The following is a 56,649-nucleotide window of genomic DNA, read 5'->3' as shown; positions in this document are numbered from 1 at the left end:
ACGATCTGATGGCCCCTGGTGGTGAGCACCTGCTCGAAGCGCTGCAAGCGCTGCAGCAAGCCGGTCGGGTGCAGCGCATTGGCGCCTCCATCTATACCGGCGAGCAAATCCGTCGGCTGCTCGAACATTTCACGCCCGACATCGTGCAATTGCCGCTCAACGTGCTCGACCAGCGCCTCATTGAAGACGGGTCGCTGTCCTTGCTCAAGTCGCGTGGGGTGGAGGTGCACGCTCGCTCGGCTCTTTTGCAGGGCCTGCTGGTGATGGCCCCTTCCGAAGTGCCAGCTTATTTCGAGCCCATTCGGCACAAGCTGGCTGCCTGGCACGACGCCTGCCAGGAACAGTCCATGTCCCCACTGCAGGCGGCACTGGGCTTCGTGTGCGATACAGAAGGCGTCGACCGCTGCCTCATCGGCGTCCAAAGCTTGAGCCAGCTGAAGGCCTGCCTGCATGCAGTGGAACTGCCGGGCGGCTTTCTGGGCCAAGGCATGGCCAGCAATGACCCGGCCTTCGTCAATCCCGCGCAATGGAGGCTGGTGTGACGGACGAACTGCGTTTAGGCGTGATCGGCCTGTCTCCAGGCAATGGGCATCCCTACTCCTGGTCGGCCATCTTCAACGGCTACGAGCCAGCTGCCATGGAAGCCTGTGGCTTCCCCGTCGTTCCGCGCTACCTCGAACAGCAGCGGTTTCCGGACGACGCGATCGCCGGGGCCCGAGTGACCCATGTGTGGACCCAGGATGTTGCGATCTCACGGCATGTAGCAAAGGCGGCATGCGTGGAGCATGTCGTCGACCGCTGCAACGATTTGATCGGAAAGGTAGATGCGGTGCTGCTGGCGCGAGACGATGCCGATACCCACCTCACGTTCGCGCGTCCCTTTCTCGAGGCGGGTGTGCCAATTTACGTGGACAAGCCGCTCGCGCTGTCGCGCGCCGATGCGGAAACCCTGGTCGGCCTGCAGCGTTTTCCCGGCCAGCTGTTCTCGTGCTCCGCGCTGCGCTACGCGCCGGAACTTCGCCTGACCTTGGCCCAGCGCGAGACGGTCGGGCCGCTGCGCTCTATTGCCGCGACCGTGCCCAAGGACTGGGACAAGTACTCAGTCCATGTGATCGAGCCACTGCTTCAGTTGCTTCCCGATCGCGGTGCGGTCGTGCGCAACCAGCGCTGGTCGGTTGCCGATCGCGTCACTCTGCAGGTCGAGTTCGCCTCCGGAGTCGAGGCACAGATATCCACCCTGGGCTCGGCTGGTGCGCCGCTGGGCCTCAGAGTGTTCGGTGCCGCCGGCTGGTGCGACCTGCAGTTCGCCGACACCTTCCGCGCCTTCCGGGCGGCGCTGCAGGATTTCGTCGATGGCGTACGCGCACGCGACGTCCGAATTGCGCCAGCTGCCATGCTCGAAGTGGTGGACATGATCGAACTCGGGAGACTTGCATGAGTCGTTCCATTCTCATCACCGGTGCTACCGGCAAAATCGGTCGCGTGCTGGCGCGCCACTTCCTGATGGTCGGTGACACGGTGATCGCCGCCGGCCGTTCGGCCGACGCGCTGGCCGAGCTGGCCATCGACCTATCCAGCAACGGCGGCACCCTGCACACCCTGTGCGCCGACCTGATGGCGCCGGACGCCGCAACCACGGTGGTCGATGGCCTGAGGCAGATCGGCTGCATCCCGGATGGTCTGATCAACAATGCGCGCAATGTGTCCTTCCTGCGAACCGGCGTGGACGGCCGCGTCGCGCGCCAGAACTTTCTCGATGAGTTCGCGCTCGACGTGGTGACGCCGTATGAACTGGTCATGGCACTTGCTGATGCGCCGGAATCCAGGCTGCGTGCGGTAGTGAACATCGGTTCGCAATATGGTGCGGTCGCGCCCAACCTGCGTCTGTACACCGACCCGGTGCGGCAGTCACCGCTGCAGTACGGCGTGGCCAAGGCGGCGCTGGCGCATCTCACCAAGGAACTGGCGGTGCGACTGGCCCGCCGCGGCATCCGCGTGAACTGTGTGGCCTTCGGTGGTGTGGAAGGCCGGGTCGACGAAGCATTCAAACAGCGCTATGCCGCGCTGAGCCCGATGGGGCGCATGCTGGGCGAGCACGAACTGGCAGGGCCTGTAGACCTGCTGCTGTCGGACGCCTCCTCGGGCATGACGGGCCATGTGATGATGGTCGACGGCGGATGGAGCGCCTGGTGAGCGGGGGAATCGCAATCGTCCTGGCGCGCGGCGGTTCTGTCCGGCTGCCGCGCAAGAACATTCTCGATATCGGTGGGAGGCCCATGCTGGCCTGGTCGGTACAGGCCGCGCTGGATTCTGGTTGCTTCGAACGCGTGCTTGTCTCCACGGACGACCCCGAGATTGCGGCAGTGGCACGGCAGCACGGCGCCGAGGTGCCCTTCCTTCGCACGTCGGCGGCGGATGATCGATCGACCTCCAGCGAAGCCACCCGCGTCGCCCTGCTGCAGGCCGAAGCACACTGGAATACCCGGTTCGCCGTGGTGGCCCAGTTCATGGCGAACTGCCCGCTGAGGACCGCCGCAGACGTCCGTGCGGCAATGAACGCGTTCGAGTCCCGCAGCGCGCCTGCCCAGATCAGCTGCTTTCGCTTTGGCTGGATGAACCCCTGGTGGGCCGCCACACTCGATGCGAATGGTGGTCCACAGTACCTGTTCCCCGAGACGCGCATGAAACGCTCGCAGGACTTGCCGGCGCTGTATTGTCCCAGCGGTGCCCTCTGGCTGGCGCGACGCAACGCCTTTCTCGAAGTCGGCAGCTTTTACGCACCCGGCCACGTCATGGAACCCATGGACTGGATGTCGGCCATGGACATCGACGACGAAAGTGATCTGCGCATGGCACGGGCCTGCATGCTGATGCGCGGGGATGACTGAGGCCATGGACATCGCGATCCGCACCGATGCATCGAACGAGATCGGCACGGGTCATGTCACACGCTGCCATTGCCTGGCCGACGCGCTGCATGCCCGTGGTGCCCGCATCACCTTCGTCTGCAGATTCCTCACCCCCGGCCTGAGGGCCCGCCTGGAAGACGCAGGCCATCAGGTGCGCATGATCGATGCTGCGGGCGCACCCGATGCACTGCCGCACGCAGCCTGGCTGGGCGGATCGCAAGAACACGATGCCGCGGCCACCGCTTCTGAGCTGCAGGACGTTCGGCCCGACTGGCTGGTCGTGGACCACTACGCGCTGGACCAGCGCTGGGAGCGCGCCATGCGAAGCGGGGCCAGGCGCATCCTCGCCATCGACGACCTAGCCGATCGCCCCCATGACTGCGACCTGCTGCTCGATGCCAACCTTGCCGAGGGCGCCAGTACGCGCTACCAGGCCCTGGTGCCGCCGGGCGCCCGGAAGCTGCTGGGCCCCGGCTATGCCCTGCTTCGCCCGGAATTCGCGCATGCGCGTGCGCACGCTCAAGTCAGAAGTCGCGGCGTACGGCGAATACTCGTCTTCTTCGGCGGCATCGATCAGCAGAATCAGACTGGGCGGGTATTGCGCTTGCTGCCCGGCCTGCTGGCACCGGATGTGGCCATCGACGTCGTCATTGGCCAGGCCCACCCGCGACGGGATGCGGTGGAGGATTTGTGTCGGAGTGGCGGCTTGATCTGCCATGTGCAGACCGACCGGATGGCCGAACTGATGGCAACAGCCGACCTTGCCATCGGCGCTGGTGGCACTGCCACCTGGGAGCGCTGTTGCGTCGGGCTGCCCGCGTTGATCTGGCCGCAGGCCGACAACCAGATGGCCCAGGTGGCGGCCGCAGCCCATCAAGGCATCGTTCTGGCGCCCGAAGCCGTCGCGCACGACGACGAGGCGCTGGTCATGCAGTTGAAGGCCATTGCCGGCAATCCGGGCCTGCTCGCGGCGATGTCGCGGTCTGCCATGGACACGGCGGACGGCAGGGGCGTGGCGCGGATCTGCCGTGCGATGGGGGTGACCGGCATCGCGGTTCGGCCGGCGACCCAGGCCGACAGCGACAGCTTGCTTGCCTGGCGGAACGTGTCGGCCGTGCGTCGCGTCTCACGCACCACGGCCGTCATCGCCAGGGACGACCATGAGCGCTGGCTGGCCGATACACTCTCCCGCAGTGACAGGTGGCTGTTGATCGGCGAACGACAGGGCAAAGCGGTGGGGGTGGTGAGATTCGACCTGAAGGGTGCGGGAGCGGAAACGTCCATCTATCTGACGCCCGGACCCCACCCCTGCGGCACCGGTGGCGACCTTCTGGCAGCTGCCGAGTCCTGGCTGGTGCGCCATGGACCCTCCGGGCTCGCCCGGTTGCATGCCGATGTGCTTGCCGACAATGAGGCGTCGCACCACCTGTTCTTTTCGGCGGGCTTCGACCGCACGCTCTCCAGTTACATCAAGCGGATTGTCACCCATGGATGAAACGTTCCACATCGGCGGACGGGCCATCGGCCCTCATGCCCCGCCTTTCGTGATCGCGGAGATGTCGGGCAACCACAACCAGTCGCTCGAACGGGCGCTGGCCATCGTGGAAGCGGCGGCCCGTACCGGCGCGCACGCGCTGAAGATCCAGACCTACACCCCCGACACCATGACGCTCGATTTGGACGAGCGCGAATTCCACATCGGTGATCCGGACAGCCTGTGGACCGGCACCTCGCTCTACAAGCTCTACGGCGAGGCCTATACGCCGTGGGACTGGCACGCACCGATCTTCGAGCACGCGCGGGCCCTGGGCATGATCCCCTTCAGCACGCCGTTCGACGACAGCGCGGTCGACTTCCTCGAATCGCTGGACGTGCCCTGCTACAAAATCGCCTCCTTCGAGAACACCGATCTGCCATTGATCCGGCGGGTGGCGGCCACTGGCAAACCGCTGATCATCTCGACCGGCATGGCCACGCTGGCCGAACTCGACGAAACCGTGCGTGCGGCCCGGGATGCAGGATGCCGCCACCTGGTGCTGCTCAAGTGCACGAGCACCTATCCCGCCACGCCAGCCAACACCCACATCCGCACCATTCCGCATCTGCGCGAGATGTTCGGCTGCGAAGTCGGGCTGTCCGACCACACGATGGGCGTGGGCGTGTCGGTTGCCAGTGTCGCCCTGGGCGCAACGGTGATCGAAAAGCACTTCACGCTCGATCGCAGCGACGGCGGCGTGGATGCCGCCTTTTCGATGGAGCCCGACGAGATGGCGCGCCTGGTGGTGGAGACCGAGCGGGCCTGGCAGGCACTGGGTGAGGTGCGGTACGGTCCGACCGAAGCGGAGCGCAAGTCGCTGCAGTTCAGGCGTTCTCTCTACATCTGCGCCGACCTGAAGGCGGGCGACGTCCTCCACCGCGACAACGTGCGCGCCATCCGGCCGGGGCTTGGTCTGCCGCCGGGCTTCATCGAAGCCGTGCTGGGAAGAAGCGTTGCACGCGCCGTCCCCCGCGGCACTGCCCTCACCTGGGATCTGCTGAAGTGAACCTCCGGCACCACCCCTCCCGCTCGACATCCGCACCCCATGTTCTCACTTGACCAACAAGCCACAGACCTCCATGCCGCCGAGTTGCGTGAACTGCTCGCCGGCATGCGCGGCGCATTCGCGCGCGGCGAGAACGCAATGGAATATGCGCGCCGAGCGCTGGGGCGCAATGACAACCTGGCGGCCGCTACGCTGATCGCCTACGACCTGCAGTCTGGCGCCTATGTGCAGCACGCCCGCTCCGATCCCGAGGGCAAGCGTCGCTGGTGCAACCAGATCGCTGATCTGGTCGAACCGCATCTGCCCGCAGGCGGTTCCCTGATGGAGGTCGGCTGCGGCGAAGCCACCACGCTGGCCGGGGTGCTGGAGGCACTACCGCATCGCCCGGCAAGTGCATTGGGTTTCGACATCAGCTGGTCGCGGTGTGCGCATGGCCGCGCCTGGCTCGCACATAAGTCGCAACAGGCCGAACTGTTCGTCGCCGATCTGTTTCACATCCCGCTGGCCGACGACAGTGTCGATGTGGTCTATACCTCGCACTCGCTCGAACCCAACGGTGGGCGTGAGCAGGCTGCACTGCGCGAACTGCTGCGGGTGGCGCGGCGCGCGGTGGTGCTGATCGAGCCGATCTACGAACTGGCCAGCCCGCAGGCGCGCGAACGCATGGCCCACCATGGTTACGTTCGCGAACTCAAGGCCTCGGCGCAGGCCCTGGGTGGTGCGGTTACCGACTACCGGCTGCTGGATTTCTACGTCAATCTGCTCAACCCGAGCGGCGTGGTGTGCATCGAGAAGTCCCGCGATGCAGAGCCCGCCACCCCTTCCTGGCGATGCCCGCTGACCCACACTGCGCTGATGCGTTCGCCGCAGGCCCTGGCGTCACCGGATACCGGCCTCGTCTACCCGGTCCTCGACGGCATCGCATTGCTGTGCCGTGACCATGCCGTGCTGGCATCTGCCTTCGGTCGACCGGTCGCACCATGAAGTACTGCGCTACCTGCCTGCAGCCCGACACGCGCCCAAACACGGTGTTCACACCACAGGGGCAGTGCCCGGCATGTGCATACCACGCTGCGGCACAGGGCATCGACTGGCAAGAGCGCTTCGAGATCATCGAGGACATCGTGGCGCAACACCGCCGACCGGATCGCGCCGGATTCGACTGCATCATCGGTGTCAGCGGCGGCAAGGACAGCACGCGCCAGGCACTCTGGGTCCGCGACAGGCTGGGCATGCATCCGCTTCTGGTGTCCTTGAGCCATCCACCACAGCAGGTTTCACGCCTGGGGGTGGACAACGTATCCAACCTGATCGAACTCGGATTCGACGTGGTGCTGTCCTCGCCCGCGCCGGACACCTGGCGCAGGCTGATGCGCGACAGCTTCATGAAATTCACCAACTGGGCCCGCTCGTCCGAGCTGGCCCTGTTCAGCTCGGTGCCCCAACTGGCCAGCAGGTACGGCATCCCGCTCATCTTCTGGGGTGAGAATCCGGCGCTGCAGGTCGGAGACCTCAAGACCATGGGTCGCAACGGCTACGACGGCAACAACCTGCGTCACTCGAACACGCTCAGCTCGGGCCACGAGTGGATGCTGGAGTCGGGTTATGCGCTGCGCGACATCCTGCCGTACATCTATCCCAGTGAGGCCGAGTTCGAAGCCGCCAACATCCAGATCGTCTTTCTGGGCTGGTTCCTGGGCGACTGGAGCCTCGTCAACAACGCCGGCTATGCCTGCTCACATGGTTTGAGCATCCGCGATGAAGGGCCGGACCAGACCGGCGACCTGATGGGCCTGAGCAACCTCGACGAGGACTGGCACAACATGAACCAGATGGTGAAGTACCTGAAGTTCGGCTTCGGCAAGGTCACCGAGTACGTCAACGAGGCCATGCGCGCCGGCACCATGGACCGCTCCACGGCGGTCGATCTGGTGGAGCGCTACGACGGCCAATGCTCGGAACGCTACATCCGCAGTTTCTGCGAGTTCATCGGTATCGACAAGGACGGGTTCTGGGCGCACGTGCATGCGTCGACCAACCGGGAGCTGTTCGACATTGGCAGCAACGGCAGCATACGCCGCCGATTCCGTGTGGGAGTGGGTCTGTGAGCCGGATCACCGTGGGTTTGGTCGACTACGGCGTCGGCAACCACGCCTCGGTCTCGCATGCACTGCACGATGCCGGGTTCCGGGTGCGGGTCGCTGGTGATGCGCCGACGCTGGATGTCTGCGACGTGCTGCTGCTGCCCGGTGTCGGTGCGTTTCCGGCCGCCATGGCGCGACTGCGCGAGACCGGTCTCGACCGCTATCTGCAGCAGGCCGCAGAGGCCGGGCGGCCGCTGCTCGGCATATGCCTCGGCATGCAGTTGCTGGCTCGCGAATCGCTCGAAATGGGCCCCTGCGATGGCCTGGGCATCCTGCCTGGACGCGTGGTGCCGCTGGACCGGGTACCCTGGCACATCGGCTGGAACACGCTGGAGAGCGTCGGCGATGATCCGGCGTTTCTCGCCAGCCACGGCGAGTCTTTCTACTTCAACCACTCTTTCATGCTGGTCGATGCACCCAACTGCATCACAGCGATCGCGCGCGTGCCGCAGCCGGTTGCGGCTGCGGTTCGGCGCGATCGGGTGGCCGGTCTGCAGTTCCACCCAGAGAAGAGCCAGCGAGCCGGCATGCGCCTACTGCACACCCTCATCGCGGAGATCGCACGTGCTTAAAAAGCGGCTGATTGGTGTGGTGACCGTTCGCAACGGCTGGGCGGTGCAGTCTTTCGGCTATCGCCGGTACCTGCCCCTCGGCCGCGTGGAGTGTCTGGTCGAGAACCTTGACCGCTGGGGGGTCGACGAAATTCTGGTGCAGACGATCGATCGCAGCGCTGACGAGCGTGGGCCGAATCTCGACCTGCTGGGGCGCCTGGGTCGCCTCGGGCTCGAAACGCCGCTGATTTATGGTGGCGGCATTGCCACGGCCGATCAGGCTGTACGCGTCATCCAGGCCGGTGCCGACCGAGTGGCGCTCGACCAGGCGCTGCACCGGGTACCGGATGAAGTTCGCCGGATGTCCGCGCGTCTGGGCGCACAAGCACTCATTGCCGCAGTGCCGGCTCGCTTCAGCAACGCAGAATGCGTGCTACGGCACGACTATGTTTCACGACAGTGCCTGCCTTTTGGCAACGGCGTATCGGAGCTGATTGCCGACAGGGTGGTGTCCGAACTGATGCTGATCGACTGGCAGAACGAAGGCGGCGTGACCGGCTTCGAGCCTGGCCAGCTGTCCGCGCTCCCCTGCCCACCGGTGCCGCTGATCGTCTTCGGCGGCTTCTCCGACCCGCTCACCGCCCGCCGTTTTCTCGACCTGCCGGCGGTGGCGGCCGTCGCCGTCGGCAACCTGTTCGCGTACCGCGAACACGCCTATCAAACCTACAAGCGCTCGGTGGCCAGCAGCATGCTGCGGCCACCGATCCATGCCGGCGCTCGACCGATCGAGGAATCCTGACGCATGGAGTTCTGCAAGCGCTGCCTCTACACCACGGCCCATCCACTTGGCCTGGTGCTCGACGACGACGGCATCTGCTCGGGATGCCGGGTGCACGAGGAGAAAGACCGGCTCGACTGGCCGCAACGCTGGGAGCGACTCAACGCCATCGTGGCGCCCTATCGCAACACGGACGGAACCAACTACGACTGCATCGTACCCGTCAGCGGTGCCCACGATGCCTACTACATCGTGCATCTGGTCAAGGAGCGGCTGGGGCTGAATCCGCTGCTCGTGACTTACAACCGCTACTTCAACACGCCGCTGGGGATCCGCAATCTGGCAAACCTGCGCATCCGGTTCAACTGCGACATCCTCTACCAGAACGTCAACCCCGAGTCGGTCAAGCGCATCGTGCGCAGCACCTTGCGCCGATTCGGCAGCATCTACTGGCCGATCCTGGCCGGGCAGACGGTCTTCCCGGTTCAGACGGCTGTTCGCTACCGCATCCCGCTCATCATCTGGGGGGCGCACCAGGGCCTGGAGCAAGTGGGTATGTTCTCCCACCTCCATGAAGTGGAAATGACCCGGCGGTACCGCAAGGACCACGACCTCATGGGCCAGGAGGCCGACGACCTGCTGTCCGGGTTCGACACCCTGACCGAAGGCGACATCTGGCAGTACCGCTATCCCGATGACGCGGCACTGGATGCCGTCGGTGTTCGTGGCATCTACCTGGGCAACTTCGTGCGCTGGGATCCCAAGGCGCAACACGAAGCAATGATCGACCGGCACGCGTATGCATCGGCCTCGTTCGGTCGCACCTTCGACACCTACGATCATGTCGACTGCTTCAACTACATGGAGCTCCACGATCAGCTGAAGCTGTTCAAACATGGCTATTCGCGGGTCACCGATCACGCCTCGCGCGAGATCCGCCACGGCAGGCTCAGCCGGGCGCAAGGGCTTGCGCTGGTGCGCCACCACGAACAGGTTCCCCCACGGTACCTGGATCGATTCTGCGAATGGCTGGGCATGCAACCCGAGGCCCTGCGCTTCATGATGGACCAGCACCGCAACCCCACCTACTGGCACCAGCCCTCGCCCGGCACCTGGGCGTTTCACGGCTGGAGCACACGCCAGGCCGAGATGCCGGCCGATCTGCCACTGCCCGATGCGGGCTTCACCGCCACCGCCACGCGCGAACTCGACGCCGGCAATCGCTACATCACCATCGGCAAGGGGTGGCCGTGCTGAGACCGGCCAGTCAGCCCCTGCTGCCCAGGGACGCGCATACGGGCTTCAGCGACGAGGAGTTGCTGCGCCTGAGCCGCCTGCAGCGGCGCACCGATGCCGGCCTGGCGCCCTGGGCGACATGGGAGGCCGAGAATTCGAGCTTTGGCCGCACGCTGCGCGAATGGACGGGTTACCCGTCGTGGCTGCCCCTGTGTGCCATCTCGGACCATGGCGTGCACTGGGAATCGCGCTGCTGGCCCAACGAGATCGAATCGCCTTACAAGCTCTTCCTTACCTGGAATGCAAAGAAGGCACGGCTGATGCGCGAGCAGCATGGCAAACAGGCCTTGCACATCCCGCATCCCTGGATCGCCTACCGCAAGGCCCACCACCCCGGTCCCGATCCGCAACGCAGCGGCACAGTGGTGTACTTCACGCATTCCAACGTGACCACGACACCGGTATTCGAATCTCTGGATGCCTACATGCAGAGCCTGCACGATCTGCCCGCGCACATGCAGCCGGTTGTGATCTGCCTGTCGTTTCACGATGTCCTCAAGGGCATGCACACCAGGCTGCGCCCCTATGGTTTTCCCATCGTGACGGCGGGCACCACAAATAGTCAGACGTTCGTCGACCGCTTCTACGAAATCGCCCGCCAGTTCCGCCACGCGTGCTCGCCCAACATCGGATCGCACACGCACTATTTGGTGGAGGCAGGCGTTGCATTCTTTCTATATGGACCTGCACCTACTTACGTGATCAAGGGCTCGCGCGCCGTACGCGACGGCGAACAGGATCTGCGCGATTACGGTGACGAAGAGGACATTCAACGATACATCGCACTTCAACGGCTCTTGTCATCGCCAGCCGAGGAGCCCAGCCCGGCGCAGCAAGCTGAGGTCGGTCGCTACTTGGGCCTAGACTCAAACGTTTCCTCCGACGAACTGTCATCACATTTGTACTCCTCGCTGCAGAGCAATTTGCCGAGGGTTGCAAGTCTATATGCACAGAAAGCGATACGTCTTGTTCGGCATATCGGTGCCGACCTGCTTCGGAAGTAATGCGACATCACACAGCAATAACCTGATTTTGGATATGACCATGAACAGCGACAAAGGCGGTAACGCTCAAAAAATCAAGCATTCCTCGGCTCCTGGAGTGATCTGGATCACAGGCTATTCCGGAGCTGGGAAGTCCACCGTGGGTCGCAAGGTCAATTTTCGACTGAATGAGAGCGGCGTTCGTTCGGTGTTTTTAGACGGCGATGACTTGCGGAGCGTACTGGGTGGGCGATGGGGCTACACAAAAGAAGATCGCATAGCACTGGCCCATAGCTACTTTCATCTGGCAAATCTGCTTGTGGCCCAAGGAGTAACAGTCGTCATCTCGGCCGTAGCCATGTACCGCGAAGTATTCGACTGGATTAAGAGAAATGTTGACCGTTCACTTGTCGTCTATCTCGAGGTACCCGAAGAAGAGCGCCGCAAACGCGACCGGTCAACCAAGAACGTGTATGCACAAATAGGGAACATGCAGAACCTGTACGACGCCCCTGACTTTGCCGATCTCGCTGTCACCAATTCAGGCCACACCACACCGGACAAGGCGGCGGATGCGATATTGGAGGCAGTGACAAATCAAAATCAGAATCTCCGACCAGATAAAGGTCGAGAAGCCCATTGGAACAGTTATTACAGCGAGGCAAGTCTGATTGCTGAACCCTCGTCATTTGCTCGCCTCGTGAGCGAGCAAATTGGAGAGGCAAGGAGTCTTCTCGAAGTGGGGTGTGGGAATGGTCGAGATTCACTGTACTTTGGCACCCTGGGGCTGAGGGTTATGGCCATCGACCCTTCACAAGCAGCGATCGATGTATGCCGTCAATCGCCTAGTGCTGAAAAGATTGAGTTTTTGCAAGGCGTCGCGGCCGACCTAATTGGACAAACGGGTGAGCCCTTTGATGTCGTCTACAGCCGCTTCTGCCTGCACGCAATGACGGAATCGGAGGAGGTTGAGACACTGAACGCTGTGCATCGGGTCTGTGCAAATGGCGCACGCTTTTTCATTGAGTGCCGATCCATTAATGATCCACTGGCTCGAAAGGGCGAGGTAATAAGCCCTACAGAACGCATCTTCGGGCACTACCGACGCTTCATTGTGCTTGATGAACTCAAGGCTCGATTGGACCGTGCCGGGTTTGATGTCCTGTGGGCTGAGGAGCTCGACAACGTATCCGCCATCGAAGGTGACAACCCAGTGGTGATTCGCTTGACCGCAAAGCGCCGCTAACGTGATTGCGATCTGGCAGATCTTTCATCAGAACGCCATGCTGTCGAACCCATATGCGAAGCAGGATTCGCTAGATTACAACCCACTGAACCGGTTGCTCTATTCGGCCGCTTATCCGCTGGCGATCGGGTTCGCCCGTCTTCGAGTCACTCCCAATCAAGTCACGGGCCTTTCTTGCTTCATGTCTGCGATCGCAGGCTATGCAATGATTCAGGGCTCTCCTTGGATGTTTGTCTGCGCATGGACTCTGGCGTTGTTGCTCGACTATTGTGATGGGACCGTCGCTCGAATGACCGGCTCCGTATCCCAGACCGCGTTTCGATTCGATCACACCAGCGACCTGATAAAGGTCAGTGGCATCTTGATCTGCGTGGCCTTAGGTTATGAGAGCACTGTGATGTGGATCGTAGCCAGCGGTGCGGCAATTGCCTTCCTGGTCTACAACAGCCTAAATCTCGAGCTAAAAGTCGCACGCGAACGCCACTCGAAAAGCACGGCGTCCGAAGGCAACAAGGTGACGCTTTCCACCCTAGCCGGCTGGTGGCGCATATCGAGAACCACGCTGCTGGCGGTCAATGGCCACACCCTGCTGTTCTTTCTTTTCACCGCCATCGACGTGCACTGGGCGCTACTGGTCTGTACGCACTTCGCTGTCATATGTCTGCTTGGCGCAGCACAGCGCATCGCGCTTCTTCGGCAGCTTCCAAGAGGGTAAAGCGACATGGCCCCCTCTATTGCGCAGCTTGGCTCTCACCCCCTTCTGTCCATCTGCATCCCCGCCTACAACGGTGGCGCCACGCTTCTTGGCCTGATTGACCGGCTGCTCGAATCGGCCAGCCACGAGTTCGAGATCGTGGTCAGCGACGACTGCTCGAGCGACGGGACGCTGGACGACCTGCAGCGTCGCATGGGGGCCGACCCGCGCCTGCGATGCCAGCGCAACCCCGCCAACCTCGGCATGGATCGCAACTTCGCGCACAGCGCATCTCTCGCGCATGGCCGCTACATCTGGTTCAGCGGCCAGGACGACCTGATCGACCCGGCCGGCGTCGAACGCGTGATCGACTACCTGCACCGTCATCCGGAGACCGACTTCATCCTCATGAACCACGCCAAGCGCGTGGTCGGTCCCCATGGCGAGCATCTGGTCGCGCCGGCGACGCAGGCCGGGCACGTGACGGGCACCGGTCTCGCACCCTATGTCGCGCACACCCACCACGCGCTGCCCACCTTCCTGCCGACCTACCTCATCCGTGCTGAGCGTTGGCGTGCAGTGGACGTTGACCGTTACTACGGCACCTGCTATTGCCAGGTAGGTGTGTTCCTGGAGGCCGTGCGCGATATGCGCTGGTGCCACTTCGCGGGCAACCATGTGGAGGGCCTGGAGCCAGCGAATGGCTGGCAGACAAATCCACTCGCCTACGTCCGGATAACGCTTGGATACATGGCCATGCTCTCGCGTGCCCGCGAAAGAGCAGACTGGGTCACCGATGACATGCTCCGCGCCTTTTCCCTGCGACACAGAAGGCAACTCATATACAGCTTCCTGCTTGAGAAGAGCCATAGACTTTCCATTGACCCAAGCCTGAAGGAGGAGTCGCTTCGGGCGATTGCACCATTTGTGGAGGTGCGACGTCTGGTTCAACTCACGAGAAGTCTGCCAGCCTGGGCGTGCTCGTCACTGCTCTGCTTGATTGAAATTCGGCGCAAGCTTAGGGCACGCATTGCGGGCGGTTGGCCTCATGAGCGACGGTGATGTCGCTCATTCACGTACAAGAGCGTTTCACATATTGACTCAATGGATCGCAACTACACTTGCGAAATATGACCGGCACAGAGATTGCGCAGAACCAAAAAGAAGCGAGCACAGTACTTCTTGAGCAACTTGCGCCGATAGCGATATTTGCCTATCGACGTCCCGATCACCTGCGGCGCACGATCGAGAGCCTGCTTCACTGCGGAGGATTCGTGGATTCTCCGGTGTATGTTTTTGTCGATGGGCCGAAGCACGAGTCCGAACGCGCAGACGTTGAGGCAACGCGTGCGGTGGCACAGGACCTCCTCGGCGAACGGGCGATCTACCAATTTCATGAGGGCAACCTGGGTCTTTCCAGATCGGTCATGTCAGGGGTCGAGCAGGTGCTGGCCCACCACGATCGCATCATCGTCATCGAAGACGATTTGCTGCTTGCCCCCCATTTCCTGCGTTTCATGAACGAAGCCCTTGAGCACTTCGCAGACGACGAAGCCGCCTTCCAGGTTTCCGGTTACCTTTTCGGTCAGCCTGTGCTCAACGAGCCCACGACGGCCCTGTTTCTGCCGATGATCAGCTCCTGGGGTTGGGCGACCTGGAAGCGCGCTTGGCAGCACTTCGACCCACAAGCGACCGGATGGAAAGACCTGCGGCATGACCGCCGCCTGCGACGGCGCTTCAACCTTGATGGGACCTACGACTATGCCACCATGTTGCTGCGGCAGATGACAGGCAAAGGCGACTCCTGGGCCATCCGCTGGTACTGGTCGGTGTTCAAGGCGAACGGCCTTGTGCTGTACCCGCCGCGCTCGCTGGTCAGCAACACCGGCCTCGACGGCAGCGGCACCCATGGCAGTGGCCGTCTGCGCCGCATCGTTCATGGAAACCCGGCAGGCCTATCGCCCGCCGCCATTCAGTTGCCGACCTCGGTCGGCCTCAACTCCGAATCGTTCGAATCGGTGAAGGATGCCCTGAGGTGGCAGAACGGCCGGCTGCTCGCCAGAGCAGTCGACAAGTTGAGATGGATCTGGGCGGTGCTGGCCTCCTATGGAACGGCACGCTGATCGCCCCCCCCGTTTGGCCTGGTGGGGTGCGAACGTCGATGTAGTCACGGGCCAGAGCATCGTTACTCGCCGCGTGATCGGGCTGATGCATGCCAGCGACGTCCTCAGCTTCGGATACCACCAGCGAGGCTGGCGCTCGGTCCTGTCTGCGCTCGGGTCCACAGTGCGCCTGGCCGGTGCGGTGGCGCTGGGCCGCCTCGACACCATCTACCTGGTCTGCTCCCGCTCCAATGGAGGGTTTCTTAGAGATGTTCCGGCCTATTTTTCGCGTCTCTTCGGGGTGCGGGTGCTGGTGCATACCCACGGCTCGGACATCGTGGATCTCTGCCAGCGCCCGGGATGGGGTCGATGGGCCAGATTCTTCCTGTCGCGATGTGAGGTGATCGTTCCCTCCGAGCACCTGCTGGGGCCTCTGCACGCACTGGGCATCAGGCAGGTGCACTTGTGCGAGAACTTCGCACAGCCAACACCCACTACCCGAGCAAGCACCCACCAGCCATCGACAACCTGGCAGGTTCTCTGGAACTCGAATGTCATGGCAAGCAAGGGCTTCTTCGAACTTGCACGCGCCATCGGTGCGCTGGCTGGAGAGGGGTTGCCCGTGCGCCTGCTGGCGATGGGCCGACTCATGGCCGACGAGGAGATGGGACTGGCCGAATGCCAACAGGCCGTTGCAGCATTGCAGCGCTGCGACTGGTTTGAATGGCGAGGGCCGGTGAATCGTGAAACCGCGTTGTCGTTGCTCCATGAGGCGGACTTGGTCGCACTACCATCACGCTATGTGTCGGAATGCCAGCCACTCGCGATAATCGAAGCGATGTGCGCCGCGCGCCTTGTGCTTGTGGCCGATACGCCTGCCCTGAGGGCGACACTGGGCACCTATCCCGGCATTCTTGTGTCCCCTACTGACCCCATTGCGCTGCAGGCCGCGCTGCAACGCCTGATTGCAGCACCCGAAACGCGCCCAGATACCACAGAGGCTGCGCGGTTCGCTGCGCAGCGTTTTTCCATCGATCGCTTTGACCGGCAGATGGCTGCCCTGCTTCGAACAAAAGGTTCTTAATCAGCATGAAACGCCTGTCTCACCTAGTCTGGCTGGTGCGCTGGCTGCAACGCCTGGGCAGCGCCGTCCTGCGCCGGCGCAAGCTGCTCGACCTCCTGCCCTCCTTGCTCAGCCGCAGCCGGCGCCTGCTCTACGATAGGCGCACCGGTAGGTGGCATGGCTTTCGTGTCCGGCCGCAGTTGTCGGACTACTGGGCATATGACCAATGTCTGGCCACCTCCGCACTCGACTTCGACCGCTTCCCCCAGGGTGCGACGCTGAAAGCACGCTATGCCGAGATGGTGGCCCGGGGGCGCGTCCCGGTGATCCTGGATTGTGGTGCCAACATCGGTTTCAGTGCGTTCTGGCTTGGCAGCGAGTTTCCCGCCGCCAAGGTTATTGCGGTTGAGCCGGACGCCGAAAACGTTCGGCTCGCGGCCTACAACACGCGTGCCTGCCCCAATGTCACACTCTTGCAGGGTGCGGTCGCATCGGCCGACTGCCGCTTGGCCCTGACCCATACCGACAAGGGCGCCGATGCGTTCCGCACCGAACTCGATGCCACGGGTGAAGTGAAAGGTTACGCCATTGCCAGCCTGGTGACGCAGGCGGGCGCCAGTCTTGACGATCTGCTGCTGGCCAAGATTGACATCGAAGGCTTCGAGCGAGAGCTGTTCTCGGCCAACACGGAGTGGGTGCAGCACGCGCAGGCCATCGTTATCGAGACCCACGACTGGATGTTGCCCGGACAAGCAACGGCCCATGCGCTGCTGCAGGCCATATCCCGGCGCCCGCGTGACTTTCTTGTTGACGGCGAACATATCCTGAGTTTTCGCCTTTAAGGCGCTGCCTCAAGCGATCTTTCGCATTCACCCAAGGTATCTACTTCGATGAACCTTTCAAAGCCTTCCAAAGAGCAACTGAAGACCACGCTGAAAGCGATCGGGCTCATGCCCTTGGCGCGCGCAATTTACCGGCGCAGGTTCGCAATGAGTCACTATGCACGGCAGATCGCGTACATCAAGCGCTGGGCATGGCTGGACACCGAGGACTCCAACTTCTACTACAAGCTGACCTCCCGCAACAGGGATCAGCTGGCCCACACCGTGGCAGCAGTCAGCGGCGCACCCTACATCGAGATCACGCGCTACTTCGACGAGCTGGAATCCGACAACGAACTGCGCGCGCATATCAAGCGCGGAATTTCCTCGGCCGGATACGGCAAAGACATCCAAGTCGAGTTTGGCCGCCGTCTGGGTTGGTACGCCTTCATACGCTGCCTGAAGCCACAGGTGATCATCGAAACAGGCGTGGACCACGGGGTTGGTGCTTGCGTGATCACGAGCGCATTGATGCGCAACGCGGCCGAGGGACATGCAGGTCGGTACTACGGCACGGAACTCCGGGAGAGTGCAGGCAAACTGCTCGGCGGTGAGTACGCACACTTCGGTCAGATTCTTTACGGCGACTCGATCGAATCCCTGCAGCAGTTCGACCAAACCATCGATCTCTTCATCAACGACAGCGACCACAGCGCCGACTACGAGTACCGCGAATACCAGACCATCGTTGGCAAGCTGTCCCCGAACGGCTTGATCCTGGGAGACAACAGCCATGTCACGGACAAGCTGTCGCGTTTCTCCACCGAGCAAGGGCGGCATTTCCTCTTCTTTGCCGAGCAGCCAGCCGATCATTGGTATCCCGGCGCGGGCATCGGCATTTCCTTCAGCCAGACCATGGCGCAGGCGACGTTTCGCCGATCGCCCATCGTCTCTACGCCTTGATCCGACACAAGCATGGTCATGCACATCTCGGTCATCACCGTCTGCTTCAACAGCGCCGGCACTATCGAGCGCGCGCTGCGCTCGGTGGCCTCACAGGATTGGTCCGAAGTGGAGCACATCGTGATTGATGGCGGATCCACAGATGGCACGCTATCCATCATCGACCGGCACCGCAAAAGTCTGGCCGTCGTCGTCAGCGAGCCCGACAAGGGTATCTATGACGCCATGAACAAAGGCATCGACCGCGCCACGGGTGACATCGTCTGCTTTCTCAACGCCGACGACGCGTACGCCGACGATGGCGTGCTCTCGCGTGTGGCATGCGAGATGCAGGACCGCCATCTGGATGCCCTGTTCGGCGATGTGGCATTCTTTCGCCCCGCGGCCCCTGAACAGACCGTGCGCCGCTACCGCTCGGACCGATTCCGCCCTGATCGCCTGGCGTATGGCTGGATGCCGGCACATCCCGCCTTGTTCATGAAGCGCACCATATATGAACAGGTCGGCGGCTTTCGCACGCACTTCCGGATTGCGGGCGATTTCGACTTCATTGCCCGGGCATTTGGGCCAGGGCATTTGCGCTACAAGCATCTGCCACAGGTGCTGGTGCGCATGCAGGCAGGCGGCGTCAGCAATGCCGGCCTGCGCAGCAAGTGGCGACTCAACCGTGAGGTGCTGCAATCATGCCGCGAGAATGGCATTCGCACCAATCTGCTGAAGATCCTGTCCAAGTACCCAGCCAAGCTCATGGAAATGATCCGGCCATGAGCCTCCTGGTGACAGGCAGCACTGGCCTTGTCGGCCGCGCCCTGCTAAAACGCCTGGCATCGCGGGGCGGTCAACCGATCCGGGCGGGCCAACGCATACCCCGCGATGACGATCTGCCGACCGAGGTAACAACTATGCGGATGCCCTCGTTGGACGCCAGCGCTAGCTCGCGCGCCGCACTCGCAGGCACAGAGACGGTCATCCACCTCGCCGCCCGCGTCCACGTCATGAACGACCGCGCTGCCGATCCGCTGGCTGCCTTTCGCGTCGTCAACACCGCCGGTACGCTCACCCTCGCCCGCCAGGCCGCCGCCGCCGGCATTCGCCGTTTCATCTTCGTCAGCTCGGTCAAGGTCAACGGCGAATCCACCGAAGCCGGCCACCCTTTCTCCGCCGCCAACACTCCTGCACCACAGGATCCCTATGGCATCTCCAAGCGCGAAGCCGAAGACGGGCTGCGCGAGATTGCCGCGGCCACCGGCATGGAGGTCGTCATCGTCCGCCCCCCGCTGGTCTATGGGCCTGGTGTCAAGGCCAACTTCGCGGCCCTCATGCGCGCCGTGCAGCGCGGCTTGCCCTTGCCTTTGGGCTCGGTCACCGGCAACCGCCGCAGCCTGGTGGCGCTGGACAACCTGGTCGACCTGCTTATCACCTGCATCGATCATCCGGCCGCGGCCAACCAGACCTTCCTGGTGAGTGATGGCGAGGACCTGTCCACCGCTGATCTTCTGCGGCGCATGGGCCAGGCGATGAGCAAGCCCGCGCGCCTGCTGCCGGTGCCGCCTGCGCTATTGAAGCTGGGCGCCGCATTGGTGGGAAAAGGCGACATGGCGCAGCGTCTGCTCGGCAACCTGCAGATCGACATCACCCACACGCGCGAGACGCTGGGCTGGACGCCGCCGATCGGTGTGGACGAAGGCCTGCGCCGCGCGGCCGCTGGCATGGTGCCCCGACCATGAAGCGCCTGTTTGACCTGCTGCTCGCGCTGTGCGCGGGCGCCGTGCTGCTCGCGCCTGTGGTTCTGGTCGCGCTCGCGGTGCGGCTCACCTCCCCCGGCCCGGCCCTCTACTGGTCCGACCGTGTGGGCCGCCACAACCGCATCTTCCGCATGCCCAAGTTCCGCAGCATGCGCACCGACACGCCCGCCGTGGCCACGCACCTGCTGAGTGATCCGGCGAAGTACCTCACCCCCATCGGCCCGTTCCTGCGCAAGAGCAGCCTGGACGAGTTGCCCCAACTCTGGAGCATCCTCAAGGGCGACATGAGTTTCGTCGGGCCGCGCCCCGCGCTGTTCAACCAGGACGATCTCATTGCCCTGCGCACGCAGCATGGGGTGCACGAACTGACGCCCGGTCTGACGGGCTGGGCGCAGGTGAACGGACGCGACGAACTGCCGATCCCGCAGAAGGTGGCGCTGGATGCAGAATACCTGCGGCGCCAGAGCCTGGGTTTTGACCTGCGCATCCTCTGGTTGACGTTCGTGAAGGTGCTGCGCCGGGACGGCGTGGCGCACTGAACACAACAAGAACATGAAACAGGGGCAAATGGACAACAAGGATCATCGGGGTGCGACCGCGTCCACCCTGCTGCACATGCCGCGCACGGCCAAGCGGCTCTTTGCCGTCGCTGTCGACATCGCGCTGTGCGCGCTTACTGTCTGGCTGGCGCTGTGCCTGCGGCTGGAGCACTGGGTCCGGCTCACGCCTGCGCACGCGTGGGCCATCGCCGTTTCGGTGCTGATCGCCCTGCCGCTCTTCATCCGCTTCGGCCTGTACCGCGCCATCTTCCGCTACGCCGGCTGGAATGCCATGGTCAACCTGGCGCAGGCCATGGTGCTGTACGGCCTGTTCTATGCCACGGTGTTCACAGTGGTCAGCGTCCCTGGCGTGCCGCGCACCGTGGGTGTGATCCAGCCGCTGCTGCTGCTGGTCGCGGTCGGATTCAGTCGCGTGGTGGTGCGTTACTGGCTGGGCGGGCTATACCGCACACTGCTGCAACGCCAGCACTTGCCGGGCATCCTGATCTATGGTGCAGGCCTGGCGGGGCGGCAGCTCGCGGCCGCGCTCGCGCGCGGTAGCGAACACCGCTTGCTCGGCTTTGTGGACGACGACGACCAGCTTCAAGGCAACAGCCTGGACGGTCGCATGGTGCATGACCCAGCAGAGCTCGTCCGACTCATTCCCGAACTGGGTGTGACTGACATCCTCCTTGCGCTGCCCTCGGTCCCGCGCCAGCGGCGCCTGGAGATCCTGGACAACCTGCGCCATCTGCCGGTGCATGTGCGCACCCTGCCGGGCATGTCGGACCTGGCGTCCGGTCGCGTCACGCTGAGCGACGTGCGCGAACTCGACATCGAAGACTTGCTGGGCCGCGAACCGGTGATGCCCGACGAGGCACTGCTCAACCGTCTGATCCGTGGCAAGGTGGTCGCGATCACGGGTGCTGGAGGCAGCATCGGCAGCGAGCTGTGCCGCCAGATTGCCGCCTGCCAGCCACACACCCTGCTGCTGGTGGAGAACAGCGAGTTCGCGCTGTACCAGATCCACCGCGAGCTGCTCGCGCTGCCGGGTGACCCGGTCGAAGCACTGGAAGCCGGCGAGCACGCCGATGCATCCACCGCGCCAGCAGTGCGCCTGGTCCCCCTACTCGCTTCGGTGCAGGACGAGGCGCGCATCAACCAGATCATGCAGACGTGGCGACCGGACACGGTCTACCACGCCGCCGCGTACAAGCACGTTCCCCTGGTCGAGCACAACCCGGTGCAAGGTCTGCGCAACAACGTATGGGGCACCTGGGTCACCGCCCAGGCAGCGCAGAACGCCGGCGTGGCGAACTTCGTCCTCATCAGCACCGACAAGGCGGTGCGCCCCACCAACATCATGGGCGCAAGCAAGCGCCTGGCCGAGATGGTGTTGCAGTCGCTCGCCGATACGGCACCCGGTGGCGGCACCACCTTCGCCATGGTGCGCTTCGGCAACGTGCTGGGCTCCAGCGGCTCCGTCGTGCCGCTGTTTCGCGAACAGATCCGCAATGGCGGGCCCATCACCCTCACGCACCCGGACATCACCCGCTATTTCATGACCATTCCCGAGGCCGCGCAGCTGGTCATCCAGGCCGGCGCCATGGCGCACGGCGGCGACGTGTTCGTGCTCGACATGGGTGAGCCGGTGCGCATCATCGATCTCGCCCGGCGCATGGTCGAGCTCTCGGGCCTGACAGTGAAGGACGAACAGAGCGCCAGTGGCGATATCGAGATCCAGATCACCGGGCTGCGGCCCGGCGAGAAGCTGTACGAGGAACTGCTGATCGGCGACAACCCACAGCCCACGCAGCACGCGCGCATCATGAAAGCGCTGGAAGACAGCCTGCCGTGGGACGAACTGCAGACCGTGCTGAAGACGCTGGACCAGGCCATGACCCGCAACGATGTGGCCGCCATGCGCGCCATCCTGCAAGTGTGCGTGCAGGGCTACCAGCCCTCGGGTGAACTGGTGGACTGGGTGCACTCCTCGCCCGGCAACAACCTGGAAACCCAGCCCGTCTGACGGACCCGTCGAAAAAAAAGCCGCCTTGCGGCGGCTTTTGAAAGTCCTTGAAGGGACGTCGTTGGGAGACCAGATTCAAACGTTTTTCATGACGTATGGTGTTTGCCGGATCTGTTGTTGTGATGTTGTGACAGCATCGCCGCGAATTGTGCGCCGCGGCATGGGTTTCTGCCATCCCCCATTTGTGGGAAGGGGCTGATTTCTCTGGGTAATAAAACCCGAAAATCTCCCAGGAAATCAAGGAACTGCCCCGATCGCGTCATGGCCGACAAGAAGGACCGGAGGCCTTGCACGCGGACAGGCGGCGCGCATCCCCCCGCAACAGCGGTCACGCCGGCAGGTCCACCACGAAGCGCGCACCGCCGCCGGGGCGGTCTTCGCAGCGCACGCGGCCTCCGTGGCGCTCGACGATGGTTTTCACCAGCGACAGGCCCAGGCCCACCCCGCCTTCGCGCTCGCTCGCGCCCGGCAGACGGTAGAACGCCTCGAATATGCGCTCGCGCAGATCGGGCGGCACGCCCGGGCCCCGGTCTTCCACCCACAGGACGGCGCGGCGGCCATCGGGGCCAGCCACCGGCGCCAGAATGCTCAGCCGCACCGGCACCTCGTCCCCTCTGGACGCCTGCACACCATAGCGGCGGGCGTTCTCCAGCAGGTTGCGCAGTACGCGACGCAGCAGCCGCGCCTGCCCCTGTACAAGCACCGGTGACGCACCCGGCGCGATCTCCAGTTCCGCACCGGTGCGCGCGCACTCCTCGGCGGCCAGCCCCACGAGATCCACCTCTTCAGTCGGCCCCAGGGCGGACGCGTCGCGCGCGTCGCGCAGGTCCAGCCGGCTGGCCAGAAGGATCTCGTCGATCAACTGGTCCAGCTCGTCGATGCTGCGGCCGATTTCGGCCCGTTGCCCGGCGCTGGCGCTGTCACGTCCGATCAGCTCCAGGCCCATGCGGATGCGCGCCAGTGGTGAACGCAGCTCGTGCGAGGCGTTGGCCAGCAGCGACTTGTGTGACTGCAGCAGCGTCTGCACCCGCTCGGCCGCCGTGTTGAAGCGGGCCGCGAGAAAGGCCACCTCGTCCTGACCCTGCACCGGCAGGCGGGTGGACAGGTCGCCCTCGCCCCAGCGCTCCACGCCCTTCTGCAATGCTTCGAGCCGCTTGGTCAGTCGCCGCACGATGGGGTACGCACCGAACGCCACCGCCAGAGCCACCAGGCCCAGCAGCCAGGCGAAGCCGGTGGGCGTCTGCAGCCATTCGGGTGCCCGGCGCCCTGGGTTGTTCGCAGACCGGTTCGAGCGCGGCAGCAGCACATACAGCGTCTGCCCGTCCTTCATCGCCACCTCGAACTCCCAGCCTTCGCCCGGAATGCTCACCGCGCGCGCAGGTGCCTGGCCGATGATGTCGCGCGCACCGTCTCGCACGATGATGGTGCGGGTCACGCGCGCCTCTCGCTCGGCGCGGTCTCGGTCAAGCGCCTGCTGCCACAGCCAGCCCACCACCAGCGTGAGCACGGTCACGGCCGCCACCACGGCGAGCCAGATGCGCACGTACAGCCGGGAACCGAACAGGCTTCTCATTCCTGCTGCTTGGCGAACACGTAACCCACACCGCGTACCGTGAGGATGCGCTTGGGGTCCTTGCTGTCGGCTTCGATCGCGTTGCGGATGCGGCCGATGTGCACGTCGATGGAGCGATCGAAGGCTTCGAGCTCGCGCCCGCGCACGGCCTCCATGATCTGGTCGCGCGTGAGCACGCGCCCGGCGCGTTCGGCCATGGCCACCAGCAGGTCGAACTGGTACGAGGTGAGCTCGCACAACTGGCCCGCCACCTGCACGGTGCGCGCGTCGCGGTCGATGTCGAGCGAGCCGAAACGCAGCACCGGCGTGGTGCGCGACACGCTGCCATTGCCGCCACCGCCTCCTTCTCCGCGGCGGCGCAGCACGGCGCGCACGCGCGCCAGCAGCTCGCGCGGCTCGAACGGCTTGGGCAGGTAGTCGTCGGCCCCGATCTCCAGGCCGATCACGCGGTCCATGGGGTCGCCCTTGGCGGTGAGCATGATCACCGGCACACGCGCCGCGTCGCCGTGCAACGCGCGGATGCGGCGGCACACCTCCAGGCCATCGATGCCCGGCATCATCAGGTCCAGGATCACCAGTTCGGGCTGCAGCAGCTGCAGTTGCTCAAGCCCCTGCTCTCCGTCAGCGGCGTGGGTCACCTCGAAGCCCGACTGGCCCAGATACTCCACCACCATCTGGGCCAGGCGGCTGTCGTCTTCAATCATCAGCAGGCGGGATGTCATGGTTTTCAGTGTAGCGGCGTGGTCCGGAAAGGCCCATGGTGCCAGCGGTCGGTGAACCGGGTTCGCGGCTCGCGTAAAGTCCTGTAAATGCCGGCTCCCACCTCTCCCGCTCCCACCCTGCCAGCGCCCTCGCTGGCGGCGTTGATCGACCGGCTGGCGCTGGAGCGACCCACGTCGGTGGCGCTGCGCTGGCACGACCCGGGCCAGGGCACGCCACCAGACGTGCACTGGGCCTGCCTCTCGTTTCACGCGCTCGCACAGCGAGCCCTGGCCATCTCGCACATGCTCGCCGGCACGCACGGCGTACAGGCCGGCGACCGCGTGGCCTGGCTCGGCTTGAACCACCCCGCGCAGATCGCACTGCTGTTCGCACTGGCGCGCCTGGGCGCGCTGCTGGTGCCGCTGAACCACCGCCTCGCGCCGGCCGAGTGGTCTGCCGTGCTGCGGGACTGCACGCCCGCGCTGCTGTTGCACGACGACGCCCTGGCCGACGCGGCACAGTCGCTGGTGCAACAGACGACCGCAACCGCCGCACTGCCGGTGCACGCGTTCGCGCCCGAGCCGGTTGACACACCGGACATGCCATGCACGGGCACGGCCGACCACCCGGTCCTGCTGGTCTACACCTCGGGCACCACCGGCGCTCCCAAGGGTGCGGTACACACCCAGGGCAACCTGCTGGCCAACATGGCCATTGCCGCGCAGGTACAGGGCCTGAGCGAGCGCGACACCGTGCTCACCGTGCTGCCGCTGTTCCACGTCGGCGGCCTGTGCATCCAGACCCTGCCAGCGCTGTCGGTCGGCGCGCAGGTGTTGCTGCATGCCCGTTTCGACGCCACCGCCACGCTGCAGGCCATCGAACGCGAGCGCCCCAGCCTGACGCTGCAGGTGCCCGCCACCCTGCAGGCGCTCACCGCGCACGCTGCCTGGGCCGGCACCGACCTCTCGGGTCTGCGCGCCATCTGGGCCGGCTCCAGCTTGCTGCCCGCGCCGCTTGTTGAAGCCGTGCACGCGCGCGGCGTGCCGGTGTGCAACGTCTACGGCAGCACCGAGACCGGGCCGTTCTCGATCGCCCTGGCGCCCGGGCACTCCACCAGTCATCTGGGCAGTTGTGGCTGGCCTGCACCGGGTGTGGAGGTGACCCTGCGCGACCCGAAGGGCCAGCCCGTGAACGACGGCGAGGTCGGCGAGGTGTGGGTGCGCGCGCCGAACGTGGTGCGGCACTACTGGCCCGACCTGCCCGCCTGCGACGCCGGGGGCTTCTTCCACAGTGGCGACCTGGCACAGCAGGCGCCCGATGGCAGCTTCACCGTGGTGGGCCGCGCCAAGGACATGCTGATCTCCGGCGGCGAGAACATCTACCCGGCCGAGATCGAGAACCTGCTGGCGCAACACCCGCTGGTGGCCGAATGCGCTGTGATCGGCCAGGCGGACGCGCGCTGGGGCGAGGCGGTGGTGGCGGTGGTGGTGCTGCGGGACGGCGCGAATGGCGACTGGGCCGCCACATTGCAGGCGTTCCTGGACGGTCGGCTGGCGCGCTACAAGTGGCCGCGCCGCTGGCAGCGGCTGGACGCGCTGCCGAAAACCGCACTGGGCAAGGTGCAGAAGCCCGCGCTCAAGGCCTTGCTGGCCGAGATCCCGGCCTGAGCGCGTCTCAGGTCTTGTCCACCGGGGCCAGGCGCGTGGCCAGCCAGATCAGCCCCAGCACGGGCACGCCCAGGCAGGCGGTCGCGGTGAAGAAGGTGGCGTAGTCGTAGGCGTCGACAAAGGCGCCCGAGTAGCCGGCAAGCCACTTGGGCGCGAGCAGCATCATCGAGCTGAACAGCGCGTACTGCGTGGCCGAGTAGCGGATATTGGTCAGCCCTGACAAATAGGCAATGAAGGCCGCCGAGGCCACGCCCGCGCTCAGGTTGTCGGCCGAGATCACCAGCACCAGCGCGGTCACGTCGTGCCCGTGGCCGGCCAGCCAGGCGAACAGCAGGTTGCTCGCGGCCGACAGGATGGCGCCGAGCATGAGCACGCGCATCACGCCCAGGCGCAGCGAGAGCGCGCCGCCGATGAAGGCGCCCACCAGCGTCATGATGACGCCGAACACCTTGGTGACGGCCGCCACCTCGTCCTTGGTGTAGCCCATGTCGACATAGAACGGGTTGGCCATGATGCCCATCACCACGTCGCTGATGCGGTAGACGCCGATCAGCGCCAGGATCAGCAGCGCCTGCCGGCCGTAGCGCTTGAGGAAATCAGCGAACGGTTCGATCAGCGCGCCGCGCAGCCAGTCGGCCGCATTGCGCGCCGGCGGCAGGGCCACGCGAGCCGGCTCGCGCGAGAACAACACGGTCAGCACACCCACCAGCATGCTCACGGCCATCACCAGGTAGGCCGTGGTCCACGCACCCTGCTGGTACAGCACACCCGGCGCGGCGCCCGCGTTCGCCACCGCCGGCGCCACCTCGGCGCGCGCGGCGATCCACAGCACGCCGGCGCCGGCCCAGATCATGGCCAGGCGATAGCCGGTCTGGTAGGTCGCAGCCAGTGCGCCCTGGTGGCGCACGTCGGCCGACTCGATGCGGAAGGCGTCCAGTGCAATGTCCTGCGTGGCCGAGGCGAACGCCACCGCCAGCGCGCACCACACCACCAGCGTGAGTTCGCTGCGCGGATCGGCCAGCGCCATGCCCACCAGCGACAGCATGATGAAGCCCTGCGACAGCAGCAGCCAGCTGCGCCGCCGGCCCATCCAGCGCGTGAGCAGCGGAATCGGCAGTCGGTCCACCAGTGGCGCCCAGCACCATTTGAAGCCATAGGCCAGTCCGACCCAGCTCAGATAGCCGATGGTGGTGCGGTCCAGCCCGGCCTCGCGCAGGCGAAAGCTCAGCGTGCCCAGCACCAGCAGCAATGGCAGCCCGGCGGAAAACCCCAGCGCGAACATGCGCAGGCTGGCCGGCTCCAGGTAGACGCGCAGGGTCTCGCCCCAGGTGGGCCGCGCGGGCGCCTGGGGTTCTTCGGCGGCGGCGCTCGTCGGCAGCGTGGGCGGTGGGGACATGCGGGAGTGGGGTGAACGGTGACGCGGGCGGGCGCAAGCGCCCGGCTTTGACTATTATTCACGCATGTGCCTGCTCTGCGACCTGAAGTCTTCCCAGCCCTCTGCCACGCAGCCTGAACACGTGTGGTCGGCCCGGCGCGCCTTTGTGCTCGCAGGCGCCACGGCGGCGGGGACCGCCGCGCTGCCCGCGGTGGCCCAGGTCGACGTCGGCGCTGGCTCCGCCCTGCGCAATCTGGTGCCTGCCGCGGAGCTTGAAAACGCCGCCGGCCAGCAGTACGGGCAGATGATGGCCGAGGCCAGCGCCAAGAAGGTGTTGATGCCCGCCAGCCATCCGCAGGTGCAGCGCCTGCGCGGCATCGCGCAACGCATCATTCCCCATTCGGCGCAGTGGAACGACCGGGCCCGGCAGTGGAAATGGGAAGTGAACCTGATCCAGAGCGCGCAGGTCAACGCCTTCTGCATGCCCGGCGGCAAGATCGCGTTCTACACCGGCATCCTGGACAAGCTGGGCCTGAGCGACGACGAGACCGCGATGATCATGGGCCATGAAATGGCGCATGCGCTGCGCGAGCACGCCCGCTCGCGCGTGGCCAAGAGCAGCGCCACCGGCATGGGCCTGTCCATCGTCGCGCAACTGCTGGGCCTGGGCCAGCTCGGTGACGTGGCCGCGAACCTGGGCACGCAACTGCTCACGCTCAAGTTCAGCCGCGAGGACGAGACCGAGGCCGATCTGGTCGGCCTGGAACTCGCAGCCCGCTCGGCCTTCCAGCCGCGCGCCGCCGTGAGCCTCTGGCAGAAGATGACCGCCAACGGCGGCGGCGCCGGCCCGGGCTTCCTCTCCACCCACCCCAGCGGCCCCAACCGCATCCGCGAGCTGGAGGCCAACGTGCCGAAGGTGCAGGGGTTGTACGAGCAGGCGCGGCGCGGCTGAACACCAACCTCACCTCATTTCAGTAGCGGTGCTGCCCTCTGAATTTCGACTGCCGTGCGTCGGGCATCTTCGGCCGCCGTGCGACTGGATTGCAGCGACTTCTCCGCCGCCTTCGCCTGTTCCATGGCGACATCGCGGGCGTTTTCGGCACGAACGGCAGACAACTCGGCTTTTCGCGCCTCTAGGTGCGGAATTTCCGCAGCGATCAACTCCTTGGCGTTGTTCAGCACCTTGGCGTACTCAGTGACAAACTGCCCCTTGTCCAGCGCCCCATTGAGATAGGCTTGGCACAAAGCGTAGGCTGTATCGCGTTGATATTGAATCCCCTGTGATCTGAAGAAGAGGCTGGAGACAGCCGTCGCCAACGACCGGTCCCATTCCAGGCTGGCGTCGGTTTCTGTTGTCCCCTTCTTGACTGAGGCTTCCGCAATCGCCTTGATCGAACTCACCAGAGATTCGGCGACATCTGGCGAGGGCTCTGCGCAAATTCGCTGAGCCGCGCCATCTTCCACCTGTTCAAACAGAATGACCCTTCGCTCGGCCGTGACGGCCAGCGCGCCGGTTCGTTGCCCTGCCCTGCCCTCGATCACGGGCAGCTCCTTCGGCGACGTCAAAGCGGCACACCCACCCAGCAAGGCCTGTACACCCACACTGCCAAGCAGGAGAAGTCTGCGTGTCGTTGCGATTTTCATGATGCATCTCCGGTGTGATGACCGACATCAGCGAGCAGCGTCGAACGCCACCACCTCGCCGGTCGAGCCGCGCTTGAGATAGAGCCGGCTGGGGCTCACGCGCATCTCGGAGCAACCACTGGGAAAGCGGCCCTCGAATTCGATACAGACACGGTTGTCCTCCGCGCGCCAGCGGCCCTGGTCCGTCTGGCCATTGCTCAGCCGCATGGCGAAGCGCCCGTCCGCTGCGTAGTTCATGTCCCAGCCTGTGCCGTTGGCCTGGCGCGCGACAAAGCCGCGTCCGCTCAGGCGCTCCTTGAGCACCTGCGCGTTGGCCGGTTGTGCGTCCGGCGGAAACTCCTTGGGAACGCCGGGCCCCGGTGTGGCACAGCCGGCTGCGATGGCGCAGAGACCCGAAAGGATGGCAATCTTGAGTGTTTTCATGACATGGCTCCTGGTGAAAACCCGGTGTGGGGCGTTGAGAGGCTGATGCAAGTCGAACGTCACGGAAGGCGCCGGTACAGCGCATACAGGTTGGCCTGCTCCACGCCGCGGTCGGTCCGACCCCAGAGGTCGATGGAGTGGATAACGCTACCGGCGTTGAAGCGGCCGGTGCTGTTGCCGCTGCCGTCGAGCTCGCAGTGGGCGTCGGCGGCGCTGGCGCGCGCACAGAAGATGCGCGTGGTCCTCATGGATGTGCGCACGCTCTGGCCATCGTTGAAGCGCTGGGTGATGACGCCATCGGTGTAGCTGCCGTTCACGAGCACGCTGGTCGGCGTCAGCGCGCCCGAAGGCACGCTCCAGTAGTTCAAGGGGTCGCCCGGCTGCGTGGGCTGCAGCTCGATGACATCCGGCGCGTCGAAGGGAATGCCACCACGCGCGGCATCGATGTCGGCGCGCATCATGCCCACCACCTCTGGCACGAAGGCCGCCCAGGTCATGGCCTGAACCTCGGGCAGTGTCCGCGCGCGCGACTGTGTGGTGTGCCATTGCGTGGCGTCGGGTGTACTGCTGGCGTTGCCTGCCAGGAAGAAGTCCAGGCGCCATTTGCCCTGGTTGGGAATCGCCTGGATTTGTTCGCTGGTCCACGGCTGCGGGTTGCCTGCCGCGTCGCGCGCAAAGACGCGCCCTGTTTCCAGGTCCGCCAGGTCGGTGCCCGAGGGGCCCACGCTGCCACCGCTGAAGTAACCCCATTGCAGGTTGATCACCGAGGTGGACGACACCGTCCCGTTGGTCAACCGGTAGTTCAGGCGGTCGAGCCCGGCGGCGGGCCAGACCGTGAGAACGCGCCCACCGGGCGAGGTGAACTGCACGCGGTCGAACAGGGGGTTACCCGCGCCATCGAGGTGGTTGCGCACCCAGGTGTTGTAGCCGGTGGAGAAGTAGCTGAAGTCGCTGGAGTCGGCCTCCAGGAACTCCCGCCGCTGCACATAGGGCCGCACATGGGCGTCGTAGGCGTACTGGTTGCCGATGAAGTGAAAGCGATCGTTCTGCATGCGCACCACGCCTTGCTCCCAGCCCTGGTTGCCCAACAGGTCGCGCCAGCGGAAGGTGAACACCACGTCACCCGCGTGGGCGCCGTCGCGCGTGTATTCGTACACCGGCTGGTCGTAGGTCAGGGCATTGGGCACACCCGCCGGGCCACTGGTGTCGCGGTTGCCGAACATGCCGGAGAAGGCAGCGCCGGGCCCTGCACGGTAGCCGTTGCTCAGGTAGCTGGCCGGGTCGCCGTCGACGAACAGGCCGGTGCAGGCGCTGGCGATCAGGCTGTGCGGCGTGGTGGCGGTGTTCACGCGCATCGCATGCGGCAGGTTGTAGCAGGCGCCCATGCGCTGCAGCAGGTCGGCCAGCAGCGGCGCCACGCCGTCCACGGGCAGCGCCGCCGGCGTCACGCTGGCCATGTTCTGCGTGACCGGATTGCCGCCCCCGGCAATGACCACCGACGCGGGCTGCACATCGTCGCCATTGAGCCGGATTTCGGCGGAGACCACGAAGACGCCGTTCGCATCGGGACCCATCTGCACGTCCAGCACATCCAGCGCCCTGTCCAGGCCGGTGCCATCGGCCACGAAGGCACCGGTGATCGGGTTGACGGTCGTGCCCACCGCATCGAACAGCGGCTGCAGCGCGGCCACGATCTCGGCCAGCGCGGCCTGCAGTGAGGCAGGGTCAAAGTCGCCCGGCTGCAGGGTGTGAGGATTGCCGCTGGGCGAAAGCGCCGCCGCAATCAGCGTGGTGATGGGCGTGACGTTGACGGTGTCACCATCCTGGGCCTGGTCCAGCATGCTGACGTGGGTCAGCCCGCCATCGGCCGGCGTGGCCGAGAACACCAGCGGCGCCTGGGCGCCGGCCCGCAGGCCCAGCGTGAAACGTCCGTCGGCACCGGTGGTGCAGGCGACCACCGCGTTCGACGCATCGCGACAGACCTGCACCTCGGTGCCAGTGGCGTCGAACACGACGATGGTGGCACCGACCATGGGCGCGCCCGTGGCGGCGGTGCCCGAAAGAAAGACCGATTCGGTGGGTGCGGGAGGTGGATCACCACCGCCGCCGCCGCAGGCAGCCACCAGCAGGACGACGGGCGCGATCACGGATCGCACGATGAGTTGTGCCGACCGTGGGTCAGGAAGTAGGTGCAGAAATGACATGGCGGTGCTCCTTGTGATGTGGGCCAGGACGACAGGAGCATTGCAACTGCGGAGTCCTCTCCCTGCACCCTCCCGATTGGGTGGTTTCCGCTCAGGCCTCTCCCCAATCGGGGGTGGGTTTCGACCGATCTGGTGTACCTGCGTCTTGCCTGCAACCGAGACCATCCAGACAATGAGCCCATGCCCAAGCACAAGCCCCTGCCGCGCTCTGACGAAGCACCACCATCCGTCCGCGACCTTCGTGATGCGCCGAATGACCCCAACGGCGCCTACGCAGGCCGGTCTTCCAACGAACCCACGACCAAGGTGCTGCTAATGCTAGAGCTGGCGCATGCGCTGCAGTTGATGGTCCATGACGAGCCCGGTGTACTCGCGCGGTGGCAGGTGTTTTCGAGTAAAGCGGCGGCCTTGATGGGCCGCAACGGTGGTCGCATCTACATGACGTTGAACCAAGGCCTGCTGGCGGGCTTTGACACAGGGCGGGATGCCGTCCGCGTGGCCTGCGCCTTGCACAAGCTTGTCCGCCCTGCCAACCGGGATCATTCCTTGGAGCAGCAAATGCATGTGCGCATTGGCCTGCACGCAGCGCAGGTCTATGTTGCCGACGGTACCGTCGCAGGACTGGGTGTCCATCTGACGGCGCAACTAGCGTCTTTGGCAGGCCCGGGTGAAACCATCGCCAGCAGCAGCGCGCGCGACCTGCTGACCGAGGGACTGGACGCAGAGATCGATGATCTTGGGGACTGCTATCTCAAGCACCTCCCTGCGCCGATTCGTGCCTTCCGTCTTGGCCCGCCCGGGCCACATCTCCAGGTGACGGCCCCCACGAACGCAGAGGCACCGCAGCCGGCCATCGCGGTGATCCCGTTTAAGGCCGGCACCAACGACCCGCGCTACTTCGCTGTGGGTGAGCTGGTGGCCGACCGGGTCATCTCCCAACTGGGGCGGTCGCGGCACGTGGAGGTCATCTCCCGCTTGACGGGCACCGCTTTTCGCGATCGCGACGAGGACCCTGCGCAGATCCACGCCTACCTGCAATCACGTTATGTGCTGACGGGCAGCTACAAGGTCGTGGGGACCAGCCTCAGCGGCCTCCTGGAGTTGCAGGTCAGGTTGACCGACACCCGGTCCATGGAGGTGGTCTGGTGTGACGACATGCAGGGCAGCGTGGGCGATCTGCTCTCGCTGGAGAGCGAACTGGTGCACGCCATCGCCACAGGCGCCCACCACGCGATCCTTTCTGCGCATGTGTCCGCCGCGCTGCAGCAACCCATCAGCTCGCTAGACAACTACACCCTGCTCCTCGGAGGCATCACCCTGATGCACCGTTCGACGAACCAGCAGTTCCAGTTCAGTCGCGATGCGCTGATGGCGCTGCTGGAGCGAGATCCGACACTGCATGTGGCCAACGCCTGGCTAGCCAAGTGGTACGTGCTGCAGGTCACGCGCGGTCTGACGAACTACCCCGCGCAGAACGCCGGCGTCGCCCGGCACCACGCGCAACTCGCGCAGGAATCGCCCGAGGCCAGGAGTCTGGCCCTGGCGATGGAAGGCTTTGTGTACCTGCATCTCGATCGCGACTTCGGCAAGGCCGTGGAGCGCATCGAGTCAGCCCTGCACATCAATCCAAGCGAACCCCTGGCCTGGCTCTTCAGTGGCGTGGCACACACCTTCCTCAACCATGTGGATGCGGCGCTGGCCGCCAGCCAGAAGGCGTTGGCGCTGTCGCCCATGGACCCCCTCCTGTATTACTTCGAATCGCTGGCGGCTTCTAGCGCCATCGTGGCGGGTCAGTATGAGCACGCCATCGCCCTGTGCAGACGCTCACTGCGGCGCAACGTCACCCACCTGCACACGCACCGCGCTCTGGTGACCGCATGCTGGCTGGCCCAGCGGCACCAGCAGGCCAGGGAAGCGGCCCACAACCTGCTGCGGCTGTCGCCCGACTACACGGTAACAGCCTTTACGAAGTCTTCGGCCAGCGCTGCCACCGAATTCGGACGGCTCATGAGCAGCGCACTGGGCGAAGCCGGCATACCCGCGGCATAGGGCCGCGAGGTTCTGGCATCCACACCACAGGGAGGCAGACATGTCAGGCATAGGCGGAAGCACTTTGGGGGGCAGCAATCTGACGCTGGGGGGATCCGGAGGATCGGGAGGGTCTGGCGGGTCGGGGGGTTCCGGCGGAAGCGGTGGGTCTGGCGGCTCGGGCTCGCTTGCCGATGGCTTCGCCAACCCGCTCGTGGCCACCGCGCTGATCATGAGTCGGGACGGGACCATGGTGCGCGACAGCCACCTGTCCAGTGGCGCGCAGTGTCTCAAGGCACATCCACAGCTGGACGACCCCGCCACACTGCTGCGCTGGGACCGCTGGGTCCGGGCCTCGCTGGTACAGAGCGCACTCAACGAAGGGCTCTCATTCAGCGCAGACATGCCCGACGGCATCGTGCTGCAGTATGGCGGCCAGGCTCTGTTCGCCCTGCAGCGGCCTTCCGTCGAATGTTTCACCGCGCAGTTGCCGCTGGTGGAGTGCTGGGCCCAACTGCGCGAGGACCGCATGGCGGAGATCCTCGCGCAGATCGACAACCAGACGGCGTTCATTGCCGCCGTCACGGGTCTGAACCTCGAACGACACCGATGGACCTTTGAGTGGCTGTCGGCGGCCCTGTCGCTGGTCATACCGGTGGAGGTGCGTTTCAAGCACGCCCTGGGATGCCAACGTCCGGTGGAGTATTCGCCTCAGATCCAGCCCATCATCACCACCCCGGGTCACGGTACCTATCCCATGGGCCACGCGGCGCAGGCCTTCATGCTGGCCGACATCCTCCAAAGTCTGTTGTGCCTTGGAGACGCACACCCCACTGCCGTGCAGCTGCAAAGGCAGGCAGTGCGCATCAGCGTCAACCGGGTCGTTGCGGGCGTGCACTTTCCCATCGACGCCATCCCGGGACGCTGGCTCGGGCGCACCATGGCCGAGTTCTTCCTCCGCAAATGCGGAGTGCAGCAAGTCGTCGAAGCAAGGGCATGCCTGTTTGCCGATCTTGAGGTATGTGCGGCGGCTCGTATGGACTTCCCCAATGCGAGGGCCAATCCGGAATCGTGCCCTTTGCCAGCGCCCTGTGTGGCAACCAAGTTCGAGGCCGAGATCGAGACATCTCCCTTGCTGGAGACCCTCACCGCGTTGGCCCTGCAGGAATGCGGCAGGGCCACAAACTCCAGGGCGTGCCCATTGCCACCCGCAGGCCGATGAAGACCGCCCATGAACACCTTCCCACTGTTTTTCAAGGGCTTGGCCGACGCCTACCTCGAATGGGCACGCCAGACCGGCTTTCGCCACTTCCACAAGCTGCGCTCGTCCGACGCGGTCGCAGACCGGATCGCCCTGCTGTTCGCTTTGCGGCCAGAAATGCGGATTCGGACCCCGACAGGCAACGAAGCCAGCCAGCGTGTCGCTTTGCTGCGCGCAGTGCTGGATGGCCCACCGGAAGGGGCTGAAGCCGGCTATGAGTTCCGATCCGCGAGCGTGCCTATCAAGCTGCTCGAACAGCTTGGCCAGCAGGACTTGCTCAAGGCCATATTCACCAAGATCGAACTGGCTTCGCCCGTGGCGGCCTCCCGGATCGACGAAAGCTTCCCCGGCCTGCCCCCGCTGAATACTGGCGACCTCTTGCTGGGCATCATCGATGACGGCTGTCCGTTTGCACGACCGGAGTTCGTATCGCGGGTGCATCGCCTGTGGGATCAGAACCCCGTCCAGCCGATAGCCGAAGACCCCGACTCCTATGGCCGGCGCTGGGTCGCGAAAGAGCTGTCTACCGCCATCGAGACATTTCCTCACGACGACATCGCCGCCTACGAGTTCTTGCGACTACTGAACATGCGCCGCCGGGCCACGCACGGCGCGCATGTGATGGATGTGTTCGCGGGGCCGGTGCCGGTGAGCTCGCGCGTGAGTCCATCGCGCCTGCGCAGCGAGCATGCTCACGCCGATGGCAGTTCCTCGGAAGCACCCATCTGGGACCAGGCCGACGACCCGGCGAGCCGCGCACCCATCGTGTTCGTGCAACTGCCGGAAACTGCGGTGGATGACCCGACCGGGCGCTGGCTGGGTCGCCAGGTGTTAGACGGGCTGGACTACATCATCGATCAAGCGGGCAAGGCAATCCCGCGCATCGTGGTGAACATCAGCTGGGGCCCGCAGACCGGCCCACGTGATGGCAGCAGTCTGCTCGAGAAGGCGTTCGCCGAGCGGCTTGAAAGCGAAAGCCGGTTGAGCATCGTTCTGCCTGCCGGCAACAGTTTTGAGGCCAGGGCCCACGCCCAGTTTGAACTGAAATCGGGTTGCAAGTCGCTGGCCTGGCACGTGCCCCCCGGAGGCGACACCCCTTCGTTCCTGGAGGTGTGGTGGCCCGACGGCACTGATATGGGGGAGGTGGGCATCACCGTCACATCCCCATGCGGGGAGAAACTGGCGTTTGTGCAAAAACAAGAGGAGGGCGGGATTGTTTCAACTCAAGACAACAGCTGGGGCATCACCGTCGTGCCGCATGGGGAGCGCATCATGGCGTTGCTTGCTTTGGCGCCAGGTTTCTCCCATGGCAACGAAGCGACTTCGGCATCCGGCACCTGGTTGATCGATGTCGATCACGCGGGGCACAGCCATGTCGCCGACAAGCAGGTGCACATCTACGTCGCGCGCAGCAACGCCAACATGGGGGGGAAGCGCCGCACGCGCGACTCCTATCTGTTCGATGCCGACTACGATCCCGATCGGCATGTGCGCCCCAGTAGATCGGACAACGACGCGAGCATCGTGAAGCGCGAAGGCACGCTCAACGGGATTGCCGGTCCGAACACCCCAGGTTCGGGCCCTTTGGTGGCGGCGGGCTATGTGCTGTCCAGAGAAGTGACCATCGCGGCGCCCTACTCGTCATCTGGTCCCCAGTCGGAATCCCCCCCCGGTCGTCGCCCCGACTGGGCCTTGCCCACCGACGAAAGCCATTTTTTGCCCGGCTTGCTGGCTGGCGGCGTGCGCAGTGGTTCGGCCATCCGACTGGTCGGTACAAGCACCGCGGCTCCCCAACTGGCCCGCAAGATCGCGAATGGCGAAGTGAACGAACCCCCGCCACCCGATCCGCCCAACGAAGGCGAACGACCACCGGCCCCACCAGCCCCAGATCCACGACTGGGCAGAGGGACTCTTCCGATATAAGTCCCTAACCGTCGATCAGAACGTCTTGATCGAGGACACCACAGGGGGCAGCACCGAGACCTTGTTGAGCAATTCCCGCATGCTGTTCGACTGGGTCTTGATGCGCAGCTGTTTGACGTGGCTGCGCACGGTGGACACGGCCAACCCGCGCTCGCGCACGATGTCGTCAACGTCCATGCCTTTCGCCAGCGCTGCCAGAACCGCTTCCTCGGTACGCGTCAGCCCGTAGCTCTGAGCAAAAAAGTGCAGGCTGATCTGCTCACACAGCATTTGCCGGCAGGTGATGGCCAGCACGGGAAGCGGCTTGGGAAAACACTCAGCTGGATGGCCCATCGGCACCAGCGCAATGCTGGTGCCCGATTGCACTGCATCCTCCGACCGCAAGTCCACCATGCTGCGTATTCCTTTGCCAGCGCGCGCGATAGCGCTCTGCAACGCCGACTTGCAAGCGGCCAGCCGAGTGTCGAGGCGGCCGTTGTTCAGGTGCAGCAACTGCCCGCGCCCCAATTCGACGCGCGCAAGATGGTTGATGTGCCAGACGCAATGGTCACCATCCAGCAGGATCACGCCGTAATCGATCTCATCGAGCACGCGCATCAGGTACATCTGCAACGGCGCCATGCCGAGCCCACCCCCCACGGGTGCAAATGCCATCGCCATAGTGGGCGACGAGGGCGTGCGTTGCTCCAGTTGCGCCTGGTTTGTCATTGAGCCCGGAAAGCCCTGCGCTTGGGTCATATCGCCCTGCAACTGCAAACCCGATGAGGCAATACTGTCTCGCTGTGACATTTGGGACGTCCAGTGGTTGCGCGCCCCAGCTTAAAGGGCGTCGCAACACTTCGTCAACACGTGATGGACGCCACCGAAGACGCTCTTTCCAGTCCGCGTTACCTCATGCATCAAAACGGCTCGGGACTTCAACGCTCCGAGACGTATGGATTGCTCCGCCGCTCCTCCCCGAACGTGCTCTCCGGCCCATGCCCCGGTATGAACACCGTCTCGTCCCCCATGGGCCAGAGCCGCTCGCGGATGCTGTCCAGCAGTTGTTGGTGGTTGCCCTGAGGGAAATCGGTGCGACCGATGCTGCCGGCGAACAGCACGTCGCCCACAAACGCGCGCTTCGCCTCGGGTGAATGAAAGACTACATGCCCTGGCGTGTGGCCCGGGCAGTGGCGCACGTTCAGGGTGCAGCGGCCAATCTGCACCGTGTCGCCATCGGCGAGCCAGCGGGTGGGCGTGAAGGCTTCGGCGGGAGGAAAGCCGAACATCGCGCCCTGCTGCGGCAGGCCGGTGATCCAGAACTGGTCACCCGGATGCGGGCCGATGATGGGCAGATCCAGCTGGCGCGCGAGTTCGGCCGTGCCGCCGGCGTGGTCGATGTGAGCATGGGTCTGCCAGATCGCCTTCAGGTTCAGGCCCAGGCGCTTGACCTCGGCCAGCAGACGGTCGAGATCGCCACCGGGATCGATCACCGCCGCGTCCATCGTCTCGTCGCACCAGACGATGGAGCAGTTCTGCGCGAACGCGGTGACGGGGACGGTGAGGTATCGCAGCATGGTGGTCTGAAAAGTCCCCGATTCTAGGTGGCGTGGTGTACAACCGGCCGCATGAAGAAAGCCCTGCTCCTGCTCGTCTCGCACGCCCTGGTTGCCCTGGCGGGCTTTGCTGCGGGCATCTACCTGCTGCCGATCCTGATCGCGCCGGATTCGCCCGAAGCGGCCGAGGTCAGTGCACTGGCAGAGAAGGCGCAGTTCACCGGCCAGTTCCGCCGCGACCTCGCGGGCAGCGACGCCCTGCACTGGGGCGAAGGCACGGTGTCGGTGGGGCCGACAGCGGTGGCGCTGATGGGGCGCCTGGCGCCGGGGCCGGACTACAAGCTCTACCTGTCGCCTGCGTTCGTTCAGGACGAAGCGGAATTCCACCGCGTCAAGGCCGACGCGCTGCGCGTGGGCGATGTGAAGACGTTCGAGAACTTCGTCGTCGCGCTGCCCGCTGGCGTCGATCTCATGGCATACAACACGGTGGTGGTGTGGTGCGAGACCTTCCGCGAATTCATCTCGGCAGCGCAGTACCGCTGAGGCTCAGAGCGTGAAGTCGTAGCCGATCGTGATCGGCGCGTGGTCGCTGAACTTCTCGCCCTTGTAGATCGCCTCGCTGCGCGCCAGTGCGGCCATGGCCGGCGTCGCCAGGTGGTAGTCCAGCCGCCAGCCCACATTGTTCGCGTAGGCCTGGCCCCGGTTGCTCCACCACGTGTAGCAGGCGTCGGTGGTGTCGGGCTGCAGGCGGCGGTAGACGTCGACCATGCCACCTTCGTCCAGCAGCCTGGTCATCCAGGCGCGTTCCTCCGGCAGGAAGCCGCTGTTCTTCTGGTTGCTGCGCCAGTTCTTCAGGTCCTTCTCCTGGTGCGCGATGTTCACGTCACCACACAGGATGAACTCGCGCCCACCGTCCTTGAGCGCCTGCAGGTGCGGAAAGAAGGCGTCCAGGAATCGGTACTTGGCTTCCTGGCGCTCCGGCCCGGAGGAGCCGCTGGGAAAGTAGACGCTGAGGATGGAGAGCTTGCGCCGGGGGGTGTCGAAGCGCAGCTCGGTGAACCGCCCTTCGGCATCGAACTCCGGCGAGCCGAAACCGATGACCACCTCGCTGGGCTCGTGCCGCGTGTACACCGCCGTGCCCGAGTAACCCTTCTTCTGCGCGAAATGGAAGTGTCCCTTCAGGCCAGCAAGCTCCTCGAAACGACCACTCACATCGGCCGCCTGGGCCTTGACTTCCTGCACGCAAATACAATCGGGCGCGTGAGTGGTCAGCCACTTCTCCAGCCCCTTGGTGGTGGCGGAGCGGATGCCATTGAGGTTGAGGCTGGTCAGTTTGAACAAGGATGTCTCCATGGTGTCGGGTACAAGCACGGCGCAGGCCGACGCGCCGGTTGATGCGGCGCTGGCGCAGGAATTCGTGCAGTTTTGCGTGGACGCCGGCGCGCTGCGCTTTGGCGAATTCAAGACCAAGGCCGGGCGCATGAGCCCGTATTTCTTCAACGCCGGGCTGTTCGACGACGGCGCCAAGCTGGGCCGGCTCGCGCAATTCTATGCAAAAGCCCTGGTGGCCAGCGGCATCGGATTCGACATGATTTTCGGCCCGGCCTACAAGGGCATTCCGCTCGGTGCGGCGGTGTCCATCGAGCTCGCGCGCCTGGGTCGCAACGTGCCCTTTGCCTACAACCGCAAGGAAGCCAAGGACCATGGCGAAGGCGGCAGCCTGGTGGGCGCGCCGCTCAAGGGGCGCGTGCTGATCGTGGACGACGTCATGTCCGCCGGCACCGCCGCGCGCGAGTCGATCGCGCTGATCCGCGCCGCGGGCGCGACGCCGCACGCGATCGCGATCGCGCTGGACCGCCAGGAAAAAGCCACCGAGGTCGGACCCGACGGGCAGGTACGCGACGTGGAACACAGTGCCGTGCAATATGTCCAGCACGCGCTGGGCATGCAAGTTTGTACGATTGCGAGGCTGGCCGATTTGCTGCAGTATCTGTCGGACCACACGGGCGGCGAGCAGGACGCGCACCGCGAACGCGTGCTCGCCTACCGCCAGCGCTATGGCGTATCCTGATACCCCACTCCCTACCCATGTATCACCGCCCGTCCATGCTTTCCCTGCCACGCGCTGGCCTGTGGGCCGCCAGCGGTGCCCTGCTGCTGGGTGCAGGCCTGTGGAGCACGGGGGTGCAGGCACAGATCTATACCTGTGTGGACGCCAAGGGTCGCCGTCTCACGTCGGATCGCCCCATCGTCGAATGCCTGGACCGGGAGCAGCACCAGCTGGGCAACACCGGCACGATCGTTAAAACCCTGCCACCGAGCTACACCGCCGACGAGCGCGCCCAGCTTGAAGCCCAGCGCAAGCTCGAGGCCGAACAGCGCGCCCGGGTGCTGGAAGAGCGGCGGCGCGAACGCGCCCTGCTGATCCGCTACCCCAACCAGGGCGTGCACGACAAGGAGCGGGCCGAGGCGCTGGCGCAGATCGACGAGGTGATCGGCGCGGTCCACAAGCGCGAGCTGGCCCTGGTGGCGCAACGCAAGGAGATCGATGTCGAACTGGAGTTCTACCAGAGCGACGTGAGCAAGGCGCCCAGCTGGTTGCGGCGCAAGTTTGAGGACAACGAAAAGCAGATGGTGGTGCAGAAGCGCTTCCTGGACGAGCAGGCCCAGGAGAAGCAGCGCATCAATGCGCGCTTCGACGAGGAACTGGCCAAGCTGCGGCAGCTCTGGGCCGCTGCGGGCGTGCGCACTGGCAGCGCCGCGACCTCGCGCTGACGCGGCGGCGCGTCTCCTGCCTGATCAGCCGAGTTTCTGGCGCAGCAGGTCGTTGACCTGCTGCGGGTTGGCCTTGCCCTTGCTCGCCTTCATGGCCTGGCCGACCAGGGCGTTGAAGGCCTTTTCCTTGCCGGCGCGGAACTGGGCCACCATCTCTGCGTTGGCAGTCATCACCTCGTCGATGATCTTCTCGATGGCACCGGTGTCGCTGACTTGCTTGAGGCCCTTGGCTTCGATGATGGCGTCGACCTCGCCGTCCTGACCGGTCCACAGCGCATCGAACACCTGTTTGGCCGCGTTGTTCGACACCGTGCCATCGGCAATGCGCCCTATCAGCGCAGCCAGCTGCCGGGCCTGCACCGGCGCGTCGACGATATCGCGCTCCTCGTTGTTGAGCCGGCGCGACACTTCCCCCATCACCCAGTTGCTCACCATCTTGGCCTGGCCGCTGGCTTTCGCCGCCACCTCGAAGTAGGCCGCCATCGCCGGGCTCTGCGTGAGCGTGGTGGCGTCGTACTCGGGCAGGCCGTACTGCCGCACGAAACGTTCGGCCATGGCGCGGGGCAGTTCGGGCATGGCGGCCTTCACCTCCTCCACCCACGCCCGCTCGATCACCAGCGGCGGCAGATCCGGGTCGGGGAAGTAGCGGTAGTCGGCTGCATCTTCCTTGGTGCGCATGGCGCGCGTCTCGCCGGTGTCGGGATCGAACAGCACAGTGGCCTGCTGGATCGAGAAGCCGTCTTCGATCTGCTCGATCTGCCAGCGCACTTCATAGTCGATGGCCTGCTGCATGAACTTGAAGCTGTTCAGGTTCTTGATCTCGCGCCGCGTGCCCAGCGGCGCGCCCGGCTTGCGCACCGACACGTTGGCGTCGCAACGGAACGAGCCCTCCTGCATGTTGCCGTCGCAGATGCCGATCCAGGTCACGATCTTGTGCAGCTCCTTGGCGTAGGCCACGGCCTCGGCGCTGGAGCGCATGTCGGGTTCGGTCACGATCTCCAGCAGCGGCGTGCCGGCGCGGTTGAGGTCGATGCCGCTCTGGCCGACGAAGTCCTCGTGCAGCGACTTGCCCGCGTCCTCCTCCAGATGCGCGCGCACCAGGCGCACGGTCTTCTTCTCGTCACCGAGGAAGAAGCCTACCTCGCCGCCCTGCACCACCGGGATCTCGAACTGGCTGATCTGGTAGCCCTTGGGCAGGTCGGGGTAGAAGTAGTTCTTGCGCGCGAACACGCTCTGCTCGGCGATGTGCGAGCCCAGCGCCAGTCCCAGGCGGATGGCGCAGGCCACGGCTTCGCGGTTCATCACCGGCAAGGTGCCGGGCAGGGCCAGGTCGACCGCGCAGGCCTGGGTATTGGGCTCGGCGCCGAAGGCCGTGGGCGCACGGCTGAATATCTTGGATTGCGTGGCGAGCTGGGCGTGGGTCTCAAAGCCGATCACGACTTCGTAGCCCTGGACCAGGAGGGAGGCTGTCTTGTTGCTCATGGTCAGAAGCCCGTGGGCGTGCGGGTGTGCCAGTCGGTGGCCTGCTGGAAGGCGTGCGCGGCCTGCAGCAGCGGGCCTTCCTGGAAATGGTTGCCCAGGAGTTGCAGGCCCACGGGCATGCCGCCCGCACCGAAGCCGGCGGGCACGCTCATGCCGGGCAGGCCGGCCAGCGAGCCGGGCAGCGTGAAGATGTCGGCCAGGTAGTTGGCCACCGGGTCGTTGCTTTTTTCGCCGATGGTCCAGGCCACGGTGGGCGCGACCGGGCCGGCGATCAGGTCGCACTGCGTGAAGGCCTGCTGGAAGTCCTGCGCGATCAGGCGGCGGATCTGCTGCGCCTTGAGGTAGTAGGCGTCGTAGTAACCATGGCTCAGCACATAGGTGCCGATCATGATGCGGCGCTGCACCTCGGGGCCGAAGCCTTCGCTGCGCGACTTCTTGTACATGTCGATCAGGTCGCCGTACTGCGCGGCGCGGTGGCCGAACTTCACGCCGTCGAAGCGGCTGAGGTTGGAGCTGGCTTCGGCGGGGGCGATGATGTAGTAGACCGGGATCGACAACTCAGTGCGCGGCAGCGACACATCCACCAGCGTGGCACCCAGTTTTTGGTATTCCGCCAGCGCCGTGCGCACGGCGGCGATCACGTCGGGCGCGCAACCCTCGCCGAAGAACTCCCGGGGCAGGCCGATGCGCAGGCCCTTGAGCGGCAGCGTGGCGGTCGCGCCTTCGCGGGGTTTTCCGAGCAGGGCGGTGTAGTCCTCGGCCGGGTGGTCCAGGCTGGTGGAGTCGCGGTCGATGTCCGGCCCGGCCATGGCGCTCAGCAACGCGGCGCAATCGGCGGCGCTGCGCGCCATCACACCGGCCTGGTCCAGGCTGGAGGCGAACGCCACCATGCCGTAGCGCGAGCAGCGGCCGTAAGTGGGCTTGATGCCGGTGACGCCACAGAAACTGGCGGGCTGGCGGATCGATCCGCCGGTGTCGGTGCCGGTGGCGGCAGGCAGCAGGCGCGCGGCCACCGCCACCGCCGTGCCACCGGACGAGCCTCCTGGTACGCGCGAGGCATCCCAGGGGTTGTGGGCCACCGCGTAGGCCGAGTTCTCATTGCTGCCGCCCATGGCGAATTCGTCGCAGTTGAGCTTGCCCAGCGTCACAACGCCCTGCGCCGCCAGGCGCTGCACCACGGTGGCGTCGAACGGGCTCTGGTAACCCTGCAGCATCTTCGAGCCGGCGGTGGTGGCGAAGTCCCTGGTGACGAAGATGTCCTTGTGCGCGACCGGCACGCCCAGCAGCGGCGTGCGCTCGCCCGCGGCCAGGCGAGCGTCGGCCGCGCGCGCCTGGGCCAGGGTTGCCTCTTCATTGACGGCCAGGTAGGCGCCCAGGGATTCGTGCTGTTTCGCGCGCGCCAGCAGGTGCTGGGCGGCCTCGACGCTGCTGGTCTTCTTGCCGGCGATGGCGGCCGCCAGTTCGGCCACGCCCATCTCGTGAAGCGCCCTCATTCGATCACCTTGGGCACGAGGAACAGGCCGCGCTCGACTGCAGGCGCGCTCTTCTGGTTGGCCTCGCGGTCGTTGGGCTCGCTGGCCACGTCCGGGCGCAAGCGCAGCGAGACGTGGTCGATCACGGCCGTGGGGTGCGCCAGCGGCTCGACACCGGTGGTGTCCACCGCGTTCATCTGCTCGACGATGTCGAAGAAGCCATTGAGCTGGGCAAGCAGGGTTTCGCCATGGGCCGGCGAGAGCTCCAGGCGCGCCAGGTTCGCGATGCGCCCGATGTCGGACAGGGTCAGGGACATGACAGAACGGTTCCGGGTGGATGAGGGTGCCGCACCAGGCGCGGCGTTCGCGGCTGAAACGGCTTGTAAGCGGGCAAATTGCGCCCCAATTGCGTGCAGTTGTGCACAGGGGATACGGTATTATCCAAGGTTTGACGGCATGGCCTCGTGCCGTCGCGGTTTTCGCCTTGAAATCAACCACTTAGAACCGATGCCCGGCCAGCCTCCCGGCCCCATACCCGGCGACGAGCGCGCGCAGCCGCGCCCGTGCCCCACAGGATCCACGCACCATGTTTGAAGCTTTCCGTCGGCAGTTTTCGACCGACCTGGCGATCGACCTCGGCACCGCCAACACCCTCATCTACGTGCGCAACAAGGGCATCGTGCTCGACGAACCTTCGGTGGTCTCGATCCGCCACGAAGGCGGCCCGCAGGGCAAGAAAACCATTCAGGCGGTGGGCCACGAAGCCAAGGCCATGCTGGGCAAGGTGCCGGGCAACATCGAGGCCATCCGACCGATGAAGGATGGTGTGATCGCCGACTTCACCGTCACCGAGCAGATGCTCAAGCAGTTCATCAAGATGGTGCACCCGCGCTCGATGTTCAAGCCGAGCCCGCGCATCATCATCTGCGTGCCCTGCGGCTCCACCCAGGTCGAGCGCCGCGCCATCCGCGAATCCGCCCTCGGCGCGGGCGCCTCCGAGGTCTACCTGATCGAGGAGCCGATGGCTGCGGCCATCGGTGCCGGCCTGCCGGTGTCGGACGCCTCGGGCTCCATGGTGGTCGACATCGGCGGCGGCACCACCGAAGTGGGCGTCATCAGCCTGGGCGGCATGGTCTACAAGGGCAGCGTGCGCGTCGGGGGCGACCGGTTCGACGACGCCATCATCGCCTACATCCGCCGCAACTACGGCATGCTGATCGGCGAGCCCACAGCCGAAGCCATCAAGAAGGAAATCGGCTCGGCCTTCCCTGGCAGCGAAGTCAAGGAGATGGAGGTCAAGGGCCGCAATCTCTCCGAAGGCGTGCCGCGCAGCTTCACGATCTCCAGCAACGAGATCCTCGAAGCCCTGACCGATCCGCTGAACAACATCGTCACCGCCGTGAAGATGGCGCTGGAGCACACGCCGCCCGAGCTGGGCGCCGACATTGCCGAGCGCGGCATGATGCTCACCGGTGGCGGCGCGCTGCTGCGCGACCTCGACCGCCTGCTGGCCGAGGAAACCGGCCTGCCCGTGCTGGTGGCAGAAGAGCCGCTGACCTGCGTGGTGCGCGGCTGCGGCATGGCCCTGGAGCGCATGGAGCGCCTGGGCACCATCTTCACCAGCGAGTAAGCCTGCGCGCGGGCCACGGCACCGCGCCAGCCACCCCACCGACCGGACCCGAACGAGCGCCATGCCACTGGGCACCCTGGACCGTACACCGCCCCCGTTCTTCAAACAGGGTCCGTCGGCCCTGTCCAAACTGGTGGTGTTCAGCGCCCTGGCCCTGTTTCTCATGGTGGCCGATCTGCGCTTCCGTATCACGGTACCGATCCGCACCGCAGTGGCCGCCGTGCTGTACCCCGTGCAATGGCTGGTGCTGCAGCCGGTGCAGGCTGTCTCCGCGGCGGGTGGCTACTTCACCTCGCTGCATGCCGCACAGGCCGGCGAGGCCGACGCGCTCAAGCGGCTGGCCGAGCAGGCCGAGCGCAGCCTGCAGCTTGAACAGATCACCCTGGAGAACCAGCGCCTGCGCGAACTGCTGGCCATGCGCGAGCGCACCGGCAACAGCGCCACCGGTGCCCAGGTGCTGTACGACGCGGCCGACCCGTATTCGCGCAAGGTCGTGATCGACCGCGGCCAGACCCACGGCGTCGAGGCGGGCTCGCCCGTGATCGACGAGAGCGGGGTGCTTGGCCAGATCACGCGCGTCTATCCGCTGGTGTCGGAGGTCACCCTGCTGATCGACCGCGATCAGGCGATTCCTGTGCTCAACACGCGCACCGGCGTGCGCAGCGTGGCCTACGGACAACCCTCGACCGCCGGCGACGGGCTGGAGCTGCGCTATACGCTGGCCAGCGCCGACATCGCCCAGGGCGACCTGCTCACCACCAGCGGCGTGGACGGCGTGTACCCCGCCGGCCTGCCGGTGGCGCGCGTCACCTCGGTGGAACGTCAGGCGGAGTCGTCGTTCGCCCGCATCCGTTGCGAACCGCTGGCGCGCATCAATGGCACGCTGCATGTGCTGGTGCTGCGCCCGGCGGCGGCCGCTCAGCCGCCATCGCCTTGGGCAGCACAGCCGCAGCCAGTGGCCGCCCCGCCGGCGGGCACTGCCACGCCCGGACGGAGCAGTGCGCCATGATCATGCGACCCGGCCAGCAACTGCTGCTGCCCGCCAACCCCGCCTTCATCTGGTTCAGCCTGATCGCAGCGCTGATGTTCAACATGTTGTTGAACATGGGGCTGTTCGGCCGCGCCGCCTGGGTGCCCGACCTGCTCGCGGTGGTGCTGGTGTTCTGGAGTGTGCACCAGCCCTTGCGCATCGGCGTGGGCGTGGCGTTCGCATTCGGCCTGGCGATGGACGTGCACCAGGGCGCCCTGCTCGGCCAGCACGCGCTGGCCTACACCGCCCTGGGCTTTCTCGGCATCTCGATGCACCGGCGCCTGCTCTGGTTCGGCGTGCCCAACCAGGCGGTGCAGGTGCTGCCCCTGTTCCTGGCCGCGCACGCGCTTGAACTGCTGGTGCGCCTGGCCGCTGGAGGCAGCTTCCCCGGTGTGCCCTACTTGCTCGCGCCGGTGATCGAAGCCACGCTCTGGCCGGTGGTGAGCGTGCTGCTGCTGGCGCCGCAGCGCCGTGCGCCGAACCCTGACGACAACCGGCCGCTGTGACATGAAACATCCCCGCGCCGCCTCCGGCGTCACCCCCTCAAGGGGGCGCTCGCAGCGGCCCGGCAAAGCCGGTTCCGCGCAAGCCCTGCCCGGCGAGCGCCTGGCGCGCCACGGATCGTGCCCCTTGCGGTAAAACGAGAACCATGACAGAGATCCGCAACGTCGAAGCCGACCTGGCGCAGTTCCGCGCCCGGGTGCTGCTGATCGGTCTGGCGGTGGTGTTTGCGTTCGGGCTGATCGCCGCGCGCATGGTGTATCTGCAGGTGATGCGCCACGACGACCTGCTGGCGCAGGCCGAGAGCAACCGCACCGCCGTACTGCCGGTGGTGCCCAATCGCGGCCAGATCCTGGACCGCAAAGGCCGGGTGCTTGCCACCAACTACTCGGCCTACACACTGGAGATCACGCCCTCGCGCGTGGAAGACCTCGACGCCACCATCGCCGAACTGGGCAAGCTCGTGGAGGTCACGCCGCGTGACCAGCGGCGCTTTCGCAAGCTGCTGGAAGAATCGCACCGCTTCGACTCCTTGCCGCTGCGCACCCGCCTGAGCGACGAAGAGGTGGCGCGCTTCACGGTGCAGCGCTACCGCTTCCCGGGGGTGGAAGTGCGCGCGCGGCTGCTGCGCCAGTACCCCAACGGGGAAACCGCCAGCCATGTGATCGGCTACATCGGGCGCATCAACCAGCGCGAGACCGCCGCGATTGCCGACTGGCCGGAAGAGGACCAGGCCAACTACCGCGGCACCGAGTACATCGGCAAGCTCGGTGCGGAACAGAGCTACGAGCGGGAGTTGCACGGCACCACGGGCTTCGACCGGGTGGAAACCTCGGCCGGCGGGCGCGCCGTGCGTTCGCTGGCCAACACGCCCGCCACCCCGGGCAACACCGTGGTGCTGTCGATCGACATCCAGCTGCAGAAGCTGATCGAGGACATGTACGGCGAGCGGCGCGGCGCACTGGTGGCAATCGACCCACGCTCGGGTGAAGTGCTGGCCTTCGTGAGCAAACCGACCTTCGACCCCAACCTTTTCGTCGACGGCATCGACGTGGAAAACTGGCGCGCGCTCAACGAGTCGGTGGACAAGCCGCTGCTGAACCGCGCGCTGCGTGGCACCTACCCACCGGGCTCCACCTACAAGCCCTTCATGGCCCTGGCGGCGCTGGAAACCGGCTTGCGCAGTGCCAGCACCTCCGTCAACGACCCCGGGTTCTGGATGCTCGGTGGACACCGCTTCCGCAGCCACGATGAAGGCGGTCTGGGCGCGGTGGACATGAAGCGCAGCATCGTCAAGTCCAGCAACGTCTACTACTACTCGCTGGCCCACGAGATGGGCGTGGACGCCATGCACGATTTCATGCAGCCACTGGGTTTCGGCCAGATCACCGGCATCGACCTCAGGGGCGAGGTGCGTGGCGTTTTGCCCAGCCAGGCCTGGAAGCGCAACAACTACAAGCGTCCCGAGCAGCAGCGCTGGTACCCGGGCGAGACCATTTCGCTGGGGATCGGCCAGGGTTACAACAGCTTCACAATGCTGCAGCTCGCGCAGGCCATGGCCACGCTGGCCAACGGCGGCGTCAAGTACACGCCACACCTCATCAAGGCGACCGAGAACGTGATCACGCGCGAGCGTGTGCCGCAGGCGGTCCTGCCCGCGGAAGACCTCGGCTTCAAGCCCGGGAACGTGCGCACCGTGCTCGAAGCCATGCAGGCGGTGACGACCGAGGGCACCTCCACCCGTGTGTTCGCAGGAGCGGGCTACGCCAGCGGGGGCAAGACCGGCACCGCCCAGGCCGTGACCATCGGCCAGAAGGATCGCTACGACGCGCGCAAACTGGAGGAGCACCAGCGTGACCACTCGCTCTACATCGCCTTCGCCCCGGTGGACCAGCCGCGCGTGGCGCTGGCGCTGGTGGTGGAGAACGCCGGCTTTGGATCGGCGCATGCCGCACCCATCGCGCGCCGCGTGTTCGACTACCTGCTGATGGACCAGTACCCCAATCCGCAAGACCTCGCCGCCGTGCGCCTGGGACAGGCCAGCGCACCCATCGGCACGCCACTCAGGGCCAGCGCGATGCCCTGGCCGCCGGAAGCCCCGGCGCCAGCGCCGGCCACCGCACCCTGAGTCAAGCCCTGATCCAGGCGTCGTAGGTGGTCTTCAGGATCAGCGCGAAGACGACGACGATGAACACCCCGCGCACGAAGCCGCTGCCGTGTTTGAGCGCCAGCCGCGTGCCGAGCACGCTGCCCAGCACATTGGCCACGGCCATGGCCAGCACGAAGTGCCACCACACATGGCCTTTCCAGGCAAACAGCAGCAGCGCAGCCAGGTTGGAGGCGGTGTTGAGCAGCTTGGCGCTGGCGCTGGCGTGCAGGAAGTCGTAACCCAGCCAGCGCACGAACAGGAACACGAAGAAGCTGCCGGTGCCGGGGCCGAAGAAGCCGTCGTAGAAGCCGATGGTGGCGCCCAGCACGCAGGCCGCAGCCGCCTCGCGCCGACCCTCGAAGCGCGGCGCGTGGTGGCGCCCCAGCTCCTTGCGCGCCAGGGTGTAGCCCAGCACGATCAGCAACACCAGCGGCAGGGCGCGGCGCAGGAAGTCGGGCGAGATCACGGTGACGGTCCAGGCGCCCGCCATCGAACCGACAAAACCGACAGCGGCGGCGGGCAGCAGCGCATGCCAGGGCATCTGCACGCGCCGTGCGTACTGCAGCGTCGCGGCGGCCGTGCCCCAGACCGAGGCGCCCTTGTTCACGCCGAACAGCGTGGCCGGGTGGGTGGCGGGAAACATCGCGAACAGTGCGGGCACCAGAATGAGGCCACCGCCGCCCACGATCGAATCCACGAAGCCGGCAAACAGCGAGGCCAGCGAGACAAGCAGCAGTTCCATGCCGGGGATTGTCACCGCGAGCCGGTGGCGCCCTGGCGCCGGCGTGACGCGGCGCACGGCACCGGCGAAAAAAAACCGACCCTTTCGGGTCGGTTTGAACAATCTGGCATCTCTGGAGGACGCTGAAACGTGTGTTCTGCTTGGACTGGGTTGTCTCCTCGGTCCCCCGCGGTCACCAGCGCAGTGCGCTGTTGGCGAGTGCAAGCACTTTAGCGGCTCGCACCACAGATGTGCATCGGGGCTTTCCCTTGTGCGGGTCAACCCTTGGCACAGGATATGCGGAGGGCCGGGCGTCGTTGGAAACAGGTCAAAACATGCACCACACACGCGTCCCGCACCCCTTTCAACCCCCTGAACCCACCCGAAAGCTCCCTTATTCACCCGCCCTGATCGCCCTGTGGCTGGCGCCTCTGGCCGCCGCAGCGCAGACCGCGCCCATGCCCGAAGCCGCACCCGCGGTGGCGGCTCTTGCCGCACCCGGCCTGGTGGCGGCCAGCACGATCCAGGGCGCCGACACCGCCTGGCTCATGGTCAGCACCGCGCTGGTGCTGCTCATGACGCTGCCCGGCATCGCCCTGTTCTACGGCGGCATGGTGCGTCGGCTCAACGTGATCAATACCATGGCCAGCGTGGTCGGCATCGCCGCCGTGGTCAGTGTGCTGTGGTTCGCGCTGGGCTACTCGCTGGCGTTCACGCCCGGCAGTGGCTTCATCGGCGGTCTGCAGCGCCTGGGCTTCTCCGGCATGGAATACCTGGGCAGCACCGGGCAGGTGGCGGTGAGCCACATCGCGCCGCACCTGCCCGAGTCGGTGTTCGCGATGTTCCAGCTCACCTTTGCCATCATCACCTGTGCGCTGGTGGTGGGCGCGCTGGTCGAACGCATGCACTTTGGCGCGCTGCTGCTGTTTGCCGGCCTGTGGCTGCTGCTGGTGTATGCACCGATCGCGCACTGGGTGTGGGAGCCGGGCGGCTGGCTGGCGCAGCTCGGCGCGCTGGACTTCGCCGGCGGCGCGGTGGTGCACATCAACGCCGGCGCGGCCGCGCTGGTCTGTGCCTATGCGCTGGGCCCGCGTTCGGGCTACGGCCAAGAACCCTTCGTGCCCTTCAACCTCGGCCTGACCATGGCGGGCACCGGCCTGCTGTGGGTGGGCTGGTTCGGCTTCAACGCCGGCTCGGCACTCACCGCCGACGGCCGCGCCGGCCTGGCGCTGCTGGTGACGCACATCGCGGCGGCGGCGGGCGCGCTGTCGTGGATGGGCGCGGAGTGGCTGGCGCGCAAGCGCGCCTCGCTGCTGGGCCTGTGTTCGGGCGTGGTCGCGGGCCTGGTGGCCATCACGCCGGCAGCGGGCTTCGTCACGCCACGCGGCGCGCTGCTCATCGGCCTGGTGGCGGGCGTGGCCTGCTACTGGGGTGCCACCGCGCTCAAGCGCAGGCTGCGCGCCGACGACTCACTCGACGTGTTCGGTGTGCACGGTGTGGGCGGCATCGTGGGCGCGCTGCTCACCGGCGCACTGGCCGACCCGGCGATCTCCGGCGTGCAGTCCAGCATGCTGGCGCAGCTGATCGCCTGTGTGGCGGTGCTGGGCTACAGCCTGGTGATGACGGCCGTGGTGCTGTGGATCACCTCGCGCTTTGCCACCTTGCGCGTGCGCGAGGGCGTGGAGCGCGTGGGGCTGGACACGGCACTCCACAACGAGCAACTGGGCCACTGAGATGAGCACCAGCGGCGACGCTTTCGCCATTGCGGCGCACCTGCACGTGCTGCTGCGCCGCAAGACCGGCCGCGTGACCGACACGGAGTGGATGGCGACGAATGCCGACTACGCGCGTGAAATCGTGCGGCACGCGCGTGAAAAGGCGGCGATCGACGGCCATGTGGAACTGCTGCAATGGGCCGACAAGCTGGAAGCCGCCATCGTGGGCATGGGCACAGTCCCGCGCAGGACCATGCTGGAAGTGGCAGCGCAAGTGCTGCGAGACGCACCGCCACTCGAAGAGCACCGCTACATCGGCCGCCTGAGATAAGCCGGCCCGGGCCACCGGCTCCCCTGCGGGGAGGACTCCGCGTCAACGGCGCTGGGCGGTTTCCTGCACGATCCACTTCGCTGCCTTCTCCGCGATCATCAGCGTCGGGCTGTTGGTGTTGCCGCTGGTGATGGTGGGCATCACGCCCGCGTCCACCACGCGCAGGCCAGCCACGCCGCGCACGCGCAGCTGGCTGTCCACCACCGCCATGGCGTCTTCGGCGCGGCCCATCTTCGTGGTGCCGACCGGATGGAAGATGGTGCTGGCGATGTCGCCGGCCAGGCGCGCGAGCTCCTCGTCGCTCTGGTACTGCGTGCCGGGCTTGAATTCCTCGGGCTGGTACTTCGCCAGCGCCGGTTGGGCGACGATGCGCCGCGTCACGCGCAGGCTGTCGGCGGCCACCTGCCGGTCCTCGGGCGTGCTGAGGTAGTTGGGCGCGATCGCGGGTGCGTCGTCGGCGTTCGCCGAGGTGATGCGCACATGGCCGCGGCTGCCGGGGTTGAGGTTGCACACGCTCGCGGTGAAGGCCGGGAAGCTGTGCAGCGGTTCGCCGAACGCGTCCAGGCTGAGCGGCTGCACGTGGTACTCGAGGTTGGGGTGGGGCTGGCTCGCATCACTGCGGGTGAAGGCACCGAGCTGGCTGGGCGCCATGCTCATGGGGCCGCTGCGGCGCAGCGCGTATTCCAGGCCGATCCTGCCCTTGCCCCAGAGCGAGCTCGCCAGCACGTTGAGCGTGGTGGCGCCCTGCACCTTGAACACCGCGCGGATCTGCAGGTGGTCCTGCAGGTTCTCGCCAACACCCGGCAGCTCATGCCACACATCGATACCGTGTTGCCGCAGCAGGCCCGCAGGACCGATGCCCGAGCGTTGCAGGAGCGCGGGCGAACCGATGCTGCCGGCGCTGAGCACCACCTCCTGCGTGGCGCGCACCGTCACACGCTGGCCGTTGCGCCGCAGCTCGGCGCCGGTGCAGCGCAGCGCGCCGTCCGCGCCGCGCTCCAGCACCAGTCTGTCGGTGGTGGTCTGCGTCCACACCGTGAGGTTGCGCCGCTGCTGCACCGGCCGCAGGAAGGCCTTGGACGCGTTCCAGCGCCAGCCGGCCTTCTGGTTCACTTCGAAATAGCCCACGCCCTCGTTGTCGCCGGTGTTGAAGTCAGCGGTGGCCGGCACGCCGGCCTGCTGAGCGGCTTGCGCAAACGCGTCGAGGATGTCCCAGCGCAGGCGCTGCTTCTCGATGCGCCATTCACCGCCGTGGCCATGCAGTTGCGCGAACGCCGGGTCCTGCGCGGCGTCGAGCCGGTGGTGATCCTCGTGCGCCTTGAAGTCGGGCAGCGCGTTGTCCCAGCGCCAGGCGTCGTCACCGGTGAGCGCGGCCCAGTGGTCGTAGTCGCGCGCCTGGCCCCGCATGTAGATCATGCCGTTGATGCTGGAGCAACCGCCCAGTGTCTTGCCGCGCGGGTAGCGCAGCCGCCGGCCGTTGAGGCCGGGGTCGGGCTCGGTCTGGTAGAGCCAGTCGGTGCGCGGGTTACCGATGCAGTACAGGTAGCCCACGGGAATGTGGATCCAGTGGTAGTCGTCCTTGCGGCCGGCTTCGATGAGCAGCACGCGCGTCGCCGGGTCGGCGCTCAGCCGGTTCGCGAGCAGACAGCCCGCGGTGCCGGCGCCGATGACGATGAAGTCGAAGGTGGTGGTGTCGTTCATGTCTCTTCTTCTTGGGGATCGGTGTCGTCCAGGCTGAAGTCACCCCGCTGAAAGGCCGCCACAACCGCCTCGGCCTCGGCGAAGCGGCCCGCGGGGACCAGCACGCGCACGGGGATCGCACCCGCGAGCAGCGTGTGCGTCTGCACCAGGTGCGCATCGGCCACCGCGGCCGGCACGCCGCCGGCCTGCAGGCAGCCGCGCAGCAGAAAGGCCTCGGTGGGGCTGAAGAACGTCACAAGCGTTCTCCAGTCCCCCAATTCAGGGTCGTAGTCCGAATTGCCGTCGGTCATGGTCCGCCTCCCGTGCGTCAACCCACCCAGCCAGGGCAGCCGAGGATCCGGCTCCGCCGGTCCTCAGGCTGCGTCCCCCCACCGGGGGGAAGCGCCGCAGGCGCGCAGGGGGGCATTTCTACCTCGCCGTGGGCATCACGAACTCGGCACCTTTGCCGATGCTCTCCGGCCAGCGCTGCATGATGGATTTCTGCTTGGTGTAGAAGCGCACGCCCTCTTCGCCGTAGGCGTGCATGTCGCCGAACAGGCTCTTCTTCCAGCCACCGAAGCCGTGCCAGGCCATGGGCACCGGAATCGGCACGTTGATGCCGACCATGCCGACCTGGATGCGCCGCGCGAACTCGCGCGCCACGTTGCCGTCGCGCGTGAAGCAACTCACACCGTTGCCGAACTCGTGCTCGTTGATGATCTGCACCGCCTTCGCGAAGTCGGGCACGCGCACGCAACTGAGCACCGGGCCGAAGATTTCTTCCTTGTAGATCTTCATGTCGGTCGTCACGTGGTCGAACAGCGTGCCGCCCATCCAGAAGCCCTTGCCGCAGCCTTCGCCCGTTTGCGAAGCGTCAAAGCCGCGCCCGTCCACCAGCAGCTTCGCGCCTTCCTTCGCGCCGGCCTCGATGTAGCCGGTGATGCGCGCGTGCGCGGCCGCCGTGACGATGGGGCCCATCTCGGCGGCGAGATTCGTGCCGTTGAGCACCTTGAGCGTCTTCGTGCGTTCGATCAACTTCGGCATGATGCGCTCGGCCACATCGCCCACCAGCACCGCCACGCTGATGGCCATGCAGCGTTCACCAGCCGAGCCGTATGCCGAGCCGATCAGCGCGTCCACCGCCTGGTCCAGGTCGGCGTCGGGCATCACCACCATGTGGTTCTTGGCGCCGCCCAGGGCCTGCACGCGCTTGCCGTGGTGGGCACCGGTCTCGTAGATGTAGTTCGCGATCGGCGTGGAGCCCACGAAGCTGATGGCCTTCACGTCCGGGTGCACCAGCAGCGCGTCCACCGCCTCCTTGTCGCCCTGCACCACGTTGAACACGCCATCGGGCAGGCCGGCCTGCTTCAGCAACTCGCCCATGAACAACGAAGGTGAAGGGTCAATCGGGCTGGGCTTGAGGACGAAGCAGTTGCCGGCGGCGATCGCCACCGGGAACATCCACATGGGCACCATCACGGGGAAGTTGAACGGCGTGATGCCCGCCACCACGCCCAGCGGCTGGCGCAGGGTCCAGTTGTCCATGCCGGTCGACACCTGGTCGGTGAAGTCGCCCTTGAGCAGTTGCGCAATGCCGCAGGCGAATTCGATGATGTCGATGCCGCGCGAGACCTCGCCCTGCGCGTCGGTGAACACCTTGCCGTGCTCGGCCGTGATCATGCGGGCCAGGTCGTCCTTGTGCTGGTTCACCAGTTCGAGGAACCTGAACATCACCCGCGCGCGGCGGATCGGCGGCGTGTCGGCCCAGGCGGGAAAGGCGGCCTGGGCAGCGGCCACGGCGGTGGCCACGTCGGCCGCGCTGGCCAGCGCGACCTTGCCGCTCACGGCGCCGGTGGCGGGGTTGAAGACGTCCTGACGGCGAGTAGACGCGCCAGGCGCCGCCGCGCCATTGATGAAGTGATCGATATTTGCAATGCTCATGGTCTGACTCCGTAATTTCGGACAGTGTGGAAGGAAAGAGTGCAAAAATCCAATGAAATCGGCGAAGGCAGACTATAAGCACAGCAAATAATGAAACGCCCCAGCACCCCTATCCAGAACCGCCCCTCACTGCCGACAGTGGACCCGCAGACCCTGCGCGCCTTTGCCGCCGTGGCACGCGAGGGCAACGTCTCGCGCGCCGCGCAGCGGCTGCACCTGAGCCAGCCCGCCGTGAGCCTGCAGCTCAAGGCACTGGCCGAGTCGACCGGCCTGCAACTCTTCACCCGCACGCCGCAAGGCATGGCGCTCACGCGCGACGGCATGTCCTTGCTGCCGCTGGCCGACAAGGCACTGGCCGCCCTGGCCGACTTCGGCCAGGCCGCCGCCGGCCTGCACACCACCGTGCGCGGGCTGTTGCGCATCGGCACGATTCTCGACCCCGAGTTCACGCGCCTGGGGGCCTTTCTGAAGCAACTGGTGG

The 56,649-nt window shown here is 65.7% G+C and carries 54 protein-coding genes (2 of these 54 only partly in view); 38 read left to right on the top strand and 16 right to left on the bottom strand.

Annotated elements, in window-relative coordinates; all coding sequences use genetic code 11:
• From K5880_RS04445 to K5880_RS04335, 23 genes are all read left to right on the top strand, one after another.
• Window positions 1-542: the 3' portion of an aldo/keto reductase gene (locus tag K5880_RS04445; RefSeq protein WP_297649197.1), read on the top strand. Its footprint begins 346 nt before the window's first position; only the last 542 of its 888 coding nucleotides appear in the window; its start codon lies off the left edge, out of view; it ends in the stop codon at window positions 540-542.
• On the top strand, window positions 539-1,438 hold the full coding sequence (locus tag K5880_RS04440; protein ID WP_297649195.1) for a Gfo/Idh/MocA family oxidoreductase: 900 nt from the start codon (window positions 539-541) through the stop codon (window positions 1,436-1,438). The genes K5880_RS04445 and K5880_RS04440 overlap by 4 nt, the downstream gene beginning before the upstream one ends.
• A complete protein-coding gene (locus tag K5880_RS04435; RefSeq protein ID WP_297649193.1) occupies window positions 1,435-2,193 on the top strand; it encodes an SDR family oxidoreductase in 759 nt (252 codons plus the stop codon). Before K5880_RS04440 ends, K5880_RS04435 begins: the two co-directional genes overlap by 4 nt.
• Complete coding sequence (locus tag K5880_RS04430; protein WP_297649191.1) at window positions 2,190-2,888, top strand: acylneuraminate cytidylyltransferase family protein; 699 nt, start codon at window positions 2,190-2,192, stop codon at window positions 2,886-2,888. The genes K5880_RS04435 and K5880_RS04430 overlap by 4 nt, the downstream gene beginning before the upstream one ends.
• Window positions 2,889-2,892: 4 nt before the next feature.
• The gene (gene pseG, locus K5880_RS04425) at window positions 2,893-4,404 is read left to right on the top strand and encodes a UDP-2,4-diacetamido-2,4,6-trideoxy-beta-L-altropyranose hydrolase (RefSeq protein ID WP_297649189.1); all 1,512 of its coding nucleotides are present in this window, start codon (window positions 2,893-2,895) and stop codon (window positions 4,402-4,404) included.
• Window positions 4,397-5,452 carry a pseudaminic acid synthase gene (pseI, locus tag K5880_RS04420; protein WP_297649187.1) on the top strand — a complete coding sequence of 352 codons (1,056 nt, stop codon included), beginning with the start codon at window positions 4,397-4,399 and terminating at the stop codon, window positions 5,450-5,452. The genes pseG and pseI overlap by 8 nt, the downstream gene beginning before the upstream one ends.
• 39 nt (window positions 5,453-5,491) lie before the next feature.
• A complete protein-coding gene (locus tag K5880_RS04415) occupies window positions 5,492-6,436 on the top strand; it encodes a class I SAM-dependent methyltransferase (protein ID WP_297649185.1) in 945 nt (314 codons plus the stop codon).
• A complete protein-coding gene (locus K5880_RS04410) occupies window positions 6,433-7,560 on the top strand; it encodes an N-acetyl sugar amidotransferase (RefSeq protein WP_297649184.1) in 1,128 nt (375 codons plus the stop codon). The genes K5880_RS04415 and K5880_RS04410 overlap by 4 nt, the downstream gene beginning before the upstream one ends.
• Window positions 7,557-8,168, top strand: a complete 612-nt coding sequence (gene hisH, locus K5880_RS04405) for an imidazole glycerol phosphate synthase subunit HisH (RefSeq protein ID WP_297649182.1) — start codon at window positions 7,557-7,559, stop codon at window positions 8,166-8,168. The genes K5880_RS04410 and hisH overlap by 4 nt, the downstream gene beginning before the upstream one ends.
• Entirely contained in the window at window positions 8,161-8,946 is a 786-nt protein-coding gene (locus K5880_RS04400; protein ID WP_297649180.1) for a HisA/HisF-related TIM barrel protein, read from the top strand. The genes hisH and K5880_RS04400 overlap by 8 nt, the downstream gene beginning before the upstream one ends.
• Before the next feature lie 3 nt (window positions 8,947-8,949).
• Window positions 8,950-10,182, top strand: coding sequence for an N-acetyl sugar amidotransferase (locus tag K5880_RS04395; RefSeq protein ID WP_297649178.1), 1,233 nt, complete (start codon window positions 8,950-8,952; stop codon window positions 10,180-10,182).
• Window positions 10,176-11,225, top strand: coding sequence for a hypothetical protein (locus tag K5880_RS04390; RefSeq protein WP_297649176.1), 1,050 nt, complete (start codon window positions 10,176-10,178; stop codon window positions 11,223-11,225). Before K5880_RS04395 ends, K5880_RS04390 begins: the two co-directional genes overlap by 7 nt.
• Before the next feature lie 40 nt (window positions 11,226-11,265).
• On the top strand, window positions 11,266-12,450 hold the full coding sequence (locus K5880_RS04385; protein WP_297649174.1) for an adenylyl-sulfate kinase: 1,185 nt from the start codon (window positions 11,266-11,268) through the stop codon (window positions 12,448-12,450).
• Window position 12,451: 1 nt separating this feature from the next.
• Entirely contained in the window at window positions 12,452-13,165 is a 714-nt protein-coding gene (locus tag K5880_RS04380) for a CDP-alcohol phosphatidyltransferase family protein (RefSeq protein WP_297649172.1), read from the top strand.
• A 6-nt stretch (window positions 13,166-13,171) separates the two neighbouring features.
• Window positions 13,172-14,206 carry a glycosyltransferase family 2 protein gene (locus tag K5880_RS04375; RefSeq protein ID WP_297649170.1) on the top strand — a complete coding sequence of 345 codons (1,035 nt, stop codon included), beginning with the start codon at window positions 13,172-13,174 and terminating at the stop codon, window positions 14,204-14,206.
• A gap of 68 nt (window positions 14,207-14,274) precedes the next feature.
• A complete protein-coding gene (locus tag K5880_RS04370; RefSeq protein WP_297649168.1) occupies window positions 14,275-15,267 on the top strand; it encodes a glycosyltransferase family A protein in 993 nt (330 codons plus the stop codon).
• A gap of 73 nt (window positions 15,268-15,340) precedes the next feature.
• Window positions 15,341-16,330 carry a glycosyltransferase family 4 protein gene (locus K5880_RS04365; RefSeq protein ID WP_297649166.1) on the top strand — a complete coding sequence of 330 codons (990 nt, stop codon included), beginning with the start codon at window positions 15,341-15,343 and terminating at the stop codon, window positions 16,328-16,330.
• 5 nt (window positions 16,331-16,335) lie between these two features.
• Window positions 16,336-17,151: an FkbM family methyltransferase gene (locus K5880_RS04360; RefSeq protein ID WP_297649164.1), complete on the top strand. Its 816-nt coding sequence runs from the start codon at window positions 16,336-16,338 to the stop codon at window positions 17,149-17,151.
• Window positions 17,152-17,199: 48 nt separating this feature from the next.
• Window positions 17,200-18,093 (top strand): class I SAM-dependent methyltransferase, encoded by an 894-nt coding sequence (locus tag K5880_RS04355; protein ID WP_297649162.1) that lies wholly within the window; start codon window positions 17,200-17,202, stop codon window positions 18,091-18,093.
• A 12-nt stretch (window positions 18,094-18,105) separates the two neighbouring features.
• Window positions 18,106-18,861 carry a glycosyltransferase family 2 protein gene (locus K5880_RS04350; RefSeq protein WP_297649160.1) on the top strand — a complete coding sequence of 252 codons (756 nt, stop codon included), beginning with the start codon at window positions 18,106-18,108 and terminating at the stop codon, window positions 18,859-18,861.
• A complete protein-coding gene (locus K5880_RS04345; RefSeq protein WP_297649158.1) occupies window positions 18,858-19,820 on the top strand; it encodes an SDR family oxidoreductase in 963 nt (320 codons plus the stop codon). Before K5880_RS04350 ends, K5880_RS04345 begins: the two co-directional genes overlap by 4 nt.
• Window positions 19,817-20,377, top strand: a complete 561-nt coding sequence (locus tag K5880_RS04340) for a sugar transferase (protein WP_297649156.1) — start codon at window positions 19,817-19,819, stop codon at window positions 20,375-20,377. The genes K5880_RS04345 and K5880_RS04340 overlap by 4 nt, the downstream gene beginning before the upstream one ends.
• A 13-nt stretch (window positions 20,378-20,390) precedes the next feature.
• Window positions 20,391-22,406, top strand: a complete 2,016-nt coding sequence (locus K5880_RS04335) for a nucleoside-diphosphate sugar epimerase/dehydratase (protein WP_297649154.1) — start codon at window positions 20,391-20,393, stop codon at window positions 22,404-22,406.
• A gap of 328 nt (window positions 22,407-22,734) precedes the next feature.
• Here K5880_RS04335 and K5880_RS04330 read toward each other — a convergent pair whose 3' ends face one another.
• Complete coding sequence (locus K5880_RS04330) at window positions 22,735-23,979, bottom strand: ATP-binding protein (protein ID WP_297649152.1); 1,245 nt, start codon at window positions 23,977-23,979, stop codon at window positions 22,735-22,737.
• Window positions 23,976-24,701: a response regulator transcription factor gene (locus K5880_RS04325; RefSeq protein ID WP_297649150.1), complete on the bottom strand. Its 726-nt coding sequence runs from the start codon at window positions 24,699-24,701 to the stop codon at window positions 23,976-23,978. Before K5880_RS04325 ends, K5880_RS04330 begins: the two co-directional genes overlap by 4 nt.
• 87 nt (window positions 24,702-24,788) lie before the next feature.
• Between K5880_RS04325 and K5880_RS04320 the strand changes: the two genes are divergently transcribed.
• Entirely contained in the window at window positions 24,789-26,348 is a 1,560-nt protein-coding gene (locus tag K5880_RS04320; protein ID WP_297649149.1) for an AMP-binding protein, read from the top strand.
• Window positions 26,349-26,355: 7 nt separating this feature from the next.
• On the opposite strand, the gene K5880_RS04315 is transcribed toward K5880_RS04320, so the two are convergent.
• Complete coding sequence (locus tag K5880_RS04315) at window positions 26,356-27,744, bottom strand: MFS transporter (protein ID WP_297649147.1); 1,389 nt, start codon at window positions 27,742-27,744, stop codon at window positions 26,356-26,358.
• Between the two features lie 64 nt (window positions 27,745-27,808).
• On the opposite strand from K5880_RS04315, the gene K5880_RS04310 reads away from it, so the two are divergent.
• The gene (locus tag K5880_RS04310) at window positions 27,809-28,675 is read left to right on the top strand and encodes a M48 family metallopeptidase (protein ID WP_297649146.1); all 867 of its coding nucleotides are present in this window, start codon (window positions 27,809-27,811) and stop codon (window positions 28,673-28,675) included.
• Between the two features lie 14 nt (window positions 28,676-28,689).
• Here K5880_RS04310 and K5880_RS04305 read toward each other — a convergent pair whose 3' ends face one another.
• The 3 genes from K5880_RS04305 to K5880_RS04295 are packed head-to-tail and all read right to left on the bottom strand — an operon-like array spanning window position 28,690 to window position 31,994.
• Window positions 28,690-29,367, bottom strand: coding sequence for a hypothetical protein (locus K5880_RS04305; protein WP_297649144.1), 678 nt, complete (start codon window positions 29,365-29,367; stop codon window positions 28,690-28,692).
• A 27-nt stretch (window positions 29,368-29,394) separates the two neighbouring features.
• Window positions 29,395-29,790, bottom strand: a complete 396-nt coding sequence (locus tag K5880_RS04300; RefSeq protein WP_297649142.1) for a hypothetical protein — start codon at window positions 29,788-29,790, stop codon at window positions 29,395-29,397.
• A 59-nt stretch (window positions 29,791-29,849) separates the two neighbouring features.
• Window positions 29,850-31,994 (bottom strand): carboxypeptidase-like regulatory domain-containing protein, encoded by a 2,145-nt coding sequence (locus tag K5880_RS04295; RefSeq protein WP_297649140.1) that lies wholly within the window; start codon window positions 31,992-31,994, stop codon window positions 29,850-29,852.
• Between the two features lie 180 nt (window positions 31,995-32,174).
• On the opposite strand from K5880_RS04295, the gene K5880_RS04290 reads away from it, so the two are divergent.
• The 3 genes from K5880_RS04290 to K5880_RS04280 all read left to right on the top strand — a co-directional run bounded on the left by K5880_RS04290 (window position 32,175) and on the right by K5880_RS04280 (window position 37,206).
• Window positions 32,175-34,043, top strand: coding sequence for a hypothetical protein (locus K5880_RS04290; RefSeq protein WP_297649138.1), 1,869 nt, complete (start codon window positions 32,175-32,177; stop codon window positions 34,041-34,043).
• A gap of 193 nt (window positions 34,044-34,236) precedes the next feature.
• Window positions 34,237-35,244: a phosphatase PAP2 family protein gene (locus tag K5880_RS04285; RefSeq protein ID WP_297649136.1), complete on the top strand. Its 1,008-nt coding sequence runs from the start codon at window positions 34,237-34,239 to the stop codon at window positions 35,242-35,244.
• A gap of 9 nt (window positions 35,245-35,253) precedes the next feature.
• A complete protein-coding gene (locus K5880_RS04280) occupies window positions 35,254-37,206 on the top strand; it encodes a hypothetical protein (RefSeq protein ID WP_297649134.1) in 1,953 nt (650 codons plus the stop codon).
• 15 nt (window positions 37,207-37,221) lie between these two features.
• On the opposite strand, the gene K5880_RS04275 is transcribed toward K5880_RS04280, so the two are convergent.
• Complete coding sequence (locus K5880_RS04275) at window positions 37,222-37,995, bottom strand: LuxR C-terminal-related transcriptional regulator (RefSeq protein WP_297649132.1); 774 nt, start codon at window positions 37,993-37,995, stop codon at window positions 37,222-37,224.
• A 128-nt stretch (window positions 37,996-38,123) separates the two neighbouring features.
• A complete protein-coding gene (locus K5880_RS04270; RefSeq protein WP_297649130.1) occupies window positions 38,124-38,762 on the bottom strand; it encodes an MBL fold metallo-hydrolase in 639 nt (212 codons plus the stop codon).
• A 51-nt stretch (window positions 38,763-38,813) separates the two neighbouring features.
• On the opposite strand from K5880_RS04270, the gene K5880_RS04265 reads away from it, so the two are divergent.
• Window positions 38,814-39,284 (top strand): DM13 domain-containing protein, encoded by a 471-nt coding sequence (locus tag K5880_RS04265; protein WP_297649128.1) that lies wholly within the window; start codon window positions 38,814-38,816, stop codon window positions 39,282-39,284.
• 3 nt (window positions 39,285-39,287) lie between these two features.
• On the opposite strand, the gene K5880_RS04260 is transcribed toward K5880_RS04265, so the two are convergent.
• The gene (locus K5880_RS04260) at window positions 39,288-40,082 is read right to left on the bottom strand and encodes an exodeoxyribonuclease III (protein ID WP_297649126.1); all 795 of its coding nucleotides are present in this window, start codon (window positions 40,080-40,082) and stop codon (window positions 39,288-39,290) included.
• Between the two features lie 10 nt (window positions 40,083-40,092).
• Here K5880_RS04260 and pyrE point away from each other — a divergent pair, with 10 nt between their 5' ends.
• Together pyrE and K5880_RS04250 are read left to right on the top strand one after the other, a co-directional pair.
• Window positions 40,093-40,812 carry an orotate phosphoribosyltransferase gene (gene pyrE / locus K5880_RS04255; RefSeq protein ID WP_297649124.1) on the top strand — a complete coding sequence of 240 codons (720 nt, stop codon included), beginning with the start codon at window positions 40,093-40,095 and terminating at the stop codon, window positions 40,810-40,812.
• Between the two features lie 35 nt (window positions 40,813-40,847).
• Entirely contained in the window at window positions 40,848-41,516 is a 669-nt protein-coding gene (locus K5880_RS04250) for a DUF4124 domain-containing protein (protein ID WP_297649122.1), read from the top strand.
• A 24-nt stretch (window positions 41,517-41,540) separates the two neighbouring features.
• On the opposite strand, the gene gatB is transcribed toward K5880_RS04250, so the two are convergent.
• From gatB to gatC, 3 genes are read right to left on the bottom strand one after another with little or no spacing between them, the layout of a single operon-like run.
• Window positions 41,541-42,998 carry an Asp-tRNA(Asn)/Glu-tRNA(Gln) amidotransferase subunit GatB gene (gatB, locus tag K5880_RS04245; RefSeq protein ID WP_297649120.1) on the bottom strand — a complete coding sequence of 486 codons (1,458 nt, stop codon included), beginning with the start codon at window positions 42,996-42,998 and terminating at the stop codon, window positions 41,541-41,543.
• Window positions 42,999-43,000: 2 nt separating this feature from the next.
• The gene (gene gatA, locus K5880_RS04240; protein WP_297649118.1) at window positions 43,001-44,491 is read right to left on the bottom strand and encodes an Asp-tRNA(Asn)/Glu-tRNA(Gln) amidotransferase subunit GatA; all 1,491 of its coding nucleotides are present in this window, start codon (window positions 44,489-44,491) and stop codon (window positions 43,001-43,003) included.
• On the bottom strand, window positions 44,488-44,787 hold the full coding sequence (gatC, locus tag K5880_RS04235) for an Asp-tRNA(Asn)/Glu-tRNA(Gln) amidotransferase subunit GatC (protein ID WP_297649116.1): 300 nt from the start codon (window positions 44,785-44,787) through the stop codon (window positions 44,488-44,490). The genes gatA and gatC overlap by 4 nt, the downstream gene beginning before the upstream one ends.
• Window positions 44,788-45,056: 269 nt before the next feature.
• Between gatC and K5880_RS04230 the strand changes: the two genes are divergently transcribed.
• The 4 genes from K5880_RS04230 to mrdA all read left to right on the top strand — a co-directional run bounded on the left by K5880_RS04230 (window position 45,057) and on the right by mrdA (window position 49,759).
• A complete protein-coding gene (locus tag K5880_RS04230; protein WP_297649113.1) occupies window positions 45,057-46,100 on the top strand; it encodes a rod shape-determining protein in 1,044 nt (347 codons plus the stop codon).
• A 61-nt stretch (window positions 46,101-46,161) separates the two neighbouring features.
• Entirely contained in the window at window positions 46,162-47,109 is a 948-nt protein-coding gene (gene mreC, locus K5880_RS04225; RefSeq protein ID WP_297649111.1) for a rod shape-determining protein MreC, read from the top strand.
• Window positions 47,106-47,636 (top strand): rod shape-determining protein MreD, encoded by a 531-nt coding sequence (gene mreD, locus K5880_RS04220; RefSeq protein WP_297649109.1) that lies wholly within the window; start codon window positions 47,106-47,108, stop codon window positions 47,634-47,636. Before mreC ends, mreD begins: the two co-directional genes overlap by 4 nt.
• 143 nt (window positions 47,637-47,779) lie before the next feature.
• The gene (mrdA, locus tag K5880_RS04215) at window positions 47,780-49,759 is read left to right on the top strand and encodes a penicillin-binding protein 2 (protein ID WP_297649107.1); all 1,980 of its coding nucleotides are present in this window, start codon (window positions 47,780-47,782) and stop codon (window positions 49,757-49,759) included.
• Between the two features lies 1 nt (window position 49,760).
• Here mrdA and K5880_RS04210 read toward each other — a convergent pair whose 3' ends face one another.
• Window positions 49,761-50,522, bottom strand: a complete 762-nt coding sequence (locus tag K5880_RS04210; protein ID WP_297649105.1) for a TSUP family transporter — start codon at window positions 50,520-50,522, stop codon at window positions 49,761-49,763.
• A gap of 437 nt (window positions 50,523-50,959) precedes the next feature.
• Here K5880_RS04210 and K5880_RS04205 point away from each other — a divergent pair, with 437 nt between their 5' ends.
• Together K5880_RS04205 and K5880_RS04200 are read left to right on the top strand one after the other, a co-directional pair.
• Complete coding sequence (locus K5880_RS04205) at window positions 50,960-52,234, top strand: ammonium transporter (protein WP_297649249.1); 1,275 nt, start codon at window positions 50,960-50,962, stop codon at window positions 52,232-52,234.
• 1 nt (window position 52,235) lies between these two features.
• Complete coding sequence (locus tag K5880_RS04200; protein WP_297649102.1) at window positions 52,236-52,547, top strand: hypothetical protein; 312 nt, start codon at window positions 52,236-52,238, stop codon at window positions 52,545-52,547.
• A 42-nt stretch (window positions 52,548-52,589) separates the two neighbouring features.
• Here the strand turns inward: K5880_RS04200 and K5880_RS04195 are convergent, their stop codons facing one another.
• From K5880_RS04195 to K5880_RS04185, 3 genes are all read right to left on the bottom strand, one after another.
• Window positions 52,590-54,248 (bottom strand): GMC family oxidoreductase N-terminal domain-containing protein, encoded by a 1,659-nt coding sequence (locus tag K5880_RS04195; RefSeq protein WP_297649100.1) that lies wholly within the window; start codon window positions 54,246-54,248, stop codon window positions 52,590-52,592.
• Complete coding sequence (locus tag K5880_RS04190; protein WP_297649098.1) at window positions 54,245-54,538, bottom strand: DUF2007 domain-containing protein; 294 nt, start codon at window positions 54,536-54,538, stop codon at window positions 54,245-54,247. The genes K5880_RS04195 and K5880_RS04190 overlap by 4 nt, the downstream gene beginning before the upstream one ends.
• Window positions 54,539-54,656: 118 nt before the next feature.
• On the bottom strand, window positions 54,657-56,168 hold the full coding sequence (locus K5880_RS04185) for a CoA-acylating methylmalonate-semialdehyde dehydrogenase (protein WP_297649095.1): 1,512 nt from the start codon (window positions 56,166-56,168) through the stop codon (window positions 54,657-54,659).
• Window positions 56,169-56,258: 90 nt separating this feature from the next.
• On the opposite strand from K5880_RS04185, the gene K5880_RS04180 reads away from it, so the two are divergent.
• Window positions 56,259-56,649, top strand: partial view of a LysR family transcriptional regulator gene (locus K5880_RS04180; RefSeq protein WP_297649093.1) — the beginning only. Its footprint extends 551 nt past the window's final position; only the first 391 of its 942 coding nucleotides appear in the window; its start codon is at window positions 56,259-56,261; its stop codon lies beyond the right edge, outside the window.

Source organism: Hydrogenophaga sp., assembly GCF_025699295.1.
Taxonomy (GTDB): domain Bacteria; phylum Pseudomonadota; class Gammaproteobacteria; order Burkholderiales; family Burkholderiaceae_C; genus Hydrogenophaga.
Note: the sequence above shows the minus strand (reverse complement) of the source record. Positions and strands in the feature narration are given on the sequence as shown.

Excerpts from the sequence above, each read along its gene's own strand:
- K5880_RS04435 (WP_297649193.1), top strand. The coding sequence starts at position 1,435 with ATGAGTCGTTCCATTCTCATCACCGGTGCTACCGGCAAAATCGGTCGC.
- pseG (WP_297649189.1), top strand. The coding sequence starts at position 2,893 with ATGGACATCGCGATCCGCACCGATGCATCGAACGAGATCGGCACGGGT.
- pseI (WP_297649187.1), top strand. The coding sequence starts at position 4,397 with ATGGATGAAACGTTCCACATCGGCGGACGGGCCATCGGCCCTCATGCC.
- K5880_RS04415 (WP_297649185.1), top strand. The coding sequence starts at position 5,492 with ATGTTCTCACTTGACCAACAAGCCACAGACCTCCATGCCGCCGAGTTG.
- K5880_RS04410 (WP_297649184.1), top strand. The coding sequence starts at position 6,433 with ATGAAGTACTGCGCTACCTGCCTGCAGCCCGACACGCGCCCAAACACG.
- K5880_RS04395 (WP_297649178.1), top strand. The coding sequence starts at position 8,950 with ATGGAGTTCTGCAAGCGCTGCCTCTACACCACGGCCCATCCACTTGGC.
- K5880_RS04385 (WP_297649174.1), top strand. The coding sequence starts at position 11,266 with ATGAACAGCGACAAAGGCGGTAACGCTCAAAAAATCAAGCATTCCTCG.
- K5880_RS04375 (WP_297649170.1), top strand. The coding sequence starts at position 13,172 with ATGGCCCCCTCTATTGCGCAGCTTGGCTCTCACCCCCTTCTGTCCATC.
- K5880_RS04370 (WP_297649168.1), top strand. The coding sequence starts at position 14,275 with ATGACCGGCACAGAGATTGCGCAGAACCAAAAAGAAGCGAGCACAGTA.
- K5880_RS04360 (WP_297649164.1), top strand. The coding sequence starts at position 16,336 with ATGAAACGCCTGTCTCACCTAGTCTGGCTGGTGCGCTGGCTGCAACGC.
- K5880_RS04355 (WP_297649162.1), top strand. The coding sequence starts at position 17,200 with ATGAACCTTTCAAAGCCTTCCAAAGAGCAACTGAAGACCACGCTGAAA.
- K5880_RS04350 (WP_297649160.1), top strand. The coding sequence starts at position 18,106 with ATGGTCATGCACATCTCGGTCATCACCGTCTGCTTCAACAGCGCCGGC.
- K5880_RS04345 (WP_297649158.1), top strand. The coding sequence starts at position 18,858 with ATGAGCCTCCTGGTGACAGGCAGCACTGGCCTTGTCGGCCGCGCCCTG.
- K5880_RS04340 (WP_297649156.1), top strand. The coding sequence starts at position 19,817 with ATGAAGCGCCTGTTTGACCTGCTGCTCGCGCTGTGCGCGGGCGCCGTG.
- K5880_RS04335 (WP_297649154.1), top strand. The coding sequence starts at position 20,391 with ATGAAACAGGGGCAAATGGACAACAAGGATCATCGGGGTGCGACCGCG.
- K5880_RS04330 (WP_297649152.1), bottom strand. The coding sequence starts at position 23,979 with ATGAGAAGCCTGTTCGGTTCCCGGCTGTACGTGCGCATCTGGCTCGCC.
- K5880_RS04325 (WP_297649150.1), bottom strand. The coding sequence starts at position 24,701 with ATGACATCCCGCCTGCTGATGATTGAAGACGACAGCCGCCTGGCCCAG.
- K5880_RS04320 (WP_297649149.1), top strand. The coding sequence starts at position 24,789 with ATGCCGGCTCCCACCTCTCCCGCTCCCACCCTGCCAGCGCCCTCGCTG.
- K5880_RS04315 (WP_297649147.1), bottom strand. The coding sequence starts at position 27,744 with ATGTCCCCACCGCCCACGCTGCCGACGAGCGCCGCCGCCGAAGAACCC.
- K5880_RS04310 (WP_297649146.1), top strand. The coding sequence starts at position 27,809 with ATGTGCCTGCTCTGCGACCTGAAGTCTTCCCAGCCCTCTGCCACGCAG.
- K5880_RS04305 (WP_297649144.1), bottom strand. The coding sequence starts at position 29,367 with ATGAAAATCGCAACGACACGCAGACTTCTCCTGCTTGGCAGTGTGGGT.
- K5880_RS04300 (WP_297649142.1), bottom strand. The coding sequence starts at position 29,790 with ATGAAAACACTCAAGATTGCCATCCTTTCGGGTCTCTGCGCCATCGCA.
- K5880_RS04295 (WP_297649140.1), bottom strand. The coding sequence starts at position 31,994 with ATGTCATTTCTGCACCTACTTCCTGACCCACGGTCGGCACAACTCATC.
- K5880_RS04290 (WP_297649138.1), top strand. The coding sequence starts at position 32,175 with ATGCCCAAGCACAAGCCCCTGCCGCGCTCTGACGAAGCACCACCATCC.
- K5880_RS04280 (WP_297649134.1), top strand. The coding sequence starts at position 35,254 with ATGAACACCTTCCCACTGTTTTTCAAGGGCTTGGCCGACGCCTACCTC.
- K5880_RS04275 (WP_297649132.1), bottom strand. The coding sequence starts at position 37,995 with ATGTCACAGCGAGACAGTATTGCCTCATCGGGTTTGCAGTTGCAGGGC.
- K5880_RS04270 (WP_297649130.1), bottom strand. The coding sequence starts at position 38,762 with ATGCTGCGATACCTCACCGTCCCCGTCACCGCGTTCGCGCAGAACTGC.
- K5880_RS04265 (WP_297649128.1), top strand. The coding sequence starts at position 38,814 with ATGAAGAAAGCCCTGCTCCTGCTCGTCTCGCACGCCCTGGTTGCCCTG.
- pyrE (WP_297649124.1), top strand. The coding sequence starts at position 40,093 with ATGGTGTCGGGTACAAGCACGGCGCAGGCCGACGCGCCGGTTGATGCG.
- K5880_RS04250 (WP_297649122.1), top strand. The coding sequence starts at position 40,848 with ATGCTTTCCCTGCCACGCGCTGGCCTGTGGGCCGCCAGCGGTGCCCTG.
- gatB (WP_297649120.1), bottom strand. The coding sequence starts at position 42,998 with ATGAGCAACAAGACAGCCTCCCTCCTGGTCCAGGGCTACGAAGTCGTG.
- gatA (WP_297649118.1), bottom strand. The coding sequence starts at position 44,491 with ATGAGGGCGCTTCACGAGATGGGCGTGGCCGAACTGGCGGCCGCCATC.
- gatC (WP_297649116.1), bottom strand. The coding sequence starts at position 44,787 with ATGTCCCTGACCCTGTCCGACATCGGGCGCATCGCGAACCTGGCGCGC.
- K5880_RS04230 (WP_297649113.1), top strand. The coding sequence starts at position 45,057 with ATGTTTGAAGCTTTCCGTCGGCAGTTTTCGACCGACCTGGCGATCGAC.
- mreC (WP_297649111.1), top strand. The coding sequence starts at position 46,162 with ATGCCACTGGGCACCCTGGACCGTACACCGCCCCCGTTCTTCAAACAG.
- mreD (WP_297649109.1), top strand. The coding sequence starts at position 47,106 with ATGATCATGCGACCCGGCCAGCAACTGCTGCTGCCCGCCAACCCCGCC.
- mrdA (WP_297649107.1), top strand. The coding sequence starts at position 47,780 with ATGACAGAGATCCGCAACGTCGAAGCCGACCTGGCGCAGTTCCGCGCC.
- K5880_RS04210 (WP_297649105.1), bottom strand. The coding sequence starts at position 50,522 with ATGGAACTGCTGCTTGTCTCGCTGGCCTCGCTGTTTGCCGGCTTCGTG.
- K5880_RS04205 (WP_297649249.1), top strand. The coding sequence starts at position 50,960 with ATGCCCGAAGCCGCACCCGCGGTGGCGGCTCTTGCCGCACCCGGCCTG.
- K5880_RS04200 (WP_297649102.1), top strand. The coding sequence starts at position 52,236 with ATGAGCACCAGCGGCGACGCTTTCGCCATTGCGGCGCACCTGCACGTG.
- K5880_RS04195 (WP_297649100.1), bottom strand. The coding sequence starts at position 54,248 with ATGAACGACACCACCACCTTCGACTTCATCGTCATCGGCGCCGGCACC.
- K5880_RS04190 (WP_297649098.1), bottom strand. The coding sequence starts at position 54,538 with ATGACCGACGGCAATTCGGACTACGACCCTGAATTGGGGGACTGGAGA.
- K5880_RS04185 (WP_297649095.1), bottom strand. The coding sequence starts at position 56,168 with ATGAGCATTGCAAATATCGATCACTTCATCAATGGCGCGGCGGCGCCT.